The sequence below is a fragment of the Rothia santali genome, assembly GCF_024199905.1.
GTDB classification, from domain to species: domain Bacteria; phylum Actinomycetota; class Actinomycetes; order Actinomycetales; family Micrococcaceae; genus Rothia; species Rothia santali.
This window is the reverse complement of the sequence record NZ_JANAFB010000018.1, coordinates 1-56,329: the sequence shown is the minus strand read 5'-3', so window position 1 is coordinate 56,329 and position 56,329 is coordinate 1. Positions and strand designations below refer to the sequence as shown.

Annotated in this window: 47 protein-coding genes and 4 pseudogenes; 30 read left to right on the top strand and 21 right to left on the bottom strand. The window is 73.7% G+C overall.

Going from position 1 to position 56,329, the window contains the following annotated elements; genetic code table 11:
- Positions 1-116: 116 nt before the first annotated feature.
- Positions 117-2,339, bottom strand: a complete 2,223-nt coding sequence (locus NBM05_RS08815; RefSeq protein ID WP_254166610.1) for an NADP-dependent isocitrate dehydrogenase — start codon at positions 2,337-2,339, stop codon at positions 117-119.
- Positions 2,340-2,477: 138 nt separating this feature from the next.
- On the opposite strand from NBM05_RS08815, the gene NBM05_RS08810 reads away from it, so the two are divergent.
- Positions 2,478-2,912, top strand: coding sequence for an NUDIX hydrolase (locus tag NBM05_RS08810; protein ID WP_254166609.1), 435 nt, complete (start codon positions 2,478-2,480; stop codon positions 2,910-2,912).
- Positions 2,913-3,048: 136 nt separating this feature from the next.
- Here NBM05_RS08810 and pgi read toward each other — a convergent pair whose 3' ends face one another.
- Complete coding sequence (gene pgi / locus NBM05_RS08805) at positions 3,049-4,731, bottom strand: glucose-6-phosphate isomerase (protein WP_254166608.1); 1,683 nt, start codon at positions 4,729-4,731, stop codon at positions 3,049-3,051.
- A gap of 306 nt (positions 4,732-5,037) precedes the next feature.
- Between pgi and NBM05_RS08800 the strand changes: the two genes are divergently transcribed.
- From NBM05_RS08800 to NBM05_RS08775, 6 genes are all read left to right on the top strand, one after another.
- Positions 5,038-6,861: a BCCT family transporter gene (locus NBM05_RS08800; protein WP_254166607.1), complete on the top strand. Its 1,824-nt coding sequence runs from the start codon at positions 5,038-5,040 to the stop codon at positions 6,859-6,861.
- Positions 6,862-7,039: 178 nt separating this feature from the next.
- Positions 7,040-8,956: a translational GTPase TypA gene (typA, locus tag NBM05_RS08795; RefSeq protein ID WP_254166606.1), complete on the top strand. Its 1,917-nt coding sequence runs from the start codon at positions 7,040-7,042 to the stop codon at positions 8,954-8,956.
- A 15-nt stretch (positions 8,957-8,971) separates the two neighbouring features.
- Positions 8,972-10,240, top strand: coding sequence for a PIG-L family deacetylase (locus NBM05_RS08790; RefSeq protein ID WP_254166605.1), 1,269 nt, complete (start codon positions 8,972-8,974; stop codon positions 10,238-10,240).
- Between the two features lie 157 nt (positions 10,241-10,397).
- The gene (fdxA, locus tag NBM05_RS08785) at positions 10,398-10,721 is read left to right on the top strand and encodes a ferredoxin (protein ID WP_254166603.1); all 324 of its coding nucleotides are present in this window, start codon (positions 10,398-10,400) and stop codon (positions 10,719-10,721) included.
- A 17-nt stretch (positions 10,722-10,738) separates the two neighbouring features.
- Positions 10,739-11,881, top strand: coding sequence for a succinyldiaminopimelate transaminase (gene dapC, locus NBM05_RS08780; RefSeq protein ID WP_254166601.1), 1,143 nt, complete (start codon positions 10,739-10,741; stop codon positions 11,879-11,881).
- 195 nt (positions 11,882-12,076) lie between these two features.
- Positions 12,077-13,360 carry a citrate synthase gene (locus NBM05_RS08775; protein ID WP_254166599.1) on the top strand — a complete coding sequence of 428 codons (1,284 nt, stop codon included), beginning with the start codon at positions 12,077-12,079 and terminating at the stop codon, positions 13,358-13,360.
- A gap of 293 nt (positions 13,361-13,653) precedes the next feature.
- Here the strand turns inward: NBM05_RS08775 and galE are convergent, their stop codons facing one another.
- The gene (galE, locus tag NBM05_RS08770) at positions 13,654-14,670 is read right to left on the bottom strand and encodes a UDP-glucose 4-epimerase GalE (protein WP_254166598.1); all 1,017 of its coding nucleotides are present in this window, start codon (positions 14,668-14,670) and stop codon (positions 13,654-13,656) included.
- Between the two features lie 28 nt (positions 14,671-14,698).
- A complete protein-coding gene (dapD, locus tag NBM05_RS08765) occupies positions 14,699-15,664 on the bottom strand; it encodes a 2,3,4,5-tetrahydropyridine-2,6-dicarboxylate N-succinyltransferase (RefSeq protein WP_373689314.1) in 966 nt (321 codons plus the stop codon).
- Positions 15,665-15,789: 125 nt separating this feature from the next.
- Here dapD and dapE point away from each other — a divergent pair, with 125 nt between their 5' ends.
- Positions 15,790-16,941 carry a succinyl-diaminopimelate desuccinylase gene (gene dapE, locus NBM05_RS08760; RefSeq protein ID WP_254166596.1) on the top strand — a complete coding sequence of 384 codons (1,152 nt, stop codon included), beginning with the start codon at positions 15,790-15,792 and terminating at the stop codon, positions 16,939-16,941.
- 141 nt (positions 16,942-17,082) lie between these two features.
- Here the strand turns inward: dapE and NBM05_RS08755 are convergent, their stop codons facing one another.
- The 4 genes from NBM05_RS08755 to NBM05_RS08740 form a co-directional block, all read right to left on the bottom strand.
- Complete coding sequence (locus NBM05_RS08755; RefSeq protein ID WP_254166595.1) at positions 17,083-17,955, bottom strand: amino acid ABC transporter permease; 873 nt, start codon at positions 17,953-17,955, stop codon at positions 17,083-17,085.
- Positions 17,952-18,635 carry an amino acid ABC transporter permease gene (locus NBM05_RS08750; protein WP_254166594.1) on the bottom strand — a complete coding sequence of 228 codons (684 nt, stop codon included), beginning with the start codon at positions 18,633-18,635 and terminating at the stop codon, positions 17,952-17,954. The genes NBM05_RS08755 and NBM05_RS08750 overlap by 4 nt, the downstream gene beginning before the upstream one ends.
- A gap of 149 nt (positions 18,636-18,784) precedes the next feature.
- Complete coding sequence (locus NBM05_RS08745) at positions 18,785-19,636, bottom strand: glutamate ABC transporter substrate-binding protein (protein ID WP_254166593.1); 852 nt, start codon at positions 19,634-19,636, stop codon at positions 18,785-18,787.
- 72 nt (positions 19,637-19,708) lie between these two features.
- Positions 19,709-20,488, bottom strand: a complete 780-nt coding sequence (locus tag NBM05_RS08740) for an amino acid ABC transporter ATP-binding protein (protein WP_302183823.1) — start codon at positions 20,486-20,488, stop codon at positions 19,709-19,711.
- A 1,464-nt stretch (positions 20,489-21,952) separates the two neighbouring features.
- Between NBM05_RS08740 and NBM05_RS08735 the strand changes: the two genes are divergently transcribed.
- The 3 genes from NBM05_RS08735 to NBM05_RS08725 all read left to right on the top strand — a co-directional run bounded on the left by NBM05_RS08735 (position 21,953) and on the right by NBM05_RS08725 (position 22,996).
- Positions 21,953-22,294 carry a hypothetical protein gene (locus NBM05_RS08735; protein WP_254166591.1) on the top strand — a complete coding sequence of 114 codons (342 nt, stop codon included), beginning with the start codon at positions 21,953-21,955 and terminating at the stop codon, positions 22,292-22,294.
- Positions 22,295-22,406: 112 nt separating this feature from the next.
- Complete coding sequence (locus NBM05_RS08730; RefSeq protein ID WP_254166590.1) at positions 22,407-22,595, top strand: DUF3117 domain-containing protein; 189 nt, start codon at positions 22,407-22,409, stop codon at positions 22,593-22,595.
- Positions 22,596-22,636: 41 nt separating this feature from the next.
- Complete coding sequence (locus NBM05_RS08725) at positions 22,637-22,996, top strand: twin-arginine translocase TatA/TatE family subunit (RefSeq protein ID WP_254166589.1); 360 nt, start codon at positions 22,637-22,639, stop codon at positions 22,994-22,996.
- A 70-nt stretch (positions 22,997-23,066) separates the two neighbouring features.
- On the opposite strand, the gene NBM05_RS08720 is transcribed toward NBM05_RS08725, so the two are convergent.
- From NBM05_RS08720 to NBM05_RS08710, 3 genes are read right to left on the bottom strand one after another with little or no spacing between them, the layout of a single operon-like run.
- Positions 23,067-24,242 carry an Mrp/NBP35 family ATP-binding protein gene (locus NBM05_RS08720; RefSeq protein WP_254166588.1) on the bottom strand — a complete coding sequence of 392 codons (1,176 nt, stop codon included), beginning with the start codon at positions 24,240-24,242 and terminating at the stop codon, positions 23,067-23,069.
- On the bottom strand, positions 24,232-24,993 hold the full coding sequence (locus NBM05_RS08715) for a DUF1003 domain-containing protein (protein ID WP_309248144.1): 762 nt from the start codon (positions 24,991-24,993) through the stop codon (positions 24,232-24,234). Before NBM05_RS08715 ends, NBM05_RS08720 begins: the two co-directional genes overlap by 11 nt.
- On the bottom strand, positions 24,986-26,275 hold the full coding sequence (locus tag NBM05_RS08710) for a magnesium transporter MgtE N-terminal domain-containing protein (protein WP_254166587.1): 1,290 nt from the start codon (positions 26,273-26,275) through the stop codon (positions 24,986-24,988). Before NBM05_RS08710 ends, NBM05_RS08715 begins: the two co-directional genes overlap by 8 nt.
- A gap of 95 nt (positions 26,276-26,370) precedes the next feature.
- Here NBM05_RS08710 and NBM05_RS08705 point away from each other — a divergent pair, with 95 nt between their 5' ends.
- Positions 26,371-27,525, top strand: a complete 1,155-nt coding sequence (locus NBM05_RS08705; protein WP_254166586.1) for a YflT domain-containing protein — start codon at positions 26,371-26,373, stop codon at positions 27,523-27,525.
- A 49-nt stretch (positions 27,526-27,574) separates the two neighbouring features.
- Here the strand turns inward: NBM05_RS08705 and NBM05_RS08700 are convergent, their stop codons facing one another.
- Positions 27,575-29,131 carry an aminopeptidase P family protein gene (locus NBM05_RS08700; protein ID WP_254166585.1) on the bottom strand — a complete coding sequence of 519 codons (1,557 nt, stop codon included), beginning with the start codon at positions 29,129-29,131 and terminating at the stop codon, positions 27,575-27,577.
- 92 nt (positions 29,132-29,223) lie between these two features.
- Between NBM05_RS08700 and NBM05_RS08695 the strand changes: the two genes are divergently transcribed.
- On the top strand, positions 29,224-30,063 hold the full coding sequence (locus NBM05_RS08695; RefSeq protein ID WP_254166583.1) for a PHP domain-containing protein: 840 nt from the start codon (positions 29,224-29,226) through the stop codon (positions 30,061-30,063).
- A 73-nt stretch (positions 30,064-30,136) separates the two neighbouring features.
- On the opposite strand, the gene NBM05_RS08690 is transcribed toward NBM05_RS08695, so the two are convergent.
- From NBM05_RS08690 to NBM05_RS08675, 4 genes and pseudogenes are all read right to left on the bottom strand, one after another.
- Positions 30,137-30,937: a DNA-methyltransferase gene (locus NBM05_RS08690; protein ID WP_254166623.1), complete on the bottom strand. Its 801-nt coding sequence runs from the start codon at positions 30,935-30,937 to the stop codon at positions 30,137-30,139.
- A 95-nt stretch (positions 30,938-31,032) separates the two neighbouring features.
- Positions 31,033-32,756 (bottom strand): annotated as a pseudogene (locus NBM05_RS08685) (DEAD/DEAH box helicase).
- A 381-nt stretch (positions 32,757-33,137) separates the two neighbouring features.
- Positions 33,138-33,371, bottom strand: coding sequence for a DUF3107 domain-containing protein (locus tag NBM05_RS08680; RefSeq protein ID WP_254166581.1), 234 nt, complete (start codon positions 33,369-33,371; stop codon positions 33,138-33,140).
- A gap of 134 nt (positions 33,372-33,505) precedes the next feature.
- Positions 33,506-34,963 carry a glutamyl-tRNA reductase gene (locus tag NBM05_RS08675; protein WP_254166579.1) on the bottom strand — a complete coding sequence of 486 codons (1,458 nt, stop codon included), beginning with the start codon at positions 34,961-34,963 and terminating at the stop codon, positions 33,506-33,508.
- A gap of 218 nt (positions 34,964-35,181) precedes the next feature.
- On the opposite strand from NBM05_RS08675, the gene hemE reads away from it, so the two are divergent.
- The 8 genes from hemE (at position 35,182) to hemL (ending at position 44,546) form a co-directional block, all read left to right on the top strand.
- Positions 35,182-36,309: a uroporphyrinogen decarboxylase gene (gene hemE, locus NBM05_RS08670; protein WP_254166577.1), complete on the top strand. Its 1,128-nt coding sequence runs from the start codon at positions 35,182-35,184 to the stop codon at positions 36,307-36,309.
- Positions 36,310-36,393: 84 nt separating this feature from the next.
- On the top strand, positions 36,394-37,938 hold the full coding sequence (gene hemG / locus NBM05_RS08665; protein WP_254166576.1) for a protoporphyrinogen oxidase: 1,545 nt from the start codon (positions 36,394-36,396) through the stop codon (positions 37,936-37,938).
- Between the two features lie 111 nt (positions 37,939-38,049).
- Positions 38,050-38,766, top strand: coding sequence for a hydrogen peroxide-dependent heme synthase (gene hemQ / locus NBM05_RS08660; protein ID WP_254166575.1), 717 nt, complete (start codon positions 38,050-38,052; stop codon positions 38,764-38,766).
- Complete coding sequence (locus NBM05_RS08655) at positions 38,763-40,058, top strand: ferrochelatase (protein WP_254166574.1); 1,296 nt, start codon at positions 38,763-38,765, stop codon at positions 40,056-40,058. Before hemQ ends, NBM05_RS08655 begins: the two co-directional genes overlap by 4 nt.
- A complete protein-coding gene (gene hemC, locus NBM05_RS08650; RefSeq protein WP_254166573.1) occupies positions 40,055-41,029 on the top strand; it encodes a hydroxymethylbilane synthase in 975 nt (324 codons plus the stop codon). The genes NBM05_RS08655 and hemC overlap by 4 nt, the downstream gene beginning before the upstream one ends.
- 850 nt (positions 41,030-41,879) lie before the next feature.
- A complete protein-coding gene (locus tag NBM05_RS08645; protein ID WP_254166570.1) occupies positions 41,880-42,068 on the top strand; it encodes a hypothetical protein in 189 nt (62 codons plus the stop codon).
- Positions 42,065-43,105 (top strand): porphobilinogen synthase, encoded by a 1,041-nt coding sequence (gene hemB / locus NBM05_RS08640; protein ID WP_254166568.1) that lies wholly within the window; start codon positions 42,065-42,067, stop codon positions 43,103-43,105. The genes NBM05_RS08645 and hemB overlap by 4 nt, the downstream gene beginning before the upstream one ends.
- A 103-nt stretch (positions 43,106-43,208) precedes the next feature.
- On the top strand, positions 43,209-44,546 hold the full coding sequence (hemL, locus tag NBM05_RS08635) for a glutamate-1-semialdehyde 2,1-aminomutase (RefSeq protein WP_254166566.1): 1,338 nt from the start codon (positions 43,209-43,211) through the stop codon (positions 44,544-44,546).
- A gap of 79 nt (positions 44,547-44,625) precedes the next feature.
- Here the strand turns inward: hemL and NBM05_RS08630 are convergent, their stop codons facing one another.
- Entirely contained in the window at positions 44,626-45,333 is a 708-nt protein-coding gene (locus NBM05_RS08630) for a 3'-5' exonuclease (RefSeq protein ID WP_254166565.1), read from the bottom strand.
- 89 nt (positions 45,334-45,422) lie between these two features.
- On the opposite strand from NBM05_RS08630, the gene NBM05_RS08625 reads away from it, so the two are divergent.
- From NBM05_RS08625 to NBM05_RS08605, 6 genes and pseudogenes are all read left to right on the top strand, one after another.
- Positions 45,423-46,811, top strand: coding sequence for a UvrD-helicase domain-containing protein (locus NBM05_RS08625; RefSeq protein WP_254166564.1), 1,389 nt, complete (start codon positions 45,423-45,425; stop codon positions 46,809-46,811).
- A 265-nt stretch (positions 46,812-47,076) separates the two neighbouring features.
- Positions 47,077-47,424 carry a hypothetical protein gene (locus tag NBM05_RS08620; RefSeq protein WP_254166563.1) on the top strand — a complete coding sequence of 116 codons (348 nt, stop codon included), beginning with the start codon at positions 47,077-47,079 and terminating at the stop codon, positions 47,422-47,424.
- 148 nt (positions 47,425-47,572) lie between these two features.
- Positions 47,573-47,812 carry a hypothetical protein gene (locus NBM05_RS08615; protein ID WP_254166562.1) on the top strand — a complete coding sequence of 80 codons (240 nt, stop codon included), beginning with the start codon at positions 47,573-47,575 and terminating at the stop codon, positions 47,810-47,812.
- A pseudogene (locus tag NBM05_RS15900) lies at positions 47,722-48,303 on the top strand (PD-(D/E)XK nuclease family protein); the annotation flags it as partial. The gene NBM05_RS08615 and the pseudogene NBM05_RS15900, both read left to right, overlap by 91 nt.
- A gap of 202 nt (positions 48,304-48,505) precedes the next feature.
- Positions 48,506-48,784, top strand: a complete 279-nt coding sequence (locus NBM05_RS15665; RefSeq protein WP_254166561.1) for a hypothetical protein — start codon at positions 48,506-48,508, stop codon at positions 48,782-48,784.
- Positions 48,781-51,915 (top strand): ATP-dependent helicase, encoded by a 3,135-nt coding sequence (locus tag NBM05_RS08605; protein WP_444965570.1) that lies wholly within the window; start codon positions 48,781-48,783, stop codon positions 51,913-51,915. Before NBM05_RS15665 ends, NBM05_RS08605 begins: the two co-directional genes overlap by 4 nt.
- Here NBM05_RS08605 and NBM05_RS08600 read toward each other — a convergent pair.
- The 3 genes and pseudogenes from NBM05_RS08600 to NBM05_RS08590 all read right to left on the bottom strand — a co-directional run.
- A pseudogene (locus tag NBM05_RS08600) lies at positions 51,848-52,351 on the bottom strand (SDR family NAD(P)-dependent oxidoreductase); the annotation flags it as partial. The gene NBM05_RS08605 and the pseudogene NBM05_RS08600 sit on opposite strands and share 68 nt — an antisense overlap.
- Positions 52,352-52,389: 38 nt before the next feature.
- Positions 52,390-52,482, bottom strand: coding sequence for a hypothetical protein (locus tag NBM05_RS08595; protein ID WP_254166622.1), 93 nt, complete (start codon positions 52,480-52,482; stop codon positions 52,390-52,392).
- 105 nt (positions 52,483-52,587) lie between these two features.
- Positions 52,588-53,373: a MoaF C-terminal domain-containing protein gene (locus NBM05_RS08590; RefSeq protein WP_254166557.1), complete on the bottom strand. Its 786-nt coding sequence runs from the start codon at positions 53,371-53,373 to the stop codon at positions 52,588-52,590.
- A gap of 319 nt (positions 53,374-53,692) precedes the next feature.
- On the opposite strand from NBM05_RS08590, the gene NBM05_RS08585 reads away from it, so the two are divergent.
- From NBM05_RS08585 to NBM05_RS08575, 3 genes are all read left to right on the top strand, one after another.
- A complete protein-coding gene (locus NBM05_RS08585; protein WP_254166555.1) occupies positions 53,693-54,181 on the top strand; it encodes a hypothetical protein in 489 nt (162 codons plus the stop codon).
- A gap of 4 nt (positions 54,182-54,185) precedes the next feature.
- Positions 54,186-55,283 (top strand): GNAT family N-acetyltransferase, encoded by a 1,098-nt coding sequence (locus tag NBM05_RS08580; protein ID WP_254166553.1) that lies wholly within the window; start codon positions 54,186-54,188, stop codon positions 55,281-55,283.
- Positions 55,284-55,445: 162 nt separating this feature from the next.
- A complete protein-coding gene (locus tag NBM05_RS08575) occupies positions 55,446-56,045 on the top strand; it encodes a hypothetical protein (RefSeq protein ID WP_254166551.1) in 600 nt (199 codons plus the stop codon).
- Here the strand turns inward: NBM05_RS08575 and NBM05_RS08570 are convergent.
- Positions 55,976-56,329: pseudogene (locus NBM05_RS08570) on the bottom strand (hypothetical protein); the annotation flags it as partial. The gene NBM05_RS08575 and the pseudogene NBM05_RS08570 overlap by 70 nt on opposite strands.

The following is a 56,329-nucleotide window of genomic DNA, read 5'->3' as shown; positions in this document are numbered from 1 at the left end:
GCCCATGGACTCGGCCGTCAGCGGCCCCGGTCGCTGCCGGCCCCGGCCGCCGTCGGCACCACGCACAAGGCCCCGGCCCCTCCGTCTGGAGGGGCCGGGGCCTCACGCGTCTCGGACTAGCGCAGCAGCTGCGCCAGCACGCCGTTCAGCGTCTCCGAGGGGCGCATGACCGGCTCGGCCTTCTCGTCGCGCGGGCGGTAGTAGCCGCCCAGCTCGACCGGGGAGCCCTGGACCGCCAGCAGCTCGCCGGTGATCTTCTCCTCGTTCTCGCGCAGCTGCGCGGCGATCGAGGCGAAGGCCTCGGCCAGCTCGGCGTCGCGGTCCTGCTGCGCCAGCTCCTCGGCCCAGTACAGGGCGAGGTAGTAGTGGCTGCCGCGGTTGTCGATCTCGCCGACCTTGCGGGACGGGGACTTGTTCTCGTCCAGGAAGGTGCCGGTCGCGGCGTCGAGCGTCTCGGCCAGGACCGCGGCGCGGTCGTTGCCCGTGGTGCTCGCCAGGTGCTCGAACGACGCCGCCAGGGCCAGGAACTCGCCCAGCGAGTCCCAGCGCAGGTGGTTCTCCTCGACCAGCTGCTGCACGTGCTTCGGCGCCGAACCGCCGGCGCCGGTCTCGAACAGGCCGCCGCCGTTGATCAGCGGGACGATCGAGAGCATCTTGGCGGAGGTGCCCAGCTCGAGGATCGGGAACAGGTCGGTCAGGTAGTCGCGCAGCACGTTGCCGGTCACCGAGATGGTGTCCTCGCCGCGGCGGATGCGGTCCAGCGAGAACTGCGTGGCCTCCTCGGGGGAGAGGATCCGCAGGTCCAGGCCCTCGGTGTCCTCCTCGCCCAGGTACTCCTCGACCTTGGCGATGAGGTTGGCGTCGTGCGCGCGGCCGGCGTCGAGCCAGAACACCGCGGGGGTGCCGGACTCGCGCGCGCGCCGCGCGGCGAGCTTGACCCAGTCGCGGACCGGGACGTCCTTGGTCTGGCAGGAGCGCCAGATGTCGCCCGCGGAGACCTCGTGGGAGGTGAGGACCTCGCCGGACGAGTCGAGAAGCTCGACCGTGCCGTCGGCGTCGAGCTCGAAGGTCTTGTCGTGCGAGCCGTACTCCTCGGCCTTCTGCGCCATGAGGCCCACGTTGGGCACGGAGCCCATGGTGGTGGGGTCGAAGGCGCCGTGGGCGCGGCAGTCGTCGATTACGGTCTGGTAGACCCCGGCGTAGCAGGAGTCGGGGATGACGGCGAGGGTGTCGTGCTCGTCGTCGTCCGCTCCCCACATGTGGCCCGAGGTGCGGATCATCGCGGGCATCGAGGCGTCCACGATCACGTCCGAGGGGACGTGCAGGTTGGTGATGCCCTTGCGGGAGTCGACCATGGCGATCGAGGGGCCCTGCTCGAGGCCGTGCTGGATGCCCTCGCGGACGCCGCGGGCGGTCTCCTCGTCCAGGGCGTCGAGCCCGTTGAGGATCGAGGCGAGGCCGTTGTTGGGGGAGAGTCCGGCGGCGGCGAGCTGCTCGCCGTAGGTCTCGAAGACCTCGGAGAAGAAGGCCTTGACCGCGTGGCCGAAGAGGATGGGGTCGGAGACCTTCATCATGGTGGCCTTGAGGTGCACCGAGAATAGCACGCCCTCGGCCTTGGCGCGGGCCACCTGCTCGGCGAGGAAGCGGTCCAGCGCGGCGGCGCGCATGACGGTCGCGTCGACGATCTCGTCCTTCAGGACCTTCAGGCCCTCCTTGAGGACCTTCTGGGAGCCGTCCTTGCCGGTGAAGCGGATGGTCAGGACGTCGTCGGCGGGCATGATCACCGACTGCTCGTTGGAGCGGAAGTCGTCCTGGCCCATGGTCGCGACGTTGGTCTTCGAGTCCGCGGACCAGGCGCCCATGCGGTGCGGGTTCTTGCGGGCGTAGTTCTTGACCGAGAGGGGCGCGCGGCGGTCGGAGTTGCCCTCGCGCAGCACGGGGTTCACGGCCGAGCCCTTGACGCGGTCGTAGCGGGCGCGGACGTCGGCGTCGGCGTCGCCCTTGATCTCGTCGGGGTAGTCGGGCAAGTCGAAGCCCGACTGCTGCAGCTCCGCGATCGCGGCCTTGAGCTGCGGGACCGAGGCCGAGATGTTCGGCAGCTTGATGATGTTGGCCTCGGGGGTCTTGGCGAGCTCGCCGAGCTCCGCCAGGGCGTCCTCGACCTGCTGGTCCGCGGGCAGGCGGTCGCCGAACTGGGCCAGGATGCGTCCCGCGAGCGAGATGTCGCGGGTCTCGACCTCGACGCCGGCGCTGGCCGCGTAGGCCTCGACGACCGGCTTGAAGGAGTAGGTGGCCAGAAGCGGCGCTTCGTCGGTCTGGGTGTAGATGATGGTGGACATAGGCGTGGGCATTCTCCCTGCTGCTGAGTGGCGGGTCGTTTCCTCGGCTCAATATACCGGACGTGCTCCCGCGCACGCCGGTCTCGCGGACTGGTCGGGGGTGGTGGGCGCCCGCCGCCCGCGGGCTAGGCTGGGTCGATGCCCGTCATCTCAGTCTCAGCAGTCGTCATCCAGGACTCCGCCGGCAGCGTGCTGACGGTGCGCAAGCGGGGGACCGCGTCGTTCATGTTCCCGGGCGGGAAGCCCGAGCCCGGCGAGAGCGCCCTCGCGGCGGCCGCCCGCGAGGTGCGGGAGGAGCTGGGGCTCGAGGTCTGCCTCGACGACCTGCACCACCTGGGCCGCTGGGAGACCGCGGCCGCCAACGAGGCGGGGTGGGACCTGGTCAGCGAGGTCTTCGAGCTGCGCGGCACGGACGGGGCGGTGCCCGACGCCGGGCGGATCCTCCCGCGCGCGGAGATCGAGGAGCTGCGCTGGATCAACCCCCTCGAGGGGATCGGGCGGCCGGAGGTCGCGCCGCTGACCCGCGAGTGCGTCTTCCCGTACCTGATCGACCGGGCGGCCGCGCGGCGCTGAGCCCGGCGCGGACCGAGGCCGAATGCGCCCAGACCGGTCGCGGATCGAGACCGGACGTGGACCGGGGCGGCGGCCGGTCGGCTGAGCGGCGGCCGGCCCGGCCCCGGGGCGGCCGGGCCGGCCGCCCCGTCCGAGGTCACCGCCGGCGGTGCTCCAGGTAGTAGGAGATCAGCCCGCGCGTCGAGGCGTCCTGGTCCCCGAGGACCTCGCGGTCCCCAGCCACGGCCGGCAGGATCTCCTGGGCGAGCTGCTTGCCCAGCTCCACGCCCCACTGGTCGAACGAGTCGATGCCCCAGATCGTGCCCTGCACGAAGGTGACGTGCTCGTAGAGCGCGATGAGCTGACCCAGCACCGCCGGGGTCAGGGCCGGGGCGATGAGCGACGTCGTCGGGCGGTCCCCGCTGAACACGCGCGCCGGGACCACCGACTCCTCGGTGCCCTCCGCCCGGACCTCCTCGGCCGTCTTGCCGAAGGCCAGGGCCTTGGTCTGGGCGAAGAAGTTGGCGAGGAAGACCTCGTGGACGTCCGTCTCCCCGTCCCGGGTCGGGTGCACGGGGTTGGCGAAGGCGATGAAGTCCGCCGGGATGAGCCGGGTGCCCTGGTGGATCAGCTGGTAGAAGGCGTGCTGGCCGTTGGTGCCGGGCTCGCCCCAGAAGATCTCGCCGGTCTGCGTGGTGACCTGGCTGCCGTCCCAGCGCACCGACTTGCCGTTGGACTCCATGGTCAGCTGCTGCAGGTAGGCGGGGAAGCGGTGCAGGTGCTGGTCGTAGGGGAGCACGGCGTGGGAGCCGGCGTCGAAGAAGTTGACGTACCAGACGTTGAGCAGGCCCATGAGCAGCGGGAGGTTCCGCTTGGCCGGGGCCGCGCGGAAGTGCTCGTCCATCGTGTGGAAGCCCGCGAGGAACTCCTCGAAGGCGTCGGGCCCGAGCACCACCGCCAGCGAGGTGCCGATCGCGGAGTCTACCGAGTAGCGCCCGCCCACCCAGTTCCAGAAGCCGAAGGCGTTCTCCGGGTCGATCCCGAAGTCCGCGACCTTGTCCAGCGCGGTCGAGACGGCCACGAAGTGCTTCGCCACGGCCGTCTCCTCGGCCTCGCCCACCAGGGCCCCGGCCTCGCGCAGCCCGTCCAGCAGCCAGGAGCGGCACACCCGGGCGTTGGTCAGGGTCTCCAGGGTCCCGAAGGTCTTGGAGGCCACGATGAACAGGGTGGTCTCGGGGTCGAGGTCCGCGACCGTCTCGGCGGCGTCGGTCGGGTCGATGTTGGAGATGAACCGCGCCGTCAGGCCCGGTTGGGCCAGGGGCTTCAGCGCCTCGTAGACCATCACGGGCCCGAGGTCCGAGCCGCCGATGCCGATGTTCACGACCGTCTCGATGGGCCGGCCGGTCACGCCGGTCCACTCGCCCGAGCGCACCCGGTCCGCGAAGTCGTAGACCTTGGCCAGCACCTCGTGCACGTCGGCGTCCACGTCCTGGCCGTCCACCGTGAGCCGGGGCTCGACGTCGCGGGGCCGCCGCAGCGCGGTGTGCAGCACGGCGCGGTCCTCGGTGACGTTGATGTGCTCGCCGGCGAACATCGCGTCCCGGCGCCGCTCGACGCCGGCCTCGCGCGCCAGGTCCAGCAGCAGCCCGACCGTCTCGGCGGTGATCAGGTTCTTGGACAGGTCGGCGACGAGATCGCCCGCCTCGACCGTGAGGTCCTCGGCGCGCCGGGGGTCCGCGGCGAACCAGGAGCGCAGGTCCGGGTCGATCTCCGTGCGGTGGGCGGCCAGGGCCTTCCAGGCGGGGCCGGCCGTGATGTCGGGAAGCTGGGGTGAACTCATAGCCTCATTGTGGCCTCTGCGACGAGGCGGACGCCACAGGATCCCGTCCGTGTCCGACGACGCCGGGGCGGGCGCCGTCGTCCCCCGCCGTGCCGCCCGCCCGGAGTCGCGGCGTGAGGTCGGGCATATCCGGGTCCGGGGCGCCGGGACAGGTGGCGTTGATCAGCAGACTTGTCTAACGTGAGGAATAAGTGTGCTTGTCGTCGAGTGCCCTCCGGAGCACCCGCGTCGTCGACCTCCGCGGGGGTGTTCCCGGCCCGTCGCACGAGCCTCGCACCTTTACGAGCCATCACATTGAGGAAAACCATGTCCAATTTCCTGACTCGCAAACCCGACCTGAGAGAGGGGGACATCCCCGACCGGGTCAAGCACAAGATGCGCAAGGGGCTGCTCGACAAGCGCGTCTTCATCCCCGCGGCCATCGTCATGGCCCTGTTCATCGGCATCACGCTGGCCTTCCCGGCGGAAGCCAACCGCGTGTTCTCCGCGCTGCAGGAAGACGTCATCGGCTACTTCGGCTGGTACTACGTCGCGATCGTCGCGCTCTTCGTGATCTTCGCCCTGTACCTGGGCTTCAGCCGCCTGGGCGACATCAAGCTCGGCCCTGACGACTCCACGCCCGACTACAGCTTCATGACCTGGCTGGCGTTCCTCTTCGCCGCGGGCATGGGCATCGGCCTGGTCTTCTACGGCGCCTCCGAGCCGCTCTCGCACTTCGCCTCCCCGCCCCCCGGCGTCGGCGGCACCGAGGAGCAGGTCGCGCAGTCGGCGATGTCCCGCTCCTTCCTGCACTGGGGCCTGCACCCCTGGGCTATTTACGTGATCGTCGGCATGGCCATCGCCTACGCCACGCACCGCAAGAAGCTGCCGCTGTCCATCCGCTACTCGCTCAAGCCCCTGCTGGGGAACAAGATCAAGGGCGCGTGGGGCGACCTGATCGACGTCGTCGCGCTGGTCGGCGTGCTCTTCGGCGTCGCGACCTCGATGGGCCTGGGCGTCATGCAGATCGCCGCGGGCCTCGGCTTCCTGAACATCGACGCGAACAACAACTTCGCGTACACGCTGATCATCATCGTCCTCTCCGCGGTCACCCTGTTCTCGGTGGTCACCGGGCTGGAGAAGGGCATGAAGTGGCTGTCCAACGGCAACCTCATCCTCGCCGGCGTGATCGCGCTGTTCGTGCTGGTCTTCGGCCCCACGATCTTCATCCTCCAGGAGTTCATCCAGTCCATCGGCGACTACCTGCAGAACGTCATCCAGATGACCTTCTCGACCTTCGCCCTGGACGGCGAGGCCGGGCAGGAGTTCTCCGGGGCCTGGACCACGTTCTACTGGGGCTGGTGGATCTCCTGGTCCGCCTTCGTCGGCATGTTCATCGCCCGCGTCTCCCGCGGCCGCACCGTGCGCGAGTTCGTCATGGCCGTGCTGCTGGTCCCCGCCGCGATGTCCTTCTTCTGGTTCTCCGTCATGGGCGGCACCGCCCTGCACGAGCAGATCTTCGGCGGCGGCGGCCTGATCGGCGCCGACGGCACCGTGGACAGCGAGAACGCGCTGTTCGGGATGCTGCAGAACCTGCCGGCGTCCGTGCCGCTGGTCATCGGCGCGATCATCCTGATCGTGGTGTTCTTCGTGACCTCCGCGGACTCGGGCGCGCTGGTGCTCGGCATGATCGCCTCCTCGGGCTCCCCGAACCCGAAGACCTGGGTCCGGGTCTTCTGGGTCCTGGTCTCCGGCGGCGCCGCGACCGCCCTGCTGTGGGCCGGCGGCGAGGACTCGCTGAACGCGATCCAGACGGTCTCGATCCTCACGGCCCTGCCGTTCTCGGTCGTGGTCCTGCTGATGTGCCTCTCGCTGTTCAAGTCGCTGAGCGCCGAGCACGCGCTGTTCGTCCGCGCCCAGCGGCGCCAGGTGCGCAACGAGCTCACCGAGCAGATCTCCGAGTCGGTCAGCGAGCAGTGGGAGGAGGGCCTGTCCAAGCTCGAGGAGCAGGTCAACGACCGCACCGGCTCCATCGACCTCTCCGGGACCAAGGTGGAGCTCGACGGCGGCGGGCAGGGAGTCCTGACTCGCAACGCGAAGTCCGCCGACGCCCCCTGGAAGATCCGGCCGGAGGGGCGCGAGAAGCGCTGACCCCCGCCGGCTGACACGGCGTCGGCCCTCCTCCCGCCCCCGGGCGAGGGGAGGGCCGACGCCGTTCCCGCACCGCCCGCGTGACGGCACTCATGTCGGATTTGGCGGCGGTCGCTATGATTAAAGGCGGTCCTGAGCGGGCCGGATCCATACACAACAGCAAAGCGAGCTCATTCGTATGTCAGAAACCCCCAGCATCGCGACGCGGAGCGATCTGCGCAACGTGGCGATCGTGGCCCACGTGGACCACGGCAAGACCACCATCGTGGACGCCATGCTTCGCCAGACCAACGCGTTCTCGTCCCACGGCGACGTCGAGGACCGCGTGATGGACTCCGGTGACCTGGAGAAGGAAAAGGGCATCACGATCCTCGCCAAGAACACCACGGTCTCCTACTCGGGCCCCTCGGCCCAGGGCGAGACCGTGACCATCAACGTCATCGACACCCCGGGCCACGCCGACTTCGGCGGCGAGGTCGAGCGCGGGCTGTCCATGGTGGACGGCGTCGTGCTCCTGGTCGACGCGTCCGAGGGCCCGCTGCCCCAGACCCGCTTCGTCCTGCGCAAGGCGCTCGCGGCCAAGCTGCCCGTGATCCTCGTGGTCAACAAGGTGGACCGCCCCGACGCCCGCATCGAGGAGGTCGTCTCCGAGTCCATGGACCTGCTCCTGGGCCTGGCCTCCGACCTCGCCGAGGAGGTCCCGGACCTGGACCTCGACTCCGTCCTGGACGTGCCCGTGGTCTACGCCTCGGGCAAGGCCGGCCGCGCCTCGACCGAGCAGCCCGGCGACGGCGAGCTGCCCGAGAACGAGGACCTCGAGCCGCTGTTCAAGACCATCATGGACCACGTGCCGGCCCCCACGTACGACCCCTCGGGCGTCCTGCAGGCGCACGTGACCAACCTCGACTCCTCGCCCTTCCTGGGCCGCCTCGCGCTGCTGCGCGTGTTCAACGGCACCCTGCGCAAGGGCCAGACCGTGGCCTGGGCCCGCCAGGACGGCCAGCTGAAGAACGTCCGCATCTCCGAGCTGCTCAAGACCGAGGCGCTCAGCCGCGTCCCGGCCGAGTCCGCGGGCCCCGGCGACATCGTCGCCGTCGCCGGCATCGAGGACATCACCATCGGCGAGACCCTGACCGACGCCGAGAACCCCCAGCCGCTGCCCCTGATCACGGTGGACGATCCCGCGATCTCCATGACTATCGGCATCAACACCTCGCCGCTGGCCGGCCGCGTCAAGGGCGCCAAGGTCACCGCGCGCCAGGTGAAGGACCGCCTGGACAAGGAGCTGATCGGCAACGTCTCGATCCGCGTCCTGCCGACCCAGCGCCCCGACGCCTGGGAGGTCCAGGGCCGCGGCGAGCTCGCCCTGGCCATCCTGGTCGAGCAGATGCGCCGCGAGGGCTTCGAGCTCACCGCGGGCAAGCCGCAGGTGGTCACCAAGACCATCGACGGCAAGCTGCACGAGCCCATGGAGCGGATGACCATCGACGTGCCCGAGGAGTTCCTCGGCGCGATCACCCAGCTCATGGCCGCCCGCAAGGGCCGCATGGAGACCATGGTCAACAACGGCACCGGCTGGATCCGCATGGAGTTCACCGTCCCCGCCCGCGGCCTGATCGGCTTCCGCACCCAGTTCCTGACCGAGACCCGCGGTGCCGGCATCTCCTCGTCCTACGCCGACGGCTTCGAGCCCTGGGCCGGGCCGATCGAGTACCGCACCAACGGCTCGCTCATCGCGGACCGCGCGGGCGTGGTGACCCCCTACGCCATGATCAACCTGCAGGAGCGCGGCAGCTTCTTCGTGCAGCCCACCTCGGAGGTGTACGAGGGCATGATCGTCGGCGAGAACTCGCGCGCCGACGACATGGAGGTCAACATCACCAAGGAGAAGAAGCTGACCAACATGCGCTCCTCCACCTCGGACGCGTTCGAGAACCTGACCCCGCCGCGCAAGCTCACGCTGGAGGAGTCGCTCGAGTTCGCCCGCGAGGACGAGTGCGTGGAGATCACCCCGGAGGCCATCCGCATCCGCAAGGTGACCCTCGACGCCAACGAGCGCGTGCGCGCCAACCGCTCCCGCGCCCGCGCCAACTAGGGGCTGCCGCCGCCGATGACCGACACCACCGCACCCCGGTACCCCGAGCAGGGCGGGTTCGTCTCGCCCGACGCCGTGCCGGAGCTGTTGCCCCCGGGCCTCGCCCCGGAGGCGGCGACGCTGCTCTTCGTCCACGCGCACCCGGACGACGAGTCCATCGCGACCGGCGCCGCCATGGCCCGGTACGCGGGGCTCGGCGCCCGCGTGGAGCTGCTGACGATGACGCGGGGCGAGATGGGCGAGGTCATCGGCGCGGAGCACGCCGCGCAGGACGTGCGCAACCCGGAGCGGGCCGACGGCGGGGACGCCCTGGCCCGCATTCGGGAGCGCGAGCTCGAGGCGGCCTGCCGCGAGCTCGGCGTCGCCGGCCGCCGCTTCGCCCGGCGGGCGGCCGCGCCCGGCTTCTTTCGCGACTCCGGGATGTCCTGGGACGCGCGCGGAGCCGCCGCCCCGGACCCGGCCGCGCGCCCGGACTGCCTGACCCGCGCCCCGCTGCGGGAGGCGGCGGACGCCGTCGTCGAGGTCCTCGAGGAGCTGCGCCCCGACGTCGTCGTCACCTACGACGCCGACGGCGGCTACGGCCACCCGGACCACCGGCGCACCCACGAGGCCGTCATGGCCGCGCTGGAGCGCGCCGCGCCCGAGGCCCGGCCCCGCCTGGTCTGGGGCGAGGAGGGCGAGGCCGACCCTGCCGACGAGCGGGTCCAGGCCGTGGTCCGGGGCGACGCCGCGCGCAAGCGGTCCGCGATGGCCGCCCACGCCACCCAGGTGCGCGTGGGCGAGGGGACGAGCTTCGCGCTGTCCAACGACGTCGAGCAGCGGCTCAGCGGCGTCGAAGCCTACCGGCTGCTGGCCCGACGCGCCGACGCTGGGGGCCCCGCGGGGGAGGAGCGCGGCGTCGGGCCGGCGGCCGCCGGCGTCACCGGGGTCGTGCTGGGCCTGCTGCTGGGCTTCATCGGCACCATGTACCACGCCTCCATCCTGTACCTGACCGGCTGGTTCGTCCCGTGGGGCGCGGTGCTGGCCGTGCTCATGGTGCTGGCCGGGACGCTCTGGGCCGCGCACCACACCCGGCGGACGTGGGCGACGGCGCTGCCCGGCGTCGTCGCGTTCTGCACCGTGGGGCTGTTCGTCTTCGCGCGGACCGACGCGTTCCTCGTGGTGCCCAGCACCCGGGCCGCGATCGGCGTCGCCGGCATCGTGTGGACGCTGGGGATCCTGGCCGCCACGGCGCTCGGCGTCGGGATCGCGGGCCGGCGCTCCATGCTGCGTCATCCCGGTTAACCGTCCGTCACCGCGGGTAGTGATCCCGCTGACACTGGTCGGTCCGGGAATGGGTCTGGGACACTTGCGGGACTAGACTGGGGACGACGACCCGCGTCGCATCGTGAGTGACGTCCCGCTGGCATCGGCTCGCCCGGTGAATCGCTGAAAGGTTTGTATGACGTACGTAATTGCCCTGCCGTGTGTCGACGTCAAGGACCGCGCCTGCGTCGAGGAGTGCCCGGTCGACTGCATCTACGAGGGCGAGCGCAGCCTCTACATCCACCCGGACGAGTGCGTCGACTGCGGCGCCTGCGAGCCGGTGTGCCCGGTCGAGGCGATCTACTACGAGGACGACGTCCCCGAGGAGTGGGATCCCTACACCGCGGCCAACGCCGAGTTCTTCGACGAGGTCGGCTCCCCGGGCGGGGCCGCGCGGACCGGCGTGATCCCGTCCGACCACCCGCTGATCGCCGCCCTGCCGCCCCAGAACCAGGACTGACGGGAGTGGCCGCGCCGATGCCGAGCTTCGGACTCCAGCTGCCCGACTACCCGTGGAACGCGATGGCGCCCTACCGCGAGCGCGCCGAGCGGCACCCGGACGGCGTCGTCGACCTCTCGATCGGGACCCCCGTGGACCCGACGCCGGGGGTCGTGCGGGAGGCCCTCGCGGCCGCCGCCGACTCCCCGGGGTACCCCACCACCCACGGCGAGCGCGGACTGCGCGAGGCCATCTCCGGGTGGTACGCCCGACGCCGCGGCGTCGAGGGCCTGGACCCCGAGGCGATCATGCCCACGGTCGGGTCCAAGGAGCTGGTGGCGTGGCTGCCGACGCTGCTGGGGCTGGGCCCCGGCGACGTCGTCGTGCGTCCCTCGGTGGCCTACCCGACCTACGACATCGGTGCGGACCTCGCCCACGCCGAGGCGGTCGCGGCCGACGACCTCGAGGACTTGGACCCCGAGGTCCGGGCCCGGGTGCGGCTCGTCTGGGTCAACTCTCCGGGCAACCCGACCGGGATCGTGCGGGACGGGGACTCGCTGCGGCGGCTCGTGGAGCAGGCCCGCGCCGTGGGGGCCGTGGTGGCCTCGGACGAGTGCTACGCCGAGCTCGGCTGGGGCGCGTGGGACGAGGCCCGCGGCGGGCGCCGCATCCCCTCGATCCTGGACCCGGCCGTGTCCGGGGGCTCCCAGGAGCGGCTGCTCTCGGTCTACTCCCTGTCGAAGCAGTCCAACCTGGCGGGCTACCGGGCGGCGTTCATCGCCGGCGCCCCGGAGCTCATGCCCAACCTCATCAACTCCCGCAAGCACGCCGGGATGATCGTGCCGCGCCCGGTCCAGCGCGCCATGGCGGCGGCGCTGGACGACGACGCCCACGTCGTCGCCCAGAAGGACCTCTACCGGGCCCGGCGCGAGCGGCTCAAGCCGGCGGTCGAGGCCTTCGGGCTGCGGGTCGAGCACTCCGAGGCCGGTCTGTACCTCTGGGCCACGGCCGGGGAGGACACCTGGGAGACCATCGGCCGGTTCGCGGACCTCGGGATCGTCATCGGCTCCGGCACGTTCTACGGGGAGCTGGGCGAGGGGTACGTCCGCATCTCGCTGACCGGCAGCGACGAGCGCGTGGAGGCCGCGGCCGCGCGGCTGGACGAGGCCGCCCGGGGCTGAGGCCGGGGCGGCGCGCCGCGACCCGCCGAATTGGTGACGTTGTGACACTAACCGGTAGGGTGAACTGAGAGTTTTTGTGTCTCTGCCCACGGCGTGCGTCGCGGCGACCCCGCGCGCCCGTTCCGCGGGTGCGGGATCTGACCGCCCGGCTCGTATCTGCAAGAGCCGGCGGGATCACTGGCAACGGGAGGAAATATGACCGACAACGCAACGCTGAACTACGGCGGGAAGACGATCGAGTTCTCCGGCGTCGAGCCCTCCGTGGGCACCGGCGCCTTCGACATCGCCCAGCTGCGTTCGGAGACGGGTGGCCACGTCACCTACGACCCGGGCTTCATGAACACGGCCAACGCCAAGTCCTCGATCACCTACATCGACGGCGACGAGGGCATCCTCCGCTACCGCGGATACCCCATCGAGGACCTCGCCCAGCACTCGAGCTTCATCGAGGTGGCCTACCTCCTGATCTTCGGCGAGCTGCCCAGCGAGGACCAGCTGGCCGAGTTCGACCAGACGGTGCGCAAGCACACCATGGTGCACGAGGACATCAAGGTCTTCTTCTCCGGCTTCCCGCGGGACGCGCACCCCATGGCCGTGCTGGCCTCGGCCGTCTCCGCGCTGTCGACCTTCTACCCGGACTCCCTGGACCCGCACGACGAGCGCGAGGTCGAGGTCTCCACCTTCCGCCTGCTCTCGAAGCTCCCGACGCTGGCGGCCTACGCCTACAAGAAGTCGCTCGGCGAGCCCATGCTCTACCCGCAGAACAGCCTTTCTTACACCGAGAACTTCCTGCGCCTGTGCTTCGGCGTCCCCGCCGAGGACTACGAGGTCGACCCGGAGATCGCCAAGGCCCTGGACCAGCTGCTGATCCTGCACGCCGACCACGAGCAGAACTGCTCGACCTCCACGGTCCGCCTGGTCGGCTCCTCCGACGCCAACATGTTCGCCTCCGTCTCCGGCGGCATCAACGCCCTCTACGGCCCCAAGCACGGTGGAGCCAACGAGGCCGTGCTGAACATGCTCCGCCGCATCCAGGCCGAGGGGATCAGCCCCGAGGACTACATGGAGAAGGTGAAGAACAAGGAGGAGGGCGTCCGCCTCATGGGGTTCGGGCACCGGGTCTACAAGAACTACGACCCGCGCGCCCGCATCGTGAAGTCCACCGCCGACTCGATCCTCAAGAAGATCGGCGGCGACGACGAGCTGCTGGACATCGCCCTGCGTCTCGAGGAGAAGGCCCTCGCCGACGACTACTTCGTGGAGCGCAAGCTGTACCCGAACGTCGATTTCTACACCGGCCTGATCTACAAGGCCATGGGCTTCCCCGAGAAGATGTTCACCGTCCTCTTCGCGATCGGACGCCTCCCCGGCTGGATAGCCCAGTGGCGCGAGATGATGCAGGACTCGGACACCAAGATCGGGCGCCCGCGCCAGGTCTACACCGGTGCGCCCGAGCGCCGGTACCCCGGCGCCAAGTAGGCGGCTCCGGAACCGTCGCAGGATCGGCGCCGCCGAATCCGCGCCGATCCGGACCCGGCGGCGGTCCGGACCCGGCGGTGGTCCGGACCCGGCGGCGGCCTGACGAGAACGGCCCGCGCTCCCCGAGAGGGGAGCGCGGGCCGTTTCGCATCCCGGCGAGCGGGAGGCGGCTGCGCGTTGCGGCGGGCTGCGACGAGCACGCGGCCGGAGGCGGCCCCGCATCACGACGGGCGGCGGCAAGCGAGTGGCGGCGAGCGGGCGGCGTCGAGCACCGGGCCCGACGCCGCGCGGCCTCAGCCGGCGTACCCCTGCGGGTTCTGCTCCTGCCACCGCCAGTGGTCGGCGCACATCGTGGCGAGGTCCCGCGAGGCGGACCAGCCCAGGTCCGCCAGCGCGGAGGAGGGGTCCGCGTAGGAGACCGCGACGTCGCCCGGGCGGCGCGGCGCGAGCTCGTACGGGATGGGCCGCCCCGAGGCCGCCTCGAAGGCGTCCCGGACCTCGAGCACCGAGTACCCGTTGCCGGTCCCCAGGTTCCAGGTGTGCAGCCCGCCGTGCTCGACGACGTGGTCCAGCGCCTTCAGGTGACCGTCCGCGAGGTCCACCACGTGGATGTAGTCGCGCACGCCCGTGCCGTCCGGCGTCGGGTAGTCGTCGCCGAAGACCATGAGCTTCTCCCGGCGCCCCACCGCGACCTGCGCGATGAACGGCAGCAGGTTGTTGGGCACTCCCGTGGGATCCTCGCCGATCCGCCCGGAGGAGTGCGCCCCCACCGGGTTGAAGTACCGCAGCAGCGCGATGTTCCACGCCGGGTCCGAGGCCGCGAGGTCCATGAGCATGTCCTCGATGTGCTCCTTGGTCCGGCCGTAGCAGGACTGCGCGTCGAGGTTCAGCTTCTCGGTCAGCGGCATCTCCTCCGGCGCCCCGTACACGGTGGCCGAGGAGGAGAACACGATCGAGCGGCACCCGGAGGCCTCCATCGCCTCGAGCAGGTTGATCGTGCCCGCCACGTTGGTCCGGTAGTACCACAGCGGCTTGGCCGAGGACTCGCCCACGGCCTTGAGCCCCGCGAAGTGGATGACCGCGTCCGGGCGGCTGCGCCGGAACAGCTCGGTGAGCCTCGCGGCGTCGAGCAGGTCCACCTCGTGGAACTCGATCGGCTTGCCCCCGGACAGCTCCGAGACCCGCTCGAGCGAGGTCTTGGAGGAGTTCGCGAGGTTGTCCGCGACCACGATCTCGTGGCCGGCCTCGAGCAGCGTCAGAACGGTGTGGGAGCCGATGTACCCGGCGCCTCCGGTGACCATGATCTTCATGCGTCTCTCCTTCTCCTCGCCGGGCCCGTCAGTTCTGGTGCAGGGCGTCGTTGAGCTCGACCGAGCCGGTGCGCCGCTGCAGCGCCTCCACGGTGCCGGTCTGCGAGTTCCGCCGGAACAGCAGGTTGGGGGTCCCGGAGAGGTCCGCCGCCTTCACGACGTCGGCCCCGGCGTCGGACTTGACCGTCACGCGGGTGCCCGCGGTGATGTAGAGGCCGGCCTCGACGACGCAGTCGTCGCCCAGCGAGATGCCGACGCCGGCGTTGGCGCCCAGGAGCACCCGCTCGCCCAGGGTGACCCGCTGGGTCCCGCCGCCCGAGAGCGTGCCCATGATGGACGCGCCGCCCCCGACGTCGGTGTGGTCGCCGACGACGACGCCCTGGCTGATCCGGCCCTCGACCATCGCGGCGCCGAGGGTCCCGGCATTGAAGTTCACGAAGCCCTCGTGCATCACGGTGGTGCCGTCGGCCAGGTGGGCGCCCAGGCGCACGCGGTCAGCGTCGCCGATCCGGACCCCGGCGGGGACGACGTAGTCGACCATGCGCGGGAACTTGTCCACCGAGTACACGGTCAGCGGGCCGCGGGCGCGCAGGCGCAGGCGGGCCGCACCGAGCTCCGAGGCCAGGACGGGGCCGGCGCTGGTCCAGGCGACGTTGGCGAGCACGCCGAACAGGCCCTCGAGGTTGATGGTGTTGGGGCGGACGAGGCGGTGGGACAGGGCGTGCAGGCGCAGATAGGCGTCCGCGGCGTCGGTGGGGGCCTCCGCCAGGTCGATGCAGGTGCTGACGACCCGGGTCTCGACGTTGCGGGCCTCGTCGGCGCCCGCGGCGGCCTCGAGGTCGGCGCGGACCGACTCCTCGGGCTGCTTGGCGAGGAGGGGGGCGGGGTACCAGACGTCGAGGACGCGGCCCTGCTCCGGCCCGGAGGCGACGACGGTGGCCAGGCCCAGCCCGGCGGCGTGTGCGGCAGTGGTGCTGAAAGTCATGGCCCCCAGTGTACGGAAGTCGCACCCGGGATTCCGGTCGGGACCCGGCATGTGGACGACGGCCGCCGCGGGCCGGCACCCGGCATGTGGACAACGGGCGTCATCGGCCCCCCGGTGTCCTATGCTGGGGTGCCATGAGCACCACCGGCAACGCATCCGAGACCGCCCCCGGGACCCGCGAGGGAACCCCCGTCCTGGACCTGACCCAGGACGTCGCCCAGCTGACCGCGGACCTGCTGGACATCCATTCGGTGTCCGACCACGAGGGACCGCTGGCCGACGCCGTCGAGGCGGCCCTGAGCCCGCTGCCCCACCTGCGCGTCACCCGGCACGGGGACACGGTCGTGGCCCGCACCGAGCTGGGCCGGTCCGAGCGCGTGGTGCTCGCCGGGCACCTGGACACGGTGCCCCTGCCCACCACGGAGGGCTCGCGCGGGACCGTGCCCTCGCGCTGGGAGGACGAGGACGGCCGGAGGGTCCTCTACGGCCGCGGGGCCACGGACATGAAGGGCGGCGTGGCGGTCCAGCTGGCGCTCGCCGCGTCGCTCGCCGAGCCCGTCCGGGACGTCACCTACGTCTTCTACGACCACGAGGAGGTCGCCAGCGCGTCCTCCGGCCTGGGCAAGCTGCTGCGCTCCCGGCCCGAGCTGGTCACCGACGCCGACTTCGCCGTCCTACTGGAGCCCACCGCGGGGACCATCGAGGGCGGGTGCAACGGCACCCTGCGGTTCTGGATCCGCTCCCGGGGCCTCGCGGCCCACTCGGCCCGGGCCTGGAAGGGCGAGAACGCGATCCACGCGCTGCAGCCGGCCCTGGCCGCCCTGTGCGCCTACGAGCCCGCCACGGTCGGCGTCGAGGGACTCGACTACCGCGAAGGCCTCAACGCCGTCGAGATCAGGGGCGGCACGGCGGGCAACGTGATCCCCGACGCGTGCGACCTGCACGTCAACTACCGCTTCGCCCCGGACAAGACGCTGGAGGAAGCCATCGCCCACGTCGAGGAGGTCTTCGCCGGGTACGAGCTGGACGTGGTCGACCGCTCCCCGGCGGCCCGGCCCGGCCTCGACGCGCCGATGGCCCGCGAGCTGGTCGAGGCGGTCGGGGCCGAGCCGGCGCCCAAGTACGGCTGGACCGACGTCGCGCGTTTCTCCGCCCTGGGCATCCCGGCCGTCAACTTCGGCCCGGGCGACCCGCTGCTGTGCCATACGGACGACGAGCACGTCGACGCCGAGGACGTCCGCGCCTGCCGGGCGGCGCTGGCCGACTGGCTGACCACGACGCGCTGACCGACCCGTCCGTCATGGACGCGCTGACCGGCCCGCCCGTCGTGGACGCGCCGACCGACCCGCTCGTCGTCGACGCGCTGAGCGCCCCGCTCGTCGCACGCCGACGCCCCGCGGACCCCCGCGGCTCGTGGCCCCGCGGCGTCAGGCCACCTTCTCCGGCGCCCCCACCGCGGGAGCGGCCGTGATCTTGGTCCGCCCCGAGGTCCGGGTGCTCAGGTAGCCCGAGAGCCAGTTGGCCGCGCTGGTGAGCACGAAGTTGATGACGATGAACGCCACCGCCGCGACCAGCAGGGACTGCAGCATCGAGTTCGCCGCCCCGAGGCGCCGCGCGGAGTCCAGCAGCTCGGGGTAGGTGATGATGATCCCGAGCGCGGTGTCCTTGAGGATCACCACGAACTGGCTAAGCATCGACGGCAGCATGGCCACGAGCGCCTGAGGCAGCTGGATGATCCGCAGGACCTGGCCGTGGCTGAGGCCGACGGCGAGCCCCGCCTCGCTCTGACCCTTGGGCAGCTGGTGCACCCCCGAGCGGACCAGCTCCGCGATGACGGAGCCGTTGTAGAAGGTCAGGCCCAGGACCACCGCGAGGAAGGGCAGGTCCGAGGGCGGCACCAGGTCGAGGAAGCCGATCCATAGCCAGAAGAAGATCATCATCAGCAGCACCGGCACCGCCCGGAAGAACTCGACGACGACCGTGCACACGCCGCGGACCAGCGCGTTGGGGGCCAGGCGGCCCATGCCGAAGAGCAGCCCGAAGGCCACCGATGTCACGATCGAGACCAGCGCGGCCTTCAGCGTCGACATCAGCCCGGGCAGGTAGAAGTTCTCCCACGCATTGGCGGTGAAGACGAAGGACCAGCGCTCCCAGGAGAGCTGTCCCCGGTCGGCCAGCGTCGCGAGCAGCCACCAGACCACCACGGCCGCCAGCGCCAGGCCGACGACATTGAAGATCAGGGTCAGCCGCCGCCCGCGGGGCCCCTGCGCGTCGAACAGGACGTTGAGATTCGCCTTCATCGCTTCACCGCCCATTTCCTCGACGCCCACGTGGTGACCAGCCCCATTGGGATCACGATGATGACGAAGCACATCGCGAAGGTGAAGAAGATGGCGATCACGATGTCGGAGTTGAACTCGATCATGGTCTTCATCAGCCCGGAGGCCTCCGCGACCGACGCCGCCGTGGCCACCGTGGTGTTCTTGGTCAGCGCGATCAGGGTGTTGCCGAGCGGGGTGATCGAGCCGCGCAGCGCCTGCGGGAAGATGATCAGCCGCGCGGAGGGCAGGAAGCTCAGCCCGATGGCCCGGGCCGCCTCCGCCTGCCCCACCGGCACGGTGTTGACCCCAGACCGGATCGCCTCACACACGAAGGCCGCGTGGTACAGCGAGAGCGCGACGACGGCGAAGTTGAAGAAGTTCTGCTGGAAGTCCCCGGAGAGGGTGATCTGCAGCTGGGTCCACACGCCCAGCACCGCGATGAACATCAGGATGGTCAGCGGGGTGTTGCGCAGCAGCTGGACGTAGGTCGCGCCGAAGCCGCGCAGGCTGGCGATGGGGGAGATGCGCATCAGCGCCAGCAGGCAGCCGAGGACGAACGAGCCGATCGCGGCCCAGAAGGTCAGCTGGATGTTGACCCAGAACGCGCCGAGGACGTCGTACTGGCTCAGGACGGAAGCGTAGCGGTCCAGGAAGGACATGCGATCACTCCCTGCGGTGCTCTAGGGGACACGATGGCTCTCCGGTGGTGGGTGCGGGGGAGGGGGACGGCGGGCCGAGGGGTGGCCGGCCCGACGCCGGTGGCCGCCTCCCGTCCGCGCAGGGAGCGGGAGGCGGCCGTCGTCGTGGCTCAGGCGCAGCCGTCGGCCGCGGTGGGCGGGTTGAGGTCGCGGTTGTACTGGTAGTCCGCGCCCTCGGTGTTCTGGGTCACGGCCTCCTCCCAGGAGCCGTCCTCGACCATCTTGTTGATCGCCTCGCCGATCGCGGCGCACTGGTCGGAGCCCTTCGGGAGGCCGACGCCGTAGCGCTCCTCCGAGAAGGTGTTGCCCACGACCTTGAACTTGCCCCGGTTCGCGTCGGTCGAGGCCAGTCCGGCGAGGATGATGTCGTCGGTGGTCACGGCGTCGACGTTGCCGGCCTCCAGCGCCCCGAGGCAGTCGGCGTAGCCGGTCTGCTCGACCAGGTTGGTGCCCTGGGCGTAGGAGTCCTTGATCTTCTGCGCCGAGGTGGAACCCTGGACCGAGCAGAGGTTCTTGCCCTCGAGGTCCTCCGGCCCGGTGATGTCGGTGTTGTCCGACTTCACCAGGAGGTCCTGGCCGGCGACGAAGTAGGGGCCGGCGAAGTCGACGGTCTCCTTGCGGGTGTCGGTGATCGAGTAGGTCGCGAAGATCATGTCCACCTGGTTGTTGGAGAGCATGTTCTCGCGGTTGGCGGAGGGCGCCTGGACCCATTCGATCTGGTCCTCGGAGTAGCCGAGCTCGTTGGCGACGTACTTCGCGACGTCGACGTCGAAGCCGGTGTACTCGCTGCCGTCCTGGTAGCCGAGGCCGGGCTGGTCGTACTTGATGCCGATGCGCACCGAGTCGCCGTCGCCGCCCCCCTCGTCGGATCCGCCGCCGCCGCAGCCGGTGAGGACCAGGGTGGCCGCGGCGGCGATCGCGGCGGCGCCGAGGGTGCGGGATCTGAGGGTGCGAGTGCTCATGAGGTGCTCCTTGCGTGATGCGAGTCCGATTCGGGCGCCGTAGGGGGCGCCCTGCGGTGGGTGGTGGGTGGTCTAGTGGTTGAGGATCTTGCCGAGGAAGTCCTTGGCGCGGTCGCTCTGCGGGTTGGTGAAGAACTCCTCGGGCGTCGACTCCTCGACGACCTGGCCGTCCGAGAGGAAGATGACGCGGTGGGCCGCCTTGCGGGCGAAGCCCATCTCGTGGGTCACGACGATCATCGTCATGCCCTCCTTGGCCAGCGCGACCATGGTGTCGAGGACCTCGTTGATCATCTCGGGGTCCAGCGCGGAGGTCGGCTCGTCGAAGAGCATGACCTTGGGGCGCATCGCGAGAGCCCGGGCGATCGCCACGCGCTGCTGCTGACCGCCCGAGAGCTGGGCGGGCAGCTTGTGGGCCTGGTTCGCGACCCCGACCTTCTCCAGCAGCGCCATGGCCAGGTCCTGGGCCTCCTTCTTGGACTTGCCGCGGACCTTCATGGGCCCGAGCATCACGTTGGAGAGCACCGACTTGTGGGCGAAGAGGTTGAACGCCTGGAAGACCATCCCGACGTCGGAGCGCAGCTTGGCCAGCGCCTTCCCCTCCGCGGGCAGCGGCGTGCCGTCGATGCTGATCTCGCCCTCGTCGATGGTCTCCAGGCGGTTGATCGTGCGGCACAGGGTCGACTTGCCGGAGCCGGACGGGCCGATGAGGACGACGACCTCGCCGGGGTGCACCGTGAGGTCGATGTCCTTCAGGACGTGCAGGTCGCCGAAGTGCTTGTTGACCCCGCTCATCCGGACCTCGCCCCCGGCCTGGGAGATCGTTGCGGTTTCACCGAGTGGTTCAGTGGACATGGAACTCACATTTCTCGTAAGAGCCCGGACGTAAAAAGTGATCTAAGTTATATCAGAATATGTGTCCTAGGTAACGACAGGCTAGGGCCTTCGTGTTTCCCGATCGTGTCGGGGCGGAGTCCGCCCGATGACGCGCCCGCCGATCCGCGGATGACCGTGCGGCCTCGGCCCCGTGGGTCAGAATGGTGGACATGAACGTCATCCTCGTCGGCCTCACGCTGCTGGTCCTGGCGGCCGTCCTGATCTCGTGCGTCGCGCTCGGCTCGGACCGGTTGAGCGCCGCCCGGTACGCCTCCCGCGACGGCATCGAGGTACCGCCGCCCGCCCGCGGACCGCTCGAGGGGCCGGAGTGGGAGGACCGGGCGTGGGAGGACGCCGACGAGGCGGGGGGCGCGGGGCACGCCGCCCGCACTGCCTCGGCGGCCCGCACCGCCTCGACGGCCCGCACGGCCCCGGCGGCTCGGACGACTCAGGCGGCCCGCACCGCCTCGACGGCCCGCACCGTCCCGGCGCCCCGCCGGCCGCGGCGCGTGACCGCCGTGCAGCAGCGCGCCCCCCGGGGCGCGGCCCTCGCCAACCGCCTGCCGCCGTGGGCGGCGGTACTGCTCGTCTACGCCGCCACGCGCGTGTGGGGCTGGGCCGTCTTCGTCACGGTGGCGCGCCACCAGGGCGCCTCCCCATGGGGCGCCGCGAGCCCCGGCTACCTTCAGTTCACCGCTTTCTGGGACTCCGGATGGTACGAGCAGATCGCCGAGGGCGGCTACCCGACCGACCCGCCCGTCGGCCCCGACGGGCGGGTGCAGCCCAACGCCTGGGCCTTCTACCCGCTGTACCCCCTCATGGTCAGGGCCGTCATGGGGGCGACCGGGCTGGGCTGGAGCGCGGCCGGGGGAGCGGTCTCGATCCTCTGCGGCGGCGTCGCCAGCCTCCTGCTGTACCGGCTCTTCCGCCGGGATCGCGAGGCCGCCGGCGTCGACCGCTTCGCGCTGACCTGCACGGCCCTGGTCCTGCTGAGCCCGGTGGCGCTCGTGCTGCAGACCCCCTACGCCGAGTCGTTGTCCCTGGTGCTCCTGGCCGGCGTCTTCCTGGCGCTGCTGCGACGGCGGCCGTGGGCCGCCGCGGTGCTGATCCCGCTGGCGTGCCTCTCGCGGCCGGTCGGCGTGCCGCTGGGCGCGGCGCTGGGGATCTGGTGGTGCGTGCGGGCCGTCGCGGCGTACCGGGCGCGCCGGCCGGCCTCCCGCGGGCGCCACCTCGCCCGCGCTTGCGTCGCCGGGGAGTCGGGCCCTGGTCGCGCTGGGGCGGACCCGTGGCCAGCTCGCGCTCGCGCTGTGGGCCTGCGCCTGGGCGGTCAGCTGGGTCTTCGTCGCCTGGGCCGCGACCGGCCGCGCCGACGCCTACACCGCCACCGAGACCGCCTGGCGGGGCGAGCACCTCCTGCCGGTCCAGCCGTGGCTCGAGCAGTCGGTGGTCTACCTGGGCCCCTTCGGCCCCGTGGTCCTCCTGGCGCTGCTGGGCGCCTTCGTCCTGGCCATGCGCTCGCGGGCGGTCACGACGTCGCTGTCCCTCCCGCTGCGGCTGTGGTGCGGCGCCTACGTGGTCTACCTGCTGGTCTTCCTGTTCCCGCAGACCTCCACCTTCCGCCTGCTGCTGCCCCTCTTCCCGCTAGCGGCGCCGTTGGCGGCGGTCTCCGAGTCGAGGGCCTACCGCGTGCTGCTGCTGGTCGGGGCGGCTCTGGGGCAGATCGTCTGGGCCGGCTGGCTCTGGCACTGGCACGAGCTGCCGGGCGGCGGGGACTATCCGCCGTGACGCGGGCTGAGCGTAAGCTGCGTCACAGCTCGGAGCGAAGCGGGCTATCATGGAATGGTCCCGACACGCCGCCCCGCGAGCGGAGCGTCAGTCGACCCGAAAGGAACCACCGATGGCCGCTATGAAGCCGAGGACGGGCGAGGGCCCCATGGAAGTGACGCGGGAGGGACGCTCGCTCATCATGCGCATCCCGCTCGAGGGCGGCGGCCGACTCGTCCTGGAGATCAGCGCCGAGGAGGCGCGCAGCCTGCGGGACTGCCTCGATCCCATCACAGCCGGCACCCGGCCCGGGGCCGGGTGAGCACCAGGGTCATCCCAGGGACGGGCTGGTAATCTTCCTATGTGTTTGGAATCAACGGCGCCGAATTCCTGGTTCTGGCGGTCATCGTCTTCTTCGTGATCGGTCCTGAGCGCATGCCGGAGTACGCCCGGCAGCTCAAGGACCTCATCAAGGGACTCCGCCGCACCGCCGTCGACGCCAAGGACGGCATCAAGGAGTCCCTCGGCCCCGAGCTGTCCGAGATCAACTGGCGCGCCTACGACCCCCGGCAGTACGACCCCCGCCGCATCGTCCGCGAGGCCCTCATGGAGGACGACGAGGAGACGGCGGCCGAGCGCGAGCGCGCCGCCGCGCCGCCCCGGCAGAACCTCCGCCGGCTGACCCCCGGCCAGCCCGCCCCCTTCGACACCGAGGCGACCTGAGCCGGTCCGCCCCCCTCGACCCCGAGGCGACCTGAGCCCGCCCCGGACCCGTCCCTCAGGGCTCGGCCCCTCAGCTCAGGGTGACCGGGAGCTGCCTCCCCGCCAGACCTCGGCCGCGACGCCGCAGGCCGTCCGCGATCTCCTCGAGCGCCACGGCGGACGGGGAGCCCGGAGCGGACCAGACCACCGGCACACCGGCGTCGCCCCCCTCCCGCAGCGCCGGGTCCAGCGGCACGGAGCCCAGCAGCGGGACATCCTTCTCGATGCTCCGCGAGAGCCGCTCCGCCAGCAGCTGCCCTCCTCCGGAGCCGAACATCTCCAGCACCGAGCCGTCGGGCATGGTCATGGCGGCCATGTTCTCCACGACCCCCACGACCTCCTGACCGGTCTGCAGCGACATGGTCCCCGCGCGCTCGGCGACGTCGACGGCGGCGTGCTGCGGCGTCGAGACCACCACCAGGCCCGCGTGGGGGACCAGCTGCGACATGGAGATCGCGATGTCCCCGGTCCCGGGCGGGAGGTCCAGCAGCAGCACGTCGAGGTCCCCGAAGTGCACGTCGGTCAGGAACTGCTCCAGGGCCCGGTGCAGCATCGGACCGCGCCAGGCGACGGGGCGGTTGTCGGGGACGAACATGCCGATCGAGATGACCCGGATGGACCCGGCGTCGGGCTCCGACCCGGCGGCCTCGGCCCGGGGACGACGCCGCTCCGGCGGCACCTCGACCACGGGCGGGAGGATCATGTCCTCCACCTTGGTCGGGGCCTGGGTGATGCCCAGCAGCGCCGGGACCGAGAACCCGTGCACGTCCGCGTCCACGATGCCCACCGACAGCCCGCTCGCGGCGAGCGAGGCGGCGAGGTTCACGGTCACGGTCGACTTGCCGACCCCGCCCTTGCCGGAGGCGATCGCGTAGACCCGCGTGAGGTTGGCCGGGTCCGCGAAGGGGTTGGTCTTGGTGTGGCCCAGCGTCTCGCGCAGGCGCCGGCGCGCCTCGGCGTCCATGAAGGAGATCTCGACGACGGCCTCCCGCACCCCGGCGACCCCGGCCACGGCCGCGCGCACGTCGTCCTCGATGGTCCCGCGCATGGGGCACCCCTCGATGGTCAGCTGGACCCCGACGCGCGCGACGCCGTCCTCCAGCGTCGCGGAGACGACCATGCCGAGCTCGGTGATCGGCCGCCTCAGCTCGGGGTCGATGACGGTGCCCAGCGCGTTCCACAGGGCGCGCCCGGCGCTATCGGTCATCTCGCTCCTCGTCCCGCCGCGGGTGCGGCGTCTGGTCGTTCGTCTGCTCCGCGCGGGCGCGGCCGTGGGGTGCCTCGTTGCGCTCGGCCCCGGCGCCCTGGGCCTCGGCCTGCACGATGTCCATGATGGAGGTGCGCGGCTCGGGGCCCGCGCCCTGCCGCCTCCGGGAGGAGCCGTCCTGCCCCGGGCGCTGGCCCTGCCGCTGCCCCGGCCGCTGGTCCTCGCGGTCCCTGCCCTCCTCCAGGATCTCCTCGAGGAGGTCCCGGATCTCGGAGCGGACGAAGTCGCGGGTCGCGACCTCGCGCAGCGCGATGCGCAGCGAGACGATCTCCCGGGTCAGGTACTCGGTGTCCGCGAGGTTCTGCTGGGCCCGCTTGCGGTCCTCCTCGGCGACGACGCGGTCCCGGTCGTCCTGCCGGTTCTGGGCCAGCAGCAGCAGGGGCGCCGCGTAGGAGGCCTGCAGCGAGAGCATCAGCGTCAGCAGCGTGAAGTTCAGCGCGCGGGGGTCGAACTGCAGGCTCTCCGGCAGCATCGTGTTCCACAGGAGCCAGACCGTGACGAAGACGGTCATCCACAGCAGGAACTGCGGGGTGCCCATCCACCGGGCGAAGGACTCGGTCGCGACGCCGAAGGCCTCCGGGTTGGGCCGGTACCTCCGGTACCACTTGGGCCGGGCCTCCAGGGGGGTGTCGAGCGCGGCGAAGCGCTGGGGGAGGCGCGGGGCGCGCTGATTCCTGCGTGCGTCACTCAAAGCTGCGGCTCACCTTCTGCACCGGGGTCCCGTCGTCGTTGGTCCGCCAGTCCTCGGGCAGGAGCGCGTCGAGGACGTCGTCGATGGTCACGGCGCCGACCAGGCGGTCGTGCTCGTTGACCACCGGGATCAGCGTCAGGTCGTAGGTCGCGAGCACGCGGGAGACCTCCTCGAGCGTCGCGAGGTCCGCGACCGGCTCGATGCTGCGGTCGATGATGTTCCCCACGTGCTCGGGCGGCGGGTAGCGCAGCAGCTGCTGCATGTGGACCATGCCGATGTAGCGGCCCGTGGGGGTCTCGAGCGGGGGCCGGCAGACCAGGACCGCCGCCGCCACGGCCGGGCTGATGTCCTCCTGGCGCACCTGGGCCAGCGCCTCGGCCACGGTGGCCTCGGGCGGCAGGATGATGGGGACCGGCGTCATGAGCGAACCGGCTGTGCCCTCCTCGTACTCCAGGAGGCGGCGGACGTCCTCGGCCTCGTCGGGCTCCATGCGGCCCAGCAGCGCCTCCCGCTGGGCGTCGGTGAACAGGCCGAGGAGGTCGGCGGCGTCGTCGGGCTCCATCTCCTCGAGGATGTCCGCGGCGCGCTTGATGTCCAGGTTGGCCAGGATCTGGAACTGGTCCTCCTCCGGCAGCTCCTGCAGGACGTCGGCCAGCCGCTCGTCCTGCAGCTCCTCGGCGACCTCCAGCATGCGCTTGTCGTTGAGGTCGTGCAGGGCGTCGGCGAGGTCGGCCGGCTGGGTGTCCTCGTGGGTCGCGAGGAAGTGCTGGGCGCCCTGGGGGTCCAGCGTCGTCTCGTAGAGGGTCTCCTCCCAGGAGACGACCAGCGCCTCGCCCTTGCGGCGCATGAGCCCGCCGCCCGAGCCGGTCCGGCGCACGAAGACCTCGGAGAGCTTCCAGTCGCCGTTCTTGGTCTGCTCCATCGCGCAGTCCTCGATCGTCGCCTCGCCGGAGCCGTCCCGCAGCACCACCTTGCGGTCGAAGATCTCCCCGATCACCAGCGCCTCCGCGCCGCGCTGCTCGAAGCGGCGCAGGTTCACCAGGCCGGTGACGATGATCTGGGTCGAGTCGATGCTGGTCACCCGGGTCATGGGGACGAACACCCTCCGCTTGCCCAGGACCTCCACGACGATGCCCACGATGAGCGGCCACCGCCGGCCCAGCTGCGTCTCGCGGTGGAGCACGACGACGTCGCGGAGCCGCCCCAGGCGGTCCCCGAGCGGGTCGAAGACGTCCAGGCCCAGCAGCCTGGCGATGAAGATCTTGGTCGGTTGAGTGCTCACCGTCCCAGCGTACTCATTAATGCCCCGCGGGTTCACCGGTGGCGATACCCGCGCCCGGGGATGCGCGGCCCCGGCGCTTTCGGCGAAGATGGAGTATGGCTATCTCCGGAAACTCCAGGCTCGCGGCCGCGCGCGCCGCCCAGCTGCCCAGCGCCGTGACCGTGGCGCGCTACCCGCGCTACGAGGAGGCGCAGGCCTCCGTGGACCTGCTGGCCGAGCGGGGTTTCCCCATCCAGCACCTGAGCATCGTGGGCAGCGACCTCCGGCAGGTCGAATACGTCGTCGGCGCGCTGTCCTACGCCAAGGTGGCCGCCTCGGGGGCGCTGCAGGGGCTGTTCTACGGCGTCATGCTGGCCCTGCTGCTGGTCCTGTTCACCGGCGACGCCTGGCTCTCCGCGTTCCTCACCGCCGTCCCCCTGGGCATCGCGTTCTGGGTGATCCTCACGGTGATCACCTACTCGCGCCGGGGCTCCTCGCGGAACTTCACGGCGGTGGGCCAGCTCGTGGCCGGCACCTACGAGCTCGTCTGCATCCCGCAGGAGGCGGGGGAGGCGCGGCGCCTGCTGGGCGGTCAGGCCGGGCGCGGCCCCCTGCGTCCGACGTCGGAGCAGCAGCCGGGCGCCCCGGCCCCGCGCCCGACCGCGGAGGCGCCCTCCGCGCCCCCGCCTTCGGCCAGCGCGCGGAGGCGGGCGAGCGCCCGGCCGAGCCGAGCCAGGCCCGCGACTTCGCGGACCTCCCGGACGGCCGGCCCCGCTTCGGGCTGCGGGAGGACGAGGACGCGGCGGCCCCGGCGGCGGCCGATCGGGCGGCGCGCGGCGAATCCGCACCGAGCCGCGGCTCCTCGGCGGCCGGCGGCTCGACCGTGGCCGGCGGCTCCACCGACGCCGACGCCCCGAATCGGCGACCGGCCGCGGCGCCGTCCGCGGCGCCTCGGCAGGCCCCCGCGGGGGAGGACGACGCCGGCGCCGCTCCCTCCGAGGGCGAGCGGCGCCTGGGCGAGGATGAGCACCGCGCGGGTGAGGGCGAGCCGCGCGTCGGCGAGGACGAGCCCTCGCGACCCGGCCCGGGCAGGGGTGAATCCCCCTGGGGCGGCTCGGACGAGGACGTTCCGCCGCGTCGTCGCCGGGACGGGGACGGCCCCCGGACCTGACGCCGGTCCGGCCGAGCGGCGGTCCGGACCTGACGCCGGTCAGGCCGAGCGGCTGCCCGGACCTGACGACGGGCCCGGCCGAGTGGTTGCCCGGCCCTGACGACGGCCCCGGCCGAGCGGCCGCCCAACCGCCCGGCCCGCTCACCCGGTCAGCGCAGCCCCTCCATCCAGGCCTCGACCTCCTCGGTGGTGCGCGGCAGCGCCGAGCTCATGTTCTCGGGCCCCTCGGCGGTGATGAGGACGTCGTCCTCGATCCGGATGCCGATGCCCCGGTACTCCTCGGGAATCGCCAGGTCGTCCTCCTTGAAGTAGAGCCCCGGCTCGATCGTGAACACCATCCCCGGCTCGATCACCCCGTCGATGTACAGCTCGCGCTTGGCCTGGGCGCAGTCGTGCACGTCCAGGCCCAGGTGGTGGCTGGTCCCGTGCGGCATCCACCGCCGGTGCTGGCCCCCCTGGTCCGAGACGGCCTCCTCGACCGAGACGGGCAGCAGGCCCCACCCGTCGAGCGACTCGGCGAGCGAGCGGACCGCGGCGGCGTGGACGTCGCGGAACCGGTTGCCGGGCACCGCGGCGGCGAAGGCGGCGTCGGCGGCGGCCAGGACGGCGTCGTACACCCGCTTCTGGACCTCGGTGAAGCGGCCGTCCACGGGCAGCGTGCGGGTGATGTCCGCGGTGTAGAGGGTGTCGTCTTCGACGCCGGCGTCGACCAGCAGGAGCTCGCCCGGCACCACGGCGCCGTTGTTGCGGATCCAGTGCAGCACGGTCGCGTTGTTGCCGCAGGCGGCGATGGTCTCGTACCCGACGTCGTTGCCCTCGGTGCGCGCCGCGGCGAAGAACGCGGTCTCGACGACGCGCTCGCCCCGGCGGTGCCCGACGGCCCGCGGCAGGGACCGGACGATGTTCTCGAAGCCCACCGCGGTCGAGGCGATCGAGCGGCGCAGGTTCTCCACCTCCAGCTCGTCCTTGACCAGGCGCAGCTCCGAGAGCGCCTCGGCGAGCCGGGCGTCGAGGGCGTCGGACTCCTCGAGGTCGACGCCGGTGTTGTAGCGGGAGGTGTCCACGAGCGCGTCGACGTTGAGGTCGACCTCGCGGACCAGCCGCACGCGCGTCCCGCCCAGCGCCTGGTTGCCGGCGTTCTTGGTGACCGCGACCTCCAGCTCGGACAGGTCGTGGCAGGACAGCCCGTACTCGGACTCGATCTCGCCCAGCGTGGGCTGCGGGCCCACCCAGAACTCGCCGTAGCGCGGGTCGGCGTAGAACTGCTCGGTGTCGCGTCCGGCCAGCGGGCGGAAGTACAGGGTGGCCTCGTGGCGGGGGGCGCCGGCGGCGTCGTCCTCCAGCGGCTCGAGGACCAGGACGGCGTCGGGCTCGTGGTCGACGCCCAGACCGGTCAGGTGCGCGAACGCGGAGTGGGGGCGGAAGCGGTAGTCGGTGTCGTTGGAGCGGACCTTGAGCGGGCCCGCCGGGATCACCAGGCGCTCGCCGGGGAAGGCGGCGAAGAGGGCCTCGCGGCGGCGCCGGCCCGCCTCGGCCACGGCGGAGCGCTCCGGGGCGCGGTCCGGCGCGGGGGCCCAGCCCTGGGACATGAAGCGCTTGAAGGCCTCCGAGCGGGGCGGGCTCGAGCGGTTCTCGGAGCGCTCGGCGAGCGTCTGCTCCCGGTCCTCGTCGGAACCCGGTGCGAGGGGCTGATTCGAAGAAGTCATGACCCCCACGATAACCGCGCGGGCACCCGCGGGGCATCCGCCGGCCCGCCGCCTGACCTGCCGCGACGGCGTCGGCGGGTAGCCTGGGGGACATGCGCATCGATCTGCACACCCACTCCTCGGCGTCCGACGGGACCCAGGACCCCGCCGAGGTCATGGACGCGGCCGCGCGGGCGGGGCTGGACGCGGTGGCGCTGACCGACCACGACACGACCGCGGGGTGGGCCGCGGCCCGGCGCCGGGCCGAAGAGCTCGGCCTGGACTTCGTGCCGGGCATGGAGGTCTCCTGCTCCAGCGCGCGCGGCATCTCGGTGCACCTGCTGTGCTACCTCCACGACCCGCTCGCGCCGGGGCTCTCCGCGGAGATCGGCCGCTCGCGGGCCGCCCGCATGGACCGGGCCCGGCGCATGGTCGAGCGGATCGCCGAGGACTACCCCATCGACTGGGACGCGGTGCTCGAGCACGTGCGCGAGGACGCCACGGTCGGCCGGCCCCACATCGCGGACACCCTGGTCGACGCCGGGGTGTGCGCGGACCGCAGCGAGGCCTTCGCGACGATCCTGCGGCCCAGCACCCCCTACTACATCCCCCACTACGCGCCGGACCCGTCCGACGCCGTGCGCCTGGTGCGCGAGGCCGGGGGAGTGCCGGTCTTCGCCCACCCGCTGGCCAGCGCGCGCGGGCGGGTCGTGTCCGAGGACGTCTTCGACGAGATGGTCGACGCCGGGCTGGCCGGCGTCGAGGTCCACCACCGGGACAACCCGCCCGAGGCCCGGGAGTGGCTGCTCGACTACGCGCGGCGCCGGGACCTGATCGTCACCGGCTCCAGCGACTACCACGGCGCCGGCAAGCCCAACCTGCTGGGGGAGAACACGACGTCGCCCGAGGCGCTGGAGGCGATCCGCGAGCAGGCCCGCCCGGCGGTCGGCTGAGGGCGTCCCGGCAGGGCCATCCCCACCTCGGCGGGCCGTCCCCGTCTCGACGGGCCGGCCGTCGGGCGGGCGTTCAGTCCGCGGCCAGCTCCTCCACGCGCCCGTCCGGGGCGACGTCGAGGAAGCGGGCCCGCGGCAGCCGCCTGCGCATGGTCGCGATCGCCTCGTCGTTGGAGTCGACGCACACGTAGCGCCGCTCGGCCGCCGCCGCGACCGCGCCCAGGGTCCCGGAGCCGGCGAAGAAGTCCAGCACCCAGTCCCCGGGGCGCGACGACGCCGCGACCATCCGCCGGACGAGCCCCGCGGGCTTCTGCGTCGGATACCCGGTCTTCTCCCGGCCCGTGGGCGAGACGATCGTGTGCCACCACACGTCGGTGGGCAGCTTGCCGCGCGCGGCCTTCTCCGGGGTCACGAGGCCCGGGGCCATGTACGGCTCGCGGTCCACCTCCTCCGAGCAGAAGTGGTACCCGCCGGGGTCCTTGACGTAGACGAGGATGTTGTCGTGCTTGGTCGGCCACCGGCGCTTGGCCCGCGCGCCGTAGTCATAGGCCCAGATGATCTCGTTGAGGAACGCCTCGCGCCCGAACACGATGTCGCACATGACCTTGGCGTAGTGCACCTCGCGGTAGTCCAGGTGCAGGTAGAGCGTGCCGTCCTCCGCGAGCAGCTCGCGGGCGAGCTCCAACCGGGGCAGGAGGAAGGACCAGTAGTCCTCGAAGGCGTCGTCGTACCGGGAGAGGGTCTGCAGCACCGAGGAGTAGGTGCGGCCCTTGAACCCCCGGCGGTCGCCCTCCTCGGGCGCCGCCGGGCGCGTGCTCAGGGACCGGCGCACCTGCGCGCGGCCGGTGTTGAACGGCGGGTCGACGTAGATCATCGAGAACCGGCCGCGCGGCAGCCTCTCGAGCACGTCCATGTTGTCGGCCCGGATCACCAGATCCGGGCCGGTCAACTCCAGGTCCACGGCGCGGGCTACTCCTGCCCGGCCGAGCCGCCGCCGTTGCGCGCGGCACCCGAGCCGGAGCGGCTGCGACGACGACGGCGCGTGCGGTCCCCGGAGCCCTCGCGGCGGCCGGATCCCTCGCCCGCATCGGAGCGGGAGGCAGAGCCCTCCGACGACGCGGCGCGGCGCGCGAGCCCTCGCCGGAGTCGGACCGGCGCTCCGAGCGCTCGCCCGCGCCGGACCGGCGGCCGGAGCCCTCGCCCGGCTCGGAGCGCCGGGAGTCGTTCGAGCGCGAGCGACCCTCCGAGCCGGAGCGGCCCGGCCGGCGTCGGCCCCGTCGCGTCCTCGGAGCCCGCCGCTCGCGGCGGTCGTCCGGGCCGCCCAGGCTCTCGAGCTCCTCGGCCTCCAGGCCGGCGTGCGTCTGCCGGTCCTTCGGCAGGCGGCCCTTGGTGCCCTTCGGGATGCCCAGGTCCGCGAACAGGTGCGGCGAGGAGGAGTAGGTCTCGACGGGCTCGGGCACGCCGAGGTCCAGGGCCTTGTTGATCAGCGACCAGCGGGGGACGTCCTCCCAGTCCACCAGCGTGATCGCGGTGCCCTTGTTGCCCGCGCGGCCGGTGCGGCCGATGCGGTGCAGGTACATCTTCTCGTCCTCGGGGCACTGGAAGTTGATCACGTGGGTCACGTCGGTGACGTCGATGCCGCGGGCCGCGACGTCGGTGGCCACCAGGACGTCGACCTTGTCGTTGCGGAAGGCGCGCAGGGCCTGCTCGCGGGCGCCCTGGCCGAGGTCGCCGTGGATCGCGCCGGCCGCGAAGCCGCGGCGGGTCAGCTCCTCGGAGACGCGGGCGGCGGCGCGCTTGGTCTTGGTGAAGATGATGGTGCGGCCGCGGCCCTCGGACTGCAGCGCGCGGGCGATCAGCTCGTCCTTGTCCATGGGGTGGGCGCGGTAGATGACCTGGCGGATGTCCTTCTTGGTGTGGCCCTCGTCGTCCGGGCTCGAGGCGCGGATGTGCATGGGGCGGGACATGTAGCGGCGGGCCATCGCGATGACCGGGCCGGGCATGGTCGCCGAGAACAGCATCGTGTGGCGGACCTCGGGCAGGGCGGCGAGCAGCTTCTCGACGTCGGGGAGGAAGCCGAGGTCCAGCATCTCGTCGGCCTCGTCGAGCACGATCTCGGTGACCTGCGAGAGGTTCAGGTGCTTCTGGCGGTGCAGGTCGATGAGGCGCCCGGGGGTGCCGACGACGACCTCGACGCCGCGCTCCAGCTCCGCGATCTGCGGCTCGTAGGCGCGCCCGCCGTAGATGGTGGCCACGCGCGCGTCACGGGTCCTGGCCGCGGCGGAGAGGTCGCTGCCGACCTGCACGGCCAGCTCGCGGGTCGGGACGATGATGAGGGCCTGGGGCGCGCCGGGGGAGCGCAGCTTCTCCCAGCCGCCGTCCGAGCGGCCCGAGACGCGCTGGAGCACGGGCAGCCCGAAGCCGAGGGTCTTGCCCGTGCCGGTCTTGGCCTGGCCGATGATGTCCTGGCCGGACAGGGCGACCGGGAGGGTCAGCGCCTGGATGGGGAACGGGTGGAGGATGCCCTGGGCGGCGAGGGCGTCGCAGATGTCCTGGCGGACGCCGTAGTCGGCGAAGGTCTTCTCCTGGACCTCGGGCTCGACGGCGTCGGTCGAGGCGGTGGCCGCGGCGTCGACGGCCTCGGCGACGGCGAGGTCCTCGCCGGCGGCGATGGGGGTGGTTTCCTGGCTCACGTGAGCTGCTCCGATCGGTGCGTGCGCCGACGGGCCGCGGGCGACGTCGAGGTCGCGGCGGCCTGGCCGCCGTCCGGCGGGTCGGCTGGTGTGCGGAAGCCGATCGCGGGTCATTCTGCGCTCGCCGGGGAGGGCCTGAGGGGCCTTCCGCCCGGGCGGCGACGGGGTGGGTTCACTGCGGATCACGTGACGACCGGTCATCCTGGGACGCCCTCAGTCTAGCCTGAAGCACCGCGATTTCGCAGGGAAGGTGAGCGGGAGAACGCGCGGAGGGCCCGGTTCCGTGCGGAACCGGGCCCTCTCACGGGCGTTCCCCGGGGCGCGGGCGGAGCCGCTCCCGCGGGGCAGGCGCGGCCGGCCCGCGGGCCGGGAGGCGGCTGCCTAGGCCTCGGAGAACGGGCCGAAGCCGATGTGGCGCTTGGCCTCGGCCCCGATCTCGACGTAGCCGAGGGACTCGCCGGGGATCAGGGTCGACTTGCCCTTGCTGTCCACGAGCTTGAGCAGCGTCTTGTTCTCGATGGCCGCCGAGACGGAGGCGACGATCTCCTCCGGGTCCTGCGCCGAGTCGATGACCACCTCGCGGGCGACGTCCTTGATGCCGATCTTGATCTCCATGGGATCCCTTCCGTAGGTCAGCGCAGCTCGCGGCTGCCGTGTCGTGACCTCAGCCTACCCACGCGGGCGGGAGCCGGCGGCGGTGGACGCGCGATTTCGCTGAGCGCTAGCGGCCCCGGCGTCGGTCCGGCGCGTCAGGAGGCGCGGGGGCGGCGGCAGAGCTCGTCGTCGATCCCCGGGCCGGGGATCTGCGCCGAGGGGTAGTCGGAGGGCAGGCCGCGGGGCGGGAGCGCCGCGTCGGGGCCGGCGCCTCGCCCGGCTGCCGCGGCGTCGGGCCCGGTGCCCCGCCCTGCCGCCGCGGCGTCGCGTCCCTGGTCCGCGGCCGCGACGCCCGGGCGCCGGTCCGCGGGCCGCTCCTCGGGCTCGACCTCGAGGTCGTACAGCGCCTCGATCGCGGAGAAGAACTCGTCCTCGCGCCCGGCCGCGGCGAGCTTGCGCGCCTTGACCATGGGCGTGTGCAGCAGCGAGTGCATCATGCGCCGCATCGCGAACTCGAGCTGGTCCGACTGCGCGCCGCAGCCGTACTGCCCGCGCACCTTCTCCATCTCGGAGTCCAGGATGGCCATGGTGTGCCGCCGCAGCGCCACGATCGCCGTGTCCACCGAGCGCTCGCTGCGGTGGGTCGCGAAGTCCGCGGCGGCCCGGTCGACGATCCGGCGGGCGGCCTCGACCGACTCGACCGTCTCCTCGGGCGCGGCCAGCCGCACCGACTCCAGGGTGATGAGCTCGACGCCGTCGAGGTCCGCCACCGAGGGGTCGAAGTCCCGGGTCAGCGCCAGGTCCACGACGACGCGCGGCCCCTCCGGCAGCGCCGCGGCCGCGATGGGCGCCGAGCCGCCGCTGCAGCCGATGATGATGTCCGCCCCGCTCATGGCCTCGCGCAGGTCCTCGCGCTCGACCGGCGCGCCGCCGCGCTTGTCCGTGAACTCGCGCGCGCGGCCCGAGCCGGAGTAGACCAGGACGTCGGCGCAGCCGCGCTCCGCGAGGGCGGCCATGGTCGCCCCGGCGTAGGCGCCCGTGCCGAAGACGAGCGCGCGGGCGCCGTCCCAGCGGGTGGGGGAGACGTCCTCGGCGAGGTCCAGGGCGACCGAGACGATGGATCGCCCGCGCTCGCCGAGCGAGGTCTGGGTCCCGACCGCCCGGGCGGTGCGGGCCGCGGACTCGAAGAGGCGGATGAGCTCGCCGGAGGCCGCGGAGGCGCCCTGGGCGTCGATCAGCGCCCGGCGCACCTGGCCGGTGATCTCGCGCTCGCCGACCACCGCGGACTCGAGCCCGGAGACGACCGTGAACAGGTGGGCGGCGGCGTCCTCCTCGCGGTGCAGCTCGAGCGAGTCGGCGACGAACCCGGCGTCGAGCCCGGCGGAGCGGGAGATCTTGGCCACGAGGGCCTCGACGCAGTCCTCGACCGCGCCGGGGCGGGAGGGGGCCTCGGCGTAGAGCTCGAGGCGGTTGCAGGTCGAGAGGGTGACCAGGCCCTCGAGGGGGCCGTGGGTCACCAGGGCATGGGGGAGCGCGTCGATCCCCGTGGACAACCTGGCCACAGTGTTGAGATCGACGTTCCGGTGCGATGCGACGAGCGTAAAGAGAACCACGACTCGTTCATAATAACCGCGCCCGGAGCCCGGGGCGAACCGCCTCGGATGTGATCTGGGAGATGCCCGGGGTGCCGCCGGCGGGGTGGTGCTCGCGCCCGGGGAGGGCGGTGCGGGAGACCTCGGCCACACCCGGGCGCGTGACGCGCGAGACATCCGCCGCCGGGCGACACCCTGTCGCAAAAATCCGCTCCGATACTTGGCACAATGGAGGCACTATGACGACATCGGGATCCTCGCCTCGCGCACTGCTCACGGACGACCAGCTCACCCACCTTCCGGAGGCGCACCCGCTGCGCAGCGGCGGCACGGCGAGCTCGCCGATGATCCGCGCCATGTGCGGCGACCGCCCCGAGACGCCGCCGGTGTGGTTCATGCGCCAGGCCGGCCGCTCGCTGCCCGAGTACCGCGAGGCCCGCGAGGGCACGGGAATGCTCGAGGCCTGCCTGACCCCCGAGCTCGCCGCCGAGATCACCCTGCAGCCGGTCCGCCGCCACGGCGTCGACGCCGCGATCTTCTTCTCCGACATCGTGGTCCCGCTCAAGCTCGCGGGCCTCGACGTCGACATCGTCCCCGGCCGCGGCCCCGTGATGGGCACCGCCTACCGCACCGCCGAGCAGATCGCCGCGCTGCCCGAGATCCCCGACTCGGCCTTCGACCCGATCCGCGAGGCTGTCCGCCTGACCGTGGAGCAGCTCGGCGGGACCCCGCTCATCGGCTTCGCCGGAGCACCCTTCACCGTGGCCGCCTACATGGTCGAGGGCGGGCCCTCCCGCGACCACCTGCTCCCGCGCACCATGATGCACCGGGACCCCGAGGCCTGGGCCGCGCTCGCGGAGTGGACCGCCCGCACGGCCGGGCGCTTCCTCGCCGCGCAGATCGAGGCCGGGGCGAGCGCCGTCCAGCTCTTCGACTCCTGGGCCGGCTCCCTCCCCGAGCGGGACTACCGCCGCCACGTGCTGCCGTACTCGGCGCAGGCGCTCGCGGCGGTCGAGCACTACGGCGTGCCGCGCGTGCACTTCGGCACCGGGACCGGCGAGCTGCTGCCGGCGATGAAGGAGGCGGGGGCCGACGTCGTCGGCGTCGACTACCGCCTGGACCTCGACGAGGCCGCGCGCCGGCTGGGCCCGGACACGCCGCTGCAGGGGAACATCGACCCGGCCCTGCTGGATGCGGGGTGGGAGGTTCTGCGCGAGCACGCGGTGGACGTACTCTCGAGGGGGAGGGCCGCCGTCTCGCACGTGGTGAACCTCGGGCACGGCGTTCCCCCCGGGACGGATCCCACCGTGCTGACCCGCCTCGTCGACCTCATCCACGGAAGAGAGCCAGATGCCCCAGAACGCTGAGTCGATCGGCAGCGCCGCCACCCTCAAGTCCGCCGAGGAGGCGCGCCCGCGGGGCATCGGAGCCCGACGCCGGCGCGCACCGCCGTGGTCATCGGCGGCGGGGTCGCGGGCCTGGTGGCCGCGCGGGACCTCGCCGAGCGGGGCCTGCGGGTCGTGCTCACCGAGGCCAAGGACCACTTCGGCGGGTCGGTGGGCGCGCACCGGGTCGGGGGCATGATCCTCGACTCCGGGGCGGAGTCCTTCGCGACCCGCAACTCCTCGGTCTCCGACCTGATCGAGGAGCTCGGCCTGTCCGAGGCGGCCGTCTCCCCCCGCCGGGCCGGGTCGTGGCTGCACCTGCCCTCCGGGCCGCTCCCGATGCCGTCCTCCGGCATCCTGGGCATCCCCGCGAACCCGCGGGACCCCGAGCTCGCCGGCGCGCTGACCCCCGCCGGCCGGCGCCGCGCCGCGCTGGACCGGATCATCCCCTCCTCCACGGGCTTCAACACCCGCTCGCTCGGCGCCCTGGTGCGCGCCCGGATGGGCCGGCAGGTCCTGGAGAACCTGGTCGCCCCGGTGACCATGGGCATCCACTCCAGCCACCCGGACCAGCTCGACGTCGACGTCGTGGCCCCGGGCCTGCGCGCCGGCATCCGCCAGTTCGGCTCCTTGGGCGCCGCCGCCGCCGTGCTGCGGGCCCGCTCGCCCGCGGGCTCCCAGGTCGGCGGCCTCGTCGGGGGGATGAACCAGCTCTCCGAGGCCCTGGTCGCGGACCTCTCGCGGCGCGGGGTGCGGCTGCTGTCCAGCAGCGAGGTCATCGCCGTCGACCGCGACGAGGCGGACGGGCGCTGGATGGTCATCCGCCGCCAGACGGGCGGGACCGGCAAGCGCTCCGTCATCAGCGGCGACGTCCTGGTCATCGCGACCGACGGCCCCACCGCCGTGCGCCTGCTGGGCAGCCGCGTCCCCGCGGAGCGCCTGCCGCAGGTGCGTCCGGGCCAGGAGATCGCGCTGGCCACGCTGGTGCTCGACGAGCCGCGGCTCAATGATGCCCCGCGCGGCACCGGCGTCCTGATCAGCGAGAAGGTCCGGGAGGTCCGCGCCAAGGCCCTGACCCACGCGAACGTCAAGTGGGACTGGATCGCCGAGCGCGCCGGGTCCGACCGGCACGTGCTCCGGCTCTCCTACGGCCGGGACTCGGCCGCGGGGGAGCAGGGCGTCGCCGAGCTGTCCCTGCCGGACGAGCAGCTGATCGCCCTGGCGCTGCACGACGCCGCCCGGATCATGGGCGTGCCGCTGGGCCGGGGGCAGCTGGTCGACGCCGACGTCGTGCGCTGGCGCGCGGCGATGCCGCGCATCCCGGAGGGGCACGAGGACAAGGTGCGCACCTTCCGCAGCAGTCTCGCGGGGGAGGACCGGCTGGCCGTCGTCGGCGCCTGGGTCTCCGGGACCGGGCTGGCCTCGCTGATCCCGGACGCCCGTCGCGTCGTCGCCGGGCTGGACCTCGAGGCCAAGGAGCCGCCCGCGCCGCCCGCGGAGCCGGCGTCCCCGGCCGCGGAGGAGGCCCCGGAGCAGCCCGCCGGGAAGGCCGAGCGGCCGCCCGCCGAGCCGTCCCCGCCGGCGGGCCCCGGCACCCCCGGGGGGAGCTGACCCGGCCCCGGGGACGCCCGCCCACCACACACACCACAGCGGTCGGACCATCGTCCGACGAGGAGCGCCCCCGGCCACGAGCCGGGCGCCGAGGAAAGGAACGAGTCACCCATGACCGATCAGCAGACCGCCCCCGCCGACTCGCGCGCTGCGAGCGGCGACGACCGGCTCTACTACGCCCTCTACACCGTCTTCGCCCGCCGCGACGGCCGCTCGGAGGCGGCCGGCTCCGAGGCCGCCGTCGCCGAGTACGCCCGCCTCGCCGAGGAGCTCGCCGCCGAGGACGTGACCCTGCGCGGCACCTACGACGTCTCCGGCATGCGGGACAACGCCGACGTCATGGTCTGGCTGCACGGCGAGCACCCCGAGGCCCTCCAGGCCGCGGTCCGCCGCATCCGCCGCACCGAGCTGTTCGAGGCCACCGAGATCGTGTGGTCCACCATGGGCGTGCACCGCGACGCCGAGTTCACCCGCCGCCACGCCCCGTCCTTCGCCAAGGGCATCCCGCCGGAGACCTGGGTGTGCGTCTACCCGTTCGTCCGCTCCTGGGAGTGGTACTACATGAACTCCGAGCGCCGCTCCGAGATGCTGAAGAACCACGGCATGAAGGGCTCGGCCTACCCCCAGGTCCTGCCCAACACCATCGCGACCTTCGGCCTCAACGACTACGAGTGGGTCCTGGCGCTGGAGGCCCCCGAGCTGGTGGACTTCGTGGACATGATGCGCACCTTCCGGAACACCGAGGCGCGCCTGCACGTGCGCGAGGAGACCCCGTTCTACACCGGCCGCCGGATCGAGGCCGCCGAGGTCGCGGAGGTGCTGCGATGAGCCCCCTGCGCACCTCTCCCATCCCCGACGTCACGGACCCGGAGAACACTGCCAGCAACGGCCCGGCCAGCGTCGAGGACGCCGCCGAGTTCACCTCCGAGGAGACTCTGACCCGGCCCCGCGCCCAGGCTCCCGAGCCCTACGACGCCGTGATCCTCTCCTCCTTCGGCGGCCCCGAGGGCCAGGAGGACGTCATCCCCTTCCTGCGCAACGTGACCCGCGGCCGCGGCATCCCGGACGAGCGCCTCGAGGAGGTGGCCACCCACTACCGCGCCAACGGCGGGGTGAGCCCCATCAACGAGCAGAACCGCGCGCTGCTGGCGGCCCTGCGCGAGGAGCTCGCGCGCAGCGGCCCGGAGATCCCCGTGCTGTGGGCCAACCGCAACTGGGACCCGTACGTGGCCGACGTCGTCAGGGACGCCCACGAGCGCGGCTACCGCAAGCTGCTCGTGCTGCCCACCAGCGCCTACCCCGGCTACTCCAGCTGCCGGCAGTACCGGGAGGACTACGGCGTCGCGCTCGCCGAGCTCGGGCTGGAGGACGAGCTGCAGGTCGACAAGGTCCGTCAGCACTACGACGCCCCCGGCTTCATCGGCGCCTTCACCGAGGGCCTTCTCGAGGGACTGCGGGAGCTGCGGGCCAAGCTCGACACCGCGCCGTCGCGCGCCGCGGGCAACGGCCGCATCCGCATCATGTTCTGCACCCACTCGGTGCCGACCACCGCGGCGAACGAGGCCGGCCCGCGCGGGGTCGACTACGAGGGCGGCTCGGCCTACGTCGAGAAGCACCTCGAGGCCGCGCGAGCGATCCTGCGCGACGTCGAGGCCGCCGAGCCCGAGCTGCTGGCCGGCTGCGACTGGGAGCTGGTCTACCAGTCCCGCTCCGGCGCGCCGAGCACGCCGTGGCTCGAGCCGGACGTCAACGACGCGCTCGAGGCCCTCAAGGGCGCCGTGGACGGCGTCGCCATGGTCCCGCTCGGCTTCGTCTCGGACCACATGGAGGTCAAGTGGGACCTCGATACCGAGGCCATGGAGACCTGCGAGGAGCTCGGCCTGCAGGCCGTGCGGACCCCGACGCCGGGCACCCACCCGGCCTACGTGCGCTCGCTCCGGGACCTCATCGCGGAGCGGGTCGCCTCCACGGCCCCCTCGCAGGACCCGGCCGAGCTCGAGCGGCGGCGGATCGGCGCGTGCGGCGGCCGCGGCTGGTTCGACCGCTGCAACCCCGACTGCTGCCTGTCCGCGGCGCGCGCGGCCACGCCGGTGATCGCGAACTACGAAGGAGCCCGATGACGCCCATCCGGGTGGGGACGCGCGGCTCGGCCCTGGCCACCACGCAGTCCCGGCACATCGCCGAGCGCCTCGACGCCGCCGGTGCGCCCGCCGAGCTGAAGATCGTCACCACCACCGGCGACGTGACCTCCGGCTCGCTCGCGCAGCTCGGCGGCACCGGGGTCTTCGCGGCCGCGCTGCGCCAGGAGCTGCTGGGCGGGTCCGTGGACGTCGCGGTGCACTCGCTGAAGGACCTGCCGACCAAGGACCTCTTCGATGGCGAGCTCTCGCTGATCTACCCCGTGCGGGAGGACCCGCGCGACGTCCTGGTGGCCCGGGACGGCCTGGACCTGGACGGGCTGCCGGCGGGCGCCCGGATCGGCACCGGCTCCCCGCGGCGGGCGGCCCAGCTGCGGATCCTCCGGCCCGACTGCCAGGTCGTGGACATCCGCGGCAACGTGGGCACCCGGCTGTCCCGCGTGGCCGGGCTGGAGCGCTTCGCGGCCGACGACACCGGCGTGGGCCGGGGCACCCACGGTGACCTCGACGCCGTCGTGCTCGCGGCCGCGGGCCTGGCCCGGCTGGGTCTGAGCGAGGTCGGCACCGACTTCCTCGACCCGCACCGGGTGCTGCCGGCCGCCGGGCAGGGCTGCCTCGCGATCGAGTACCGGACCCGCTCCACGCCCGAGGAGGTGCTCGCCGCGATCCGCTCGCTCGAGCACGCCGAGACGGCGCTCGCGGTCCAGGCGGAGCGGGCGCTGCTGCTCCGGCTCGAGGCCGGGTGCGCCGCGCCCATCGGCGCGTTCGCCCGGCTGGAGGGGAAGGAGCTCGCGCTCGACGCCGTCGTGGCCGACCCGCGCGGCGGCGAGGTCCTGCGGGAGCGGGCCCTCGCCCCGGTCGCCACCTCGGAGGAGGCCCGGGCCCTCGGCACGCGCGTCGCGGAGACCCTCCTGGGCCGCGGGGCCGACCGCTACACCGACCGGACCTCCTGATGCCCGGCGGCCGGGACGGCGGGCGGGCGCCGCGGGACCGCACCGCGGGGTCGCCCGCGCGGCCCGCCGAGGTCCTGGTGACCCGCCTGCCCGGGCCCGCCGGCGAGCTGACGGCCCTGCTGCGGAGGCGGGGCACGACGTCGTCCTGGCACCCCTGCGCGAGGCGAGCCTCCCGGGGAGGCCGCGGCTGCCGCGGCCGCCGAGGTGGTCCGGGCCGGCCGCTTCGACGCCGTGACCTTCACCAGCGCCAACGGCGTCCTGGGCCTGGCCGCGATCCTCGGCGGGGAGCTCGCCGGGCCGCTCGCGGGGCGCAGGTGCGCTGCGTGGGACGGGCGACGGCCCGCGCCGCCGGGAGGCCGGACTCGAGCCGGCGCCCGCCCCGCGCCGGGAGACGCGGCAGGGCTACTGGCCGAGTGGGACGCGCCGCGCGGGCCCGCAGCCGGTGGCGCGCCCGCCGACGTCGTCCGCGCGCCCGCCGCCGTCGGCCCGGGGACGCTCCGACGCCGTCGGTCCGGGGACGCTCCGGACGCCGTCGCCCCGGGGACTCGCCCGCGTCCGGCGCGCGGCGGACGGTCCTCTGCGTCCACGGCGAGCCGCACCGGCCCGAGCTGGCGCGCGGCCTGCGCGAGCGGGGCTGCGGGTCGAGGAGGTCGTCGTCTACGAGATGGTCGCCTTCCCGCCGAGCGGCCGCTCGCGCCCGCCCACCGCGCCCCCGGTCCCGGCGGGCCGGTGCCCGTCCTGGACCCCGCCGCCACCGCGGCGCACCTGGCCAGGCGGGGGCCCGACGTCGTCGTGGCGACCCCCGCGCCTGATCGAGGCGCTCCTGGGCTGCGGCCCTGTGGGCGCCCCGGTGGTCTGCATCGGCGAGACCACGGCCGCGCGCGCCGCCGCGCTGGGCCTGCCCTCCGTCACCGCCGCCAGCCCCGCACCCCGCGACCTTCTGGCCGCCGTCCGCGAGGCCCTGGCCGCGGCCCCGGCCGCCGGGCCCCCGCGCCCCTCAGACACCACGCACATCCGACAGCAGAAGGGATCGTCATGACCCACCCGAACCGCGAGACCGGCCCGCGCGAGGCCGCCGAGCTGATCCGCCGCCCCCGCCGCCTGCGCACGAGCCCCGCGATGCGCGACCTCGTCGCCGAGTACCGGCTGCACCCCGAGGACCTCATCCAGGTCCTGTTCGTCCGCGACGGCATCGAGGAGCCGGCCGAGATCTCCTCGATGCCCGGCCAGTACCAGCACACCCTGGCCAGCGTTCTGGAGGCGGTGCGCCGCGCCGAGGCCGCCGGGGTGCGCTGCGTCGACCTCTTCGGCGTCCCGCGCGAGGAGGACAAGGACGCGGACGGCTCGGCGGCCTGGCACCCGGAGGGCATCCTGAACCGGGCCATCCGGGCGATCCGCGAGGAGTTCGGCGACCGCCTGGTGATCATGGCGGACACGTGCCTCGACGAGTTCACCGACCACGGCCACTGCGGCCCGCTGACCACCGATCCGAAGGGCCGCACGGTCGTGGACAACGACGCCAGCGTCGCCCTCTACCGCCGGATGGCGGTCTCCCAGGCGGAGGCCGGGGCGCACGTGGTGAGCCCCTCCGGTATGATGGACGGACAGATCGCGGGCATCCGCGAGGCGCTGGACGCCGCCGGGTTCGCGGACGTCTCCGTGATGGCCTACTCCGCCAAGTACGCCTCGGCCTTCTTCGGGCCCTTCCGCGACGCCGTCGGCTCCTCGCTGACCGGGGACCGCAAGACCTACCAGCAGGACCCGGCCAACCGCCGCGAGTCGCTGCTGGAGGCCCGGCTCGACGTCGAGGAGGGAGCGGACATGGTCATGGTCAAGCCGGCCCTGGCCTACCTCGACATCCTGCGCGAGGTCGCCGAGGAGTCGCCCGTCCCGGTCGCCGCGTACCACGTCTCGGGCGAGTACGCGATGATCGAGGCCGCCGCCGCCAACGGGTGGGTGGACCGGGAGCGGATCGTCCTGGAGTCGCTCACCTCGATCCGCCGCGCCGGCGCGGACATGATCCTGACCTACTACGCGACCGAGGTCGCGGAATGGCTGCGCGACGGGCGGCGTTGACTCCCAGGAGGACGACGCCGGCCCCGCCGCACCCACCGGGCCGCCGGACACCGACCCGGCGGCCCCGCACACACCGGACCACACAGACCATGAGGAGCACACCGTGACCGTTTCCCAGGACCTCTTCGACCGTTCCCGCCGGGTGATCCCCGGCGGCGTCAACTCGCCCGTCCGGGCGTTCAACTCGGTGGGCGGGACCCCGCCCTTCCTGGTCGAGGCGGACGGGCCCTACGTGACCGACGCCGACGGCTTCGAGTACGTGGACCTCGTCTGCTCGTGGGGCCCGGCGCTGCTGGGGCACCGCTACGAGCCGGTCATCGAGGCCGTGCACGCCGCCGTCGAGCGCGGGCTCTCCTTCGGCGCCTCGACGCCGGGGGAGACCGAGCTCGCCGAGCTCGTGGTGGACCGGCTCAACGCGGTCGCCACGGACGGCCCGGTCATCGACCAGCTGCGCCTGGTCTCGACCGGCACCGAGGCGACCATGACCTCGATCCGCCTGGCCCGCGGCTTCACCGGCCGGGACCTCATCATCAAGTTCGCCGGCTGCTACCACGGGCACGTCGACTCCCTGCTCTCCGAGGCGGGCTCCGGCGTCGCGACCCTGGCCCTGCCCGGCTCGGCCGGCGTCACCGAGGCCACGGCGGCCCAGACGATCGTGCTGCCCTACAACGACCTCGCCGCCGTCCGCGAGGCCTTCGCCCTGAACGAGGGCCGGATCGCCGCCGTGATCACCGAGTCCGCGCCCTGCAACATGGGCGTGGTGACCCCCGACGCCGACTTCAACCGCGGCCTGCGCGAGATCACCGCCGCGCACGGCGCCCTGCTGATCGTGGACGAGGTCCTGACCGGATTCCGCTCCTCCTCGGCCGGGTACTGGGGCCTGACCTCTCCCGAGCAGGGCGGCTGGGCGCCGGACATCTTCACCTTCGGCAAGGTCATCGGCGGCGGCATGCCCATCGCCGCGCTCGGCGGGCGCCGCGAGGTCATGGAGCACCTCGCGCCCACCGGCCCGGTCTACCAGGCCGGCACGCTGTCCGGGAACCCGCTCTCGGTGGCCGCGGGCCTGACGACGCTGCGCCACGCGGGACCCGAGGTCTACGAGACGATCGACGCCCGCTCGCTGCAGCTGCAGCGCGAGCTGACCTCGGCCCTGGACGCCGAGGGCGTGGACCACTCGATCCAGACCGCGGGCAACATCTTCTCGCTCGCCTTCGGGACCGGGCGGACCGGGGTGCGCGGCTACGCCGACATCAAGGCCTCGGAGTCCTTCCGCTACCGGCCGTTCTTCCACTCGATGCTCTCCTCGGGCGTCTACCTCGCGCCCTCGCCCTACGAGGCGTGGTTCCTCTCCGCGGCGCACGACGACGCCGCGATGGACCGCATCGTCTCGGCCCTGCCCGCGGCGGCCCAGGCGGCCGCGGAGGCGACCCCGGGGGAGTAGCGACCGGGACGAGACCGGCCCCCTGACCTCCGCGGGTCAGGGGGCCGGTCTCGTCCGGGGCGGCTCAGGACCGGGCCGCTCAGGACCGGACCGGCCACTCGCCGTTGATGGTGGCCTGCTTCCCGATCTTGTCGAAGTACCGCTGCAGGTCCGCCGCCTGCTCCTTGGCCCACTCGACCTGGCGCCGGTGCAGCCCGCCCGAGTCCATGGCCAGCTGCGGGAACTTGGCCGTCATCGCGGTGGCCAGGCGCTCGGTGGCCAGGCAGTCGGCCGCGGAGGTGTGCGCGTTCTCCAGCTCGACGCCGTACTCCTCGCTCAGCACGCCCAGCGTCCGCTTGCCGCGGTGGTACTTGTCCACCTGCTTGTTCAGCACGAGCGGGTCCAGGACCGGGTACGGGGTCAGCGGGGGCATCTCGTGGCGCTTGAGCTCGCGGTCCAGCACCGTGAAGTCGTAGGAGGCGTTGAAGGCGAAGACGGGCACGCCGTCGGCGAAGAGGCCGCCCAGCGCCGAGGCCAGCTCGTAGGCCACCTGCTTGACCGGGGCGCCCTCGGCCTGGGCCCGCTCGGTGCTCACCCCGTGCACGGCCGTGGCCTCCTCGGGGATGGGGACGCCCGGGTCGGCCAGCCACTCGCCGTGCCGCAGCACCTCGCCGTCGGGCGCGACCAGGATCAGCGAGGCGGTCACGATGCGCGCCGTCAGCGGGTTGGGGCCCGTGGTCTCCAGGTCGAAGGTCGCGCGGGGGAGCTCGGTCCAGGGCCGCGACTCGGCGGCCGGGTTACTCGTCATGGCATCCACCGTACCGCGCCGCGTGCGGCGGCGTCGCGCTCGCCGACCCGGGTGCCTATTCTGTCAGTCGGCTGTGGTGAGATGGTCCCATGACCGTCCCGAGCACCCGCCCCGCCCCGCCGCGCGCCACCGCCCGCCTCGTGCTGGGGGCGCCGGGGACGGGCAAGACCTCCGGCCTGGTCCGCCGCGCCCTGGAGCACGTGGGCGAGGGGCGCCCGGCCGGGGAGATCCTGATGCTCGCGCCCTCCCGCCTCGCCGCGGACCGGCTGCGCGAGGGCTTCTCCGCGGCCCTCAGCGCCACGATCTCGACGCCGCCGGCCCGCGCCTGGCACTCCTACGCCTTCGACGTCCTGCGCCGCGCCCATTCCGCCTCGCTGCTGCCGGGGCTGCGCTTCGAGCCGCGGCTGCTCGCGGGCCCGGAGCAGGACGTGCTGATCGGGGAGATGCTCGAGGCCCACGCCGCGGGGCTGGGCTCCGTCCCGGACTGGCCGCAGGACCTCGCCGAGGCCCTGGGCACGCGCAGCTTCCGCCGCGAGATCCGCGAGTTCCTGGACCGCTGCGCGGAGTTCGACCTCGGCGCCGGGGAGGTCCGCGAGCTGGGCGAGCGGGCCGGCCGCCCGGAGTGGGTCGCTGCCGCGGACTTCCGGGTCGAGTACGAGCAGCTGCGCCGCCTGCGGATGCCCCAGGCCTACGACCCCTCGGCCCTGATCCACGAGGCCGCCGACTTCCTGGAGGCGACCCCCGGCTTCGTCGCCGAGGAGCACGAGCGGCTGCGGCTGATCCTCGTCGACGACGCCCAGGAGGCGACGCCGGCCGTCCTGCGCCTGCTCGCGGCCCTCCTGCCCGCGGGGTCGGCCGACCCTCCCGAGCTGGTCGTGACGGCCTGCACCGACACCGTGGTCCAGGGCTTCCGCGGCGCCCGCCCGGAGCAGCTGAGCGACCTCGGCGCGGCCCTGGGGGCCTACCCTCGCGTCGAGTCGGAGGCGCTGACGGTCCAGCACCGCCTCCCGCCGGCCCTGGGCGAGGCGTTCGGCCGCGTGGCGGAGCGGATCCCGGTGGTCGCGCGCCCGGCACGAGCGGCGCCCCGCCCCGGACCCGGCGGCCGCGGCGCGCGCGGGGGACCTGGAGGTCGCGCTCGTCGCCTCGGGCCAGCAGGAGCTGCGGCTGATCTCCGAGCGCATCCTGCAGGAGCACGTGCGCGGTGGCCGCCCGCTCGCGGACATGGCCGTCATCGTGCGCGACGGCGCCTCGCTGTCCCGCATCAAGCGGCACCTCGAGTCGGACGGCATCGCAGTCTCCATCCCCGTCGCGGAGACACCGCTGCGGGAGGAGCCGGCGGTGCGGCCGTTCCTGGACGCCCTGTGGATCGCGGCCGACGCCGGCCGGGGCGGGCGGCGCGGCGAGCCCGGGCGGGCGGCGGCGCGGACATCGAGCGCGCCCTGTCCCTGCTGACCTCCCGCCTCGGCGAGCAGGCCTGAGCCGGGTGCGCCGCCTGCGGCAGAGCCTGCGCGCCGCCGAGCTGCGCTCCGGCGGCCGGCGCGGCAGCGACGAGCTGATCCTCGCCGCCCTGGCCCCGGACCCGGCCGGGCCGGCGCGGAGCACCGGGCGGCGTCGGGCCCGGGGACCGAGCCTGCGCCGCGTGCGCCGCGTCCTGACCGCGGGGGCCGCCGCGCTGGAGGAGCCCGGCGCCACGGCCGAGTCGGTGCTCTGGGCGCTGTGGGAGGCCAGCGGGCTGGCCGTGGAGTGGGGAGGCTCTCGGCGTCCGGCGGCGCGGCCGGGGAGCGGGCGGACCGGGACCTGGACGCGATGGTCGAGCTGTTCGGCGCCGCGGAGCGCTACGTCGAGCAGCAGCCCGGCGCCGGGGCGCGAGTTCCTCGAGTACCTGGACAGCCAGGACCTGCCCATGGACACCCTGGCCCCGCAGCCACCGCGCGGCCCTCGGTGGCGCTGGCCACCCCGGCGTCGGCGGCCGGGCGGGAGTGGGGATGGGTCCACGTGGCGGCGGTCCAGCAGGGCACCTGGCCCAACACGACGCTGCGCGGCGGGCTGCTGGCCACCACGGAGCTGAGCGACGTCGTGACGCTGGGCTGAGCGGGCGGCGGCGGCGACCCACCGCACGCCTGCGCGAGACCCGGTACGACGAGCTGCGCACCTTCGCCACGGCCGTCTCGCGGGCGCGGGAGAAGCTGGTGGTCAGCGCCGTGTCCAACGCGGAGAGGAGCCCAGCGAGTTCCTCGACGTGCTCGCCCCGCAGCAGCTCGACGGCGCGGGCCTCACCGAGGTGCGCCGGCCCATGACCCTGCGCGGGCTGGTCGCCGAGCTGCGGCTCGCGGCGCAGGATTCAGCCCGCCCGAGCGCGCGCGGGCGGCAGCGCGCAGCCTGGCCCGGATGGCCGCGGAAGGGGCGGACGACGCCGCCGGCGCGCGCCCCGGCCCGTGCCCGGCGCCGCCCCGCCGACTGGTGGGGCCTGGCGCCCTGACGGACGGCGCGCGGTCCTGTCCGCGGAGGCCGGTCCCGTCCGCCCTCGCGGCTGGAGACGATCAGCCGCTCGCCGCTGGACTGGTTCGTCGCGGCCTCGGGCGGGAGGCGGCGACCGACCTGTCCCGGTCCGTGGGCACCCTCATCCACGAGATCGCCCAGGACATGCCGGAGGCGGCGGGGCACGAGCTGCTGGCCGAGCTGGAGCGGCGCTTCGGCCGGCTGGGCCTCCCGGCGACCTGGAGACCGAGCAGACCTACGAGCGCGCGCGGACCATGCTGCGGAAGTTCGCGGCGTACGCGCGGTCGACGTCCGGCAGGCGCTGGGGCGGCGGCTGGTCGGCGTCGAGGGCGCCTTCAGCGTGCTGGTCCCAGGGCCCGCGCGGCGGCGCTGACGGGGCGGGTGGACCGGCTGGAGGTCGACGCGCTCGGCCGCTACGTGGTCATCGACCTCAAGACCGGTAAGAGCGCGCCGACCAAGGCGGAGGTCGCGCGGCACCCGCAGCTGGCGGCCTACCAGGTCGCGCTCGCGGCCGGGGCCGGGCCGCGATGGCGGAGGACGCGGCGGCGGGGCGCCGGCGCCCGAGGACGCGGCACCGGGGGACGCGGCGGCCGGGACCCCGACCGCCCCGCCGCCCGGGCACGGGGCCGCGGAGACCCACGCCGCCACCCCACCCGGCGCCCCGCCGGAGCCGGTGGAGCTCGACGGCGCCCGCCTCACCGAGCTCTCCGGCGGCGCCGCCCTGGTCCAGCTCGGCACCTCCGTCAAGAACTACTCCGCCCAGGGCCAGCCGCCCCTGGGGGAGGAGGACGGCTGGGCGGTGGAGCTCGTCCAGCGCTGCGCCGAGCTCATCGCCCACGAGCGGTTCCAGGCGCGGCACGACGCCGGCCGCTCCGGCGGCTACGGCCTGCCCTGCCGGCTCCCCGACATCTGTCCCATCTGCGCCCGAGGAAGGCAGGTCACGCAGCCGTGAGCACCGCAGAGACCCGAGGCCAGCGGCCCCCCGAGGCACCCGAGCGCGAGCCCGGGCCCGACGCCGTCGACGCCCCCGAGCCCGACGCCGCGGCCGCCCGCGCGCCGCGGATCAGCCCGGAGGAGATCGCCCGCGCCCTGGGCCGCCCGCTGCCCACCGCCGAGCAGTCGGCGATCATCAGCGCGGACCTGAGCCCGCGCCTGGTCGTGGCCGGGGCGGGCTCCGGCAAGACCGCGACCATGGTGGACCGCGTGGTCTGGCTGGTGGTCAACGGGATGGTCCGCCCCGAGGAGGTCCTCGGGGTGACGTTCACGACCAAGGCCGCCGGCGAGCTGCGCCACCGCATGAGCGCACGCCTCGCCCAGCTGGCCGAGGCCGGCCTCTACTCGGCCGGGTCGGACGCGGACGAGCCGGTGCTCGACCCCACGGTCAGCACCTACCACTCCTACGCCAAGTCCCTCGTGGCGGAGTACGGCCTGCGCATCGGCATCGAGCGTGACGTCACCCAGCTGGGCCAGGCCCAGTGCTACCAGCTGGCCGCGCAGATCGTGGAGAACTGGGACGGCGAGGTCCCCGAGCGGATGCCCGCGGCCTCGACGCTGGTCGGGGCCGTGCTCCAGCTCGCCGGCGAGTGCGCCGAGCACCTGCGGGAGCCGGGCGAGGTCCACGCCGCCTGCGCCGAGCTCGCCGGGCGCCTGCGGGCCCTGCCCAACGAGCACCCCAAGAAGCTGAAGAAGGAGGAGCGGGCGCGCAACGAGGCCCTGCCCCGCCTGGAGACCAAGATGCTGGTCGCGCAGCTGACCGAGCGCTACCAGCGCGTCAAGAAGGCGATGCAGGTCATGGACTTCGGGGACCTCCTGGCCGACGCCGCGACCCTCGCCCGCACCGTGCCCACGGTGGGCCGGGAGCAGCGCCAGCTCTACCGCGTCGTGCTGCTGGACGAGTTCCAGGACACCTCGCACGCGCAGATGGTGCTGTTCTCCGAGCTGTTCGGCGGCGGGCACAGCGTCATGGCCGTGGGCGACCCCAAGCAGTCGATCTACGGCTTCCGCGGGGCCTCGGAGGGTCAGCTCTTCGACTTCTACCGGTACTTCCCCAGCCCGGACCCCCGGCCGGGGTACCTCACGGTGGCCTGGCGGAACGGCAGCCGCATCCTCGCCGCGGCGAACCTGGTCGCGCACCCGCTCTCCGAGCCGCTGCCGTGGGCCCGCTCGGAGCGGGCGATCGAGGTCCCGGACCTGGTCGAGCGCCCCGAGCCGGAGGACGGCCGGGTGCTGGTGGGCACCTGGGCGACGGAGACCGAGGAGGCCGAGGCGCTGGTCGAGCGGATCCGGCGCGGCCGCCAGGACCGCGACGCCGCGGGCGAGGAGCCCGCGAGCGCGGCCGTGCTCTGCCGGGCCCGCCGCCAGCTGGAGACGGTCCGCCTCGAGTGCGAGCGCGTCGGGGTGCCCTACGAGCTCGTGGGCCTCGGCGGGCTGCTGGAGTCCCCCGAGGTGCTCGACGTCGTCGCGACCCTGCGGGTGCTCTCGGACCCCTCGCGCTCGGACGCGCTCATGCGGCTGCTGGCCGGGGCGCGCTGGCGCATCGGCCCGCGGGACCTCATGGCGCTCAACGACTGGGCCGGCTTCCTGGCCCGCCGGCGCCGGCAGAGCATCGCCTCGGGGATGGCCGAGGACCTCGAGACCCCGGAGGGCGAGGCGCCGGGCGAGGCCGGCCGCGGTGGGGACGGCCCGGACGCGGGCCCGGGCGACGCCGTCCCGGACCGGGGCGCCGACGCCGCGCCCGACGCCGCCCGCCGCCTCGAGGAGCTCCTGCGCTCCGGCGGGGGCGAGGCGAGCGAGGGCTCGAGCCTGGTCGAGGCCCTCGAGACCCTGCCCCGCCCGGGCTGGGTCTCGGCCAAGGGGCGCGGTCTGAGCGAGGAGGCGCGGGGTCGCCTGGAGCGGCTGGCCGCCGAGCTCGAGGAGCTGCGCGGCTACCTGGGCGAGGACCTGACCTCGCTGCTGTACCACGTCGAGCGGGTGACCCTGCTCGACGTCGAGCTCGCCTCCAAGCCCGGCCGGGACGTGCACACCGCCCGCGCCCACCTCGACGCCTTCTACCAGGCGGCCGCGGAGTACTGCGCGAGCGCGCCCCGGGTCGCGGCGAGCCTCGACGTCGGCGCCTCGACCGGCTTCGCGGAGGCCGGGGAGGGGGCGCCGGCGGGCCTGGTCATCCCGGAGGTGCGCGAGCACCGCTACACGGTGACCTCCTCGGCGACCGGCGTCACCGCGTTCCTCGCCTGGCTCGAGGCGGCCCTGGCCGAGGAGGGCGGCCTGGCCGCGCCCGCCGCGCCCGGCGGCGGCGGGGCCGTGCAGCTGCTCACCGTCCACGGCTCCAAGGGCCTGGAGTGGGACGAGGTGTACCTGCACGGGATGAACGCCGGCACCTTCCCCACGGACCAGCGCGACGAGTGGCTCAAGCAGCCCGGCGCCCTGCCCTGGCCGCTGCGGGGCGACGCCGCGCACCTGCCGGCCTGGGACACCGAGGTCGGCAGCACCGGGGAGCTGCAGGAGCGCTGGGCCGAGTTCACGGAGCACAACGACCTGCGCACCGTCGCCGAGGAGCGCCGCCTGGCCTACGTGGCGCTGACCCGCGCCAAGAGCCGCCTGATGCTGGGCGGCAGCCGCTGGATCGGGGCCTCGGCCCGCCCGCGGGAGGGCTCCCTGTTCGTCCGGGAGATCCTGGACGGCGCCGCGGCCTGGGGCCTGCCGGTCGAGACCGTGCACGAGGAGCCAGCCCCGCCGGAGGGCGCCGAGAACCCGCAGGCCGGCACCGTGCTCGCGGCGCTCTGGCCCTTCGACCCGCTGACCCGCCCGCACGTGAGCGAGTGGGCGGAGGAGGAGCCCCTGGACGCCCTGGCCTTCGAGCCCGACGCCGGCCGCGCGGCCCTCGACCCCGGGCCGGTGCTCAGCCGCCGCGGCCGGCGCCCGCTCAGCCGAAGGCGAGCGTGGGCAGGTCCACGATGTGCGCCCCGCCGTCGACCACGAGCGTCGCCCCGTGGACGTAGGCGGCGTCCGGGCCGAGGAGGAAGGCCACGGTGCCCGCGACGTCGTCGGGCTCGGCGGGGCGCCGCAGCGGCACGTCGCGGGTGACCCGGGCGTACGCCTCCTCGACGTCCCCGGCCCCGCCCTCCCGGACCAGCAGCGCCATCTCCTCGTCGGCCATCGGGGTGCGCACCCAGCCGGGGCAGACGGCGTTGGCGCGCACGCCCCGGTGGCCGTAGTCGCGGGCCACGGAGCGCATCAGCCCGATCACCGCGTGCTTGCCGACCGTGTACCCGGCGGTCTCCGGCCCGGCGCGCAGGCCGGCCAGGGAGGAGACGAAGACGATCGAGCCCCCGCCCGCCGCGAGCGCGGGCAGCACGGCCCGGGCGGTCGCGAAGGCCGTGGTGAGGTTCCCGTCGATGCTCGCGCGCCAGGCGGCGTCGTCGGTCTCCCCCACCGTGGCGAAGCCGTGGCCCCCGGCGTTGGCGACGACGCGGTCCAGCCGGCCGTGCTCGGCCACGACGGCCTCGACCAGGGCCGCCATCCCCGCCCCGTCCGCGACGTCGGCGGCGCGGGCCCCGATCAGCCCGTGCCCGGCGGCCCCCCGGCCCAGGGCTCGCGCCGGCGGCCCACGACGACGACGCGGTCGCCCTCCTCGGCGAGCCGGCGGGCGATGGCCGCACCGATCCCGGTGCCGCCGCCGGTGACCAGCGCGACGCCGGGGTGCGGCGGCGCCCGCCGCCCGGGGCGGGGTGGGCTCCTGCGCCTCGCCCACGCCCGTCACGCCTCGGTCCGGTTGAGGATCTCGGCGCGGGCGCCGGCGGGGAAGTTGACGGTCCGGGCGGCGTCGAACCCCTCGTTGCCGAAGATCTTGCCGTCCGTGCGCATCTCCCGGAGGTCGATGAGCAGCAGGCCGAGGGTGGGCACGATCTTCTCGCGCCACACGAACAGCATGAGGTCCTCGCGGAGGGCGACGGCGGCGTAGGCGTCGGTGTCCGCCAGGCCGGCCTCGACGCCGCCGATGCAGTGCCAGGTGTACAGCCCGGGCGTGAGGTAGATGTGCTCGTAGGACTCGTTCGGGGAGTAGGTGTAGCGATTGCGCAGGCCTACGAGCCGGTCCGTGGGCGCGTGGAGCGGGGCACCGGCGTCGCCCGCGCCCTCGATGCGGCCGTGGCGGACCCGGGTGGTCACCGCGGTCGGCTCCCGCCCCTGCTGGACGCGCGTCCACGCCGACTCGCGGCGCTCCTCCTCGGCCGGGAGCCGCCCCTCGACGACCGTGACCAGGCCCTGCTCGAGGTCGAGGACGAAGCTGGTGGACACGTCCTCGGCCGTGACGCCGTCCACGAGGGCGACCCCCTCCCGGACGGAGGTCACCCGGACGGCGACCTCCTCGGCCCCGTCCCAGCTCGCGGCGCCGGAGCCGACCGCGAGCTCGATCGCCGGACCGTCCTCGAAGACCAGGCGGTGGCGGGTGCCGTCGAGGGTCTGCACGGGGGTGAGGATGTTGGCGTCCGGGGCGAATCCTTCGCCCAGGGCCCCGACGGAGATGAATGCGGCGTCGTTCATGGCGTGCCTCTCGGATCGGCGGTCGGTGGCCGGGGCGCCGCGGCCGAGCCCGTCGGCCGCCGCGCCCCGTTGCCGGCCATCGTATGACGCCGGTCACCCCGGTGGCCTAGGATCGGTGTGCACGCCGGTTGGTCGCCTGAGCAGAGGACGACGCCGAGGGGCCCCGAAGGCCGGCCCGGCGTGACACCCGCCCCAGTGCCGTGGCTCCGGCGATGACGCCCCCGCGTCACATCCGGGAACCGCCCGGGGCCGCGTGATGGAGTGGAATCCCGCCCGACGACGCCGCACGGCCCGCCGCACCGACCCCGAGGAGGCCCCCATGACCACCGCACCGACCCGACCCGAGGCGGATCGGGCGCGTCCGCGCCGGATCGACGGCCGCGAGGCCGCCGAGCGACTGGCGCTCCTGGCCGCCGTCGTCTCGGCGATCCTCACGCTCGGGATCGCCGCGGTCCACGTCGAGGGGTGGCTCGCGTTGCCGCCCGCCGCCTCGGCGGTCGCCCTGGTGCTCGGGGTGGGCGCGGCCTCGCGGCAGGCCACTCGGCGCTCCCGGACCCGGCAGGGCCTGACCGCCGACGACGCCGCCCGGCCCGGGCCGCTGGCGTGGGCGGTCGCGGTGACGGCGATCCAGTACGCGCTGGCCGGGGCCTTTCTGCTCGAGTCCCGGCAGCCGCACACCGGCGGGAGCGTCGCGCTCGTCCTCGGCGTCGCGCTGCTGACCGCGGCCGGATGCTCCACGGTGCGGCTCGCGCGGTGGCCCCGGCGTCGTCGTCGGCCTGCGGAGGGACCGCCCCTCGGCATAGGGTAGGAGCATGATCACCGAGGATCTGCGCGAGCTCGTCGAGGCCGTCACCGACGAGGCCCGCCGCTGCGACAGCGGCGACCACACCGTGGCCGCGGCGCTGCTGACGGCCGGTGGCGAGGTCGTGCGCGGGCTGAACACCCACCACTACCTGGGCGGGCCGTGCGCCGAGATGGTCGCCCTGTCCAACCACGCCGCGCGCTTCCCGGAGGACCCGGTGCGGGCCGTGGTGGCGATCCACGGGCCCACCGGCCAGGTGATCGCGCCGTGCGGGATGTGCCGGCAGATCCTGTTCGAGCTGGACCCGGGCATCGAGTGCGTCGTGCCCACGGTGCGCGGCCTGGAGGCCCACCGGGTCGGCGAGCTGCTGCCCCTCCCGTACGACCGGCTCGCCCTGTCCCGCCCGACGCCGCCGGCGGGGTCCGGCACCCGGGCAGGTGTGGCGTCGTCGGCGGGGAGCGCCGGATCGGCCTTCGGGACTGCGCCGTCCGGGGCCGCGTCGCCCGGGCCCGCGTCGCCCGGCACCATGCCGCCCGGGCCCGCGGCGTCCGGGTCCGTGTCGTCCGGGTCCGCGTCGTCCGGAACCTCGGGGTCCGGCACAGTGCCGTCCGGGGCCGCCCGGAGCACCGCGGCATCCCTGGTCCGCGCGGGCGACCGCGCCTTCACGGTCGAGCAGGCGCGCTCCGAGCACGTCCCCGAGATCGTGGAGCTCCTGCACGACGACGTCCTCGGCCGCGAGCGCGAGCGCGCCGACGTCGGGACCTACCTCGCCGCATTCGAGGAGATCGACGGCGACCCGCACCACTTCCTCGCCGTCGTCCTGGACGAGGAGGGGCGGCTCGCGGGGACCATGCAGCTGACGATCCTCCCCGGCCTCTCCCGCGGCGGTGCGCGGCGGCTGCAGATCGAGGCGGTGCGGATCGCGGCCGGCGAGCGCGGCTCCGGGCTGGGCACCGCGATGCTCGCGTGGGCCGAGGACTACGGGCGCTCCCGCGGCGCGGTGCTGGCGCAGCTGACCTCGGACGGCTCGCGGGCGGACGCCCACCGCTTCTACGAGCGGCTGGGGTACGCGGCGTCGCACTCGGGGTTCAAGAAGCCGCTGGGGTGAGGGGCTGCGCGGCGAGGTGGTACTCGCCGCGGGGCTGAGCGCGTGCACCGCGTCATCGGGCCGTCACCGAGTGGGTCGACGCCGTTCCCGCATGTCAGGCTGGAATCTCCGAACCCGCCCCGGGTGGAGGCCCGCCGACGCCGAAGGAGCCGCGCCATCGCCATGAGAACAGTGTCCTCCGTGGGACTCGAGCGCAGTGGCCGGGTGCTCCTGCTCGCCGTGACGGCCCTCGCGCTCCTTGTCGTGGGAGGGCTCGCGTGGGTCTCGGGGCCCGGCTCCGGGGCGTTCCCCCTCTTGATCCTCGTCGGCGTCGTCACGATGGTGCCGACGGCGAGCGCCCTGGCCCTGCGCGCCGAGGTCCTCCGGAACGAGGCCGGCGATGTCGAGCTCCGCCTGCGCCCCCTCGTCCGCAAGCGCCTGCCCGCCGAGTCGATCCTCTCCGTGGAGCCCACCGACCGCTGGACCTTCGCCCCCGGATACGGCTACAAGTTCCTCCAGGACGGCGCCCGCGGGCTGGTCACGGGCGGGCCGACCGTCACGATCGTCACCGCCGAGCGGACCTGGGTGGTCACGGCGGAGGACCAAGACGCCGTCGTCGCCGCCCTGGTCGCACCGCGTTCGAGAACCCCCGGAGGACGCCGCGCGCGACGAGGTCTGACGCCCGAGGCCAGGGCTCCCCGCGACGCCCCGCGTCAGGGTCCCTCATCTTCCCTCGGCCGCGCGCCCCGCCGCCCCACCAGCCGCTCCAGGCTCCAGTCGTAGCGCTCGGTCCACACCGCGGCGTGGATCCACGTCTCCGCGGCGGCCACGCCGGGAAGCCCCCGGAGCCCGCGCACGACCTCGGTGTACTCCGCGATGTCCCGCACCGCGACGGTCGCCACCAGCGAGTGCCGCCCGATCGTCCGGGCCAGGAAGCGCAGTGGCCGGGTGCTCCTGCTCGCCGTCGGCACCATCGTGACGACGCCGACGAGGATCAAGAGGGGGAACGCCCCGGAGCCGGGCCCCGAGACCCACGCGAGCCCTCCCACGACAAGGAGCGCGAGGGC

Bases quoted from the DNA above. Each gene is read 5' to 3' on its own strand.
- NBM05_RS08815 (WP_254166610.1), bottom strand. From the start codon at position 2,339: ATGTCCACCATCATCTACACCCAGACCGACGAAGCGCCGCTTCTGGCC.
- NBM05_RS08810 (WP_254166609.1), top strand. From the start codon at position 2,478: ATGCCCGTCATCTCAGTCTCAGCAGTCGTCATCCAGGACTCCGCCGGC.
- pgi (WP_254166608.1), bottom strand. From the start codon at position 4,731: ATGAGTTCACCCCAGCTTCCCGACATCACGGCCGGCCCCGCCTGGAAG.
- NBM05_RS08800 (WP_254166607.1), top strand. From the start codon at position 5,038: ATGTCCAATTTCCTGACTCGCAAACCCGACCTGAGAGAGGGGGACATC.
- typA (WP_254166606.1), top strand. From the start codon at position 7,040: ATGTCAGAAACCCCCAGCATCGCGACGCGGAGCGATCTGCGCAACGTG.
- NBM05_RS08790 (WP_254166605.1), top strand. From the start codon at position 8,972: ATGACCGACACCACCGCACCCCGGTACCCCGAGCAGGGCGGGTTCGTC.
- fdxA (WP_254166603.1), top strand. From the start codon at position 10,398: ATGACGTACGTAATTGCCCTGCCGTGTGTCGACGTCAAGGACCGCGCC.
- dapC (WP_254166601.1), top strand. From the start codon at position 10,739: ATGCCGAGCTTCGGACTCCAGCTGCCCGACTACCCGTGGAACGCGATG.
- NBM05_RS08775 (WP_254166599.1), top strand. From the start codon at position 12,077: ATGACCGACAACGCAACGCTGAACTACGGCGGGAAGACGATCGAGTTC.
- galE (WP_254166598.1), bottom strand. From the start codon at position 14,670: ATGAAGATCATGGTCACCGGAGGCGCCGGGTACATCGGCTCCCACACC.
- dapE (WP_254166596.1), top strand. From the start codon at position 15,790: ATGAGCACCACCGGCAACGCATCCGAGACCGCCCCCGGGACCCGCGAG.
- NBM05_RS08755 (WP_254166595.1), bottom strand. From the start codon at position 17,955: ATGAAGGCGAATCTCAACGTCCTGTTCGACGCGCAGGGGCCCCGCGGG.
- NBM05_RS08750 (WP_254166594.1), bottom strand. From the start codon at position 18,635: ATGTCCTTCCTGGACCGCTACGCTTCCGTCCTGAGCCAGTACGACGTC.
- NBM05_RS08745 (WP_254166593.1), bottom strand. From the start codon at position 19,636: ATGAGCACTCGCACCCTCAGATCCCGCACCCTCGGCGCCGCCGCGATC.
- NBM05_RS08740 (WP_302183823.1), bottom strand. From the start codon at position 20,488: ATGTCCACTGAACCACTCGGTGAAACCGCAACGATCTCCCAGGCCGGG.
- NBM05_RS08730 (WP_254166590.1), top strand. From the start codon at position 22,407: ATGGCCGCTATGAAGCCGAGGACGGGCGAGGGCCCCATGGAAGTGACG.
- NBM05_RS08720 (WP_254166588.1), bottom strand. From the start codon at position 24,242: ATGACCGATAGCGCCGGGCGCGCCCTGTGGAACGCGCTGGGCACCGTC.
- NBM05_RS08705 (WP_254166586.1), top strand. From the start codon at position 26,371: ATGGCTATCTCCGGAAACTCCAGGCTCGCGGCCGCGCGCGCCGCCCAG.
- NBM05_RS08700 (WP_254166585.1), bottom strand. From the start codon at position 29,131: ATGACTTCTTCGAATCAGCCCCTCGCACCGGGTTCCGACGAGGACCGG.
- NBM05_RS08695 (WP_254166583.1), top strand. From the start codon at position 29,224: ATGCGCATCGATCTGCACACCCACTCCTCGGCGTCCGACGGGACCCAG.
- NBM05_RS08690 (WP_254166623.1), bottom strand. From the start codon at position 30,937: ATGATCTACGTCGACCCGCCGTTCAACACCGGCCGCGCGCAGGTGCGC.
- NBM05_RS08680 (WP_254166581.1), bottom strand. From the start codon at position 33,371: ATGGAGATCAAGATCGGCATCAAGGACGTCGCCCGCGAGGTGGTCATC.
- hemE (WP_254166577.1), top strand. From the start codon at position 35,182: ATGACGACATCGGGATCCTCGCCTCGCGCACTGCTCACGGACGACCAG.
- hemQ (WP_254166575.1), top strand. From the start codon at position 38,050: ATGACCGATCAGCAGACCGCCCCCGCCGACTCGCGCGCTGCGAGCGGC.
- NBM05_RS08655 (WP_254166574.1), top strand. From the start codon at position 38,763: ATGAGCCCCCTGCGCACCTCTCCCATCCCCGACGTCACGGACCCGGAG.
- hemC (WP_254166573.1), top strand. From the start codon at position 40,055: ATGACGCCCATCCGGGTGGGGACGCGCGGCTCGGCCCTGGCCACCACG.
- hemB (WP_254166568.1), top strand. From the start codon at position 42,065: ATGACCCACCCGAACCGCGAGACCGGCCCGCGCGAGGCCGCCGAGCTG.
- NBM05_RS08630 (WP_254166565.1), bottom strand. From the start codon at position 45,333: ATGACGAGTAACCCGGCCGCCGAGTCGCGGCCCTGGACCGAGCTCCCC.
- NBM05_RS08625 (WP_254166564.1), top strand. From the start codon at position 45,423: ATGACCGTCCCGAGCACCCGCCCCGCCCCGCCGCGCGCCACCGCCCGC.
- NBM05_RS08590 (WP_254166557.1), bottom strand. From the start codon at position 53,373: ATGAACGACGCCGCATTCATCTCCGTCGGGGCCCTGGGCGAAGGATTC.
- NBM05_RS08585 (WP_254166555.1), top strand. From the start codon at position 53,693: ATGACCACCGCACCGACCCGACCCGAGGCGGATCGGGCGCGTCCGCGC.
- NBM05_RS08580 (WP_254166553.1), top strand. From the start codon at position 54,186: ATGATCACCGAGGATCTGCGCGAGCTCGTCGAGGCCGTCACCGACGAG.
- NBM05_RS08575 (WP_254166551.1), top strand. From the start codon at position 55,446: ATGAGAACAGTGTCCTCCGTGGGACTCGAGCGCAGTGGCCGGGTGCTC.